The 57,671-nt window shown below is 48.3% G+C and carries 45 protein-coding genes and 1 tRNA gene (1 of these 46 only partly in view); 21 read left to right on the forward strand and 25 right to left on the reverse strand.

Annotated elements, in window-relative coordinates; translation table 11 throughout:
• The 4 genes in view from H6G00_RS26630 to H6G00_RS26645 are tightly spaced (at most 29 nt apart) and all read right to left on the reverse strand, a layout consistent with a single transcriptional unit that may run on beyond the window.
• On the reverse strand, nucleotides 1–1,934 hold the 5' portion of the coding sequence (locus H6G00_RS26630) for a CHAT domain-containing protein (protein WP_190799035.1). It extends 265 nt beyond the left edge of the window; 1,934 of the gene's 2,199 nt are visible here — the first part of the coding sequence; the start codon lies at nucleotides 1,932–1,934; the stop codon falls past the left edge of the window.
• 21 nt (nucleotides 1,935–1,955) lie between these two features.
• A complete protein-coding gene (locus H6G00_RS26635) occupies nucleotides 1,956–2,324 on the reverse strand; it encodes a DUF1822 family protein (RefSeq protein ID WP_347278230.1) in 369 nt (122 codons plus the stop codon).
• A gap of 14 nt (nucleotides 2,325–2,338) precedes the next feature.
• A complete protein-coding gene (locus tag H6G00_RS26640; RefSeq protein ID WP_190799037.1) occupies nucleotides 2,339–4,573 on the reverse strand; it encodes an FHA domain-containing protein in 2,235 nt (744 codons plus the stop codon).
• A 29-nt stretch (nucleotides 4,574–4,602) separates the two neighbouring features.
• A complete protein-coding gene (locus tag H6G00_RS26645) occupies nucleotides 4,603–6,840 on the reverse strand; it encodes a protein kinase (protein WP_190799038.1) in 2,238 nt (745 codons plus the stop codon).
• Nucleotides 6,841–7,105: 265 nt separating this feature from the next.
• On the opposite strand from H6G00_RS26645, the gene H6G00_RS26650 reads away from it, so the two are divergent.
• From H6G00_RS26650 to H6G00_RS26695, 10 genes are all read left to right on the forward strand, one after another.
• Nucleotides 7,106–7,393, forward strand: coding sequence for a hypothetical protein (locus tag H6G00_RS26650; RefSeq protein WP_190799039.1), 288 nt, complete (start codon nucleotides 7,106–7,108; stop codon nucleotides 7,391–7,393).
• Between the two features lie 39 nt (nucleotides 7,394–7,432).
• Nucleotides 7,433–8,320: a hypothetical protein gene (locus tag H6G00_RS26655; RefSeq protein WP_190799040.1), complete on the forward strand. Its 888-nt coding sequence runs from the start codon at nucleotides 7,433–7,435 to the stop codon at nucleotides 8,318–8,320.
• Nucleotides 8,321–8,368: 48 nt separating this feature from the next.
• On the forward strand, nucleotides 8,369–9,352 hold the full coding sequence (locus tag H6G00_RS26660; RefSeq protein WP_190799041.1) for a hypothetical protein: 984 nt from the start codon (nucleotides 8,369–8,371) through the stop codon (nucleotides 9,350–9,352).
• Between the two features lie 34 nt (nucleotides 9,353–9,386).
• Nucleotides 9,387–10,229, forward strand: coding sequence for a hypothetical protein (locus H6G00_RS26665; protein ID WP_190799042.1), 843 nt, complete (start codon nucleotides 9,387–9,389; stop codon nucleotides 10,227–10,229).
• A 365-nt stretch (nucleotides 10,230–10,594) separates the two neighbouring features.
• Complete coding sequence (locus H6G00_RS26670) at nucleotides 10,595–11,515, forward strand: hypothetical protein (RefSeq protein ID WP_190799043.1); 921 nt, start codon at nucleotides 10,595–10,597, stop codon at nucleotides 11,513–11,515.
• A gap of 81 nt (nucleotides 11,516–11,596) precedes the next feature.
• The gene (locus H6G00_RS26675; RefSeq protein ID WP_190799044.1) at nucleotides 11,597–12,481 is read left to right on the forward strand and encodes a hypothetical protein; all 885 of its coding nucleotides are present in this window, start codon (nucleotides 11,597–11,599) and stop codon (nucleotides 12,479–12,481) included.
• A 71-nt stretch (nucleotides 12,482–12,552) separates the two neighbouring features.
• Nucleotides 12,553–13,461: a hypothetical protein gene (locus tag H6G00_RS26680; RefSeq protein WP_190799045.1), complete on the forward strand. Its 909-nt coding sequence runs from the start codon at nucleotides 12,553–12,555 to the stop codon at nucleotides 13,459–13,461.
• Between the two features lie 64 nt (nucleotides 13,462–13,525).
• Nucleotides 13,526–14,230, forward strand: a complete 705-nt coding sequence (locus H6G00_RS26685) for a hypothetical protein (protein ID WP_190799046.1) — start codon at nucleotides 13,526–13,528, stop codon at nucleotides 14,228–14,230.
• 269 nt (nucleotides 14,231–14,499) lie between these two features.
• Nucleotides 14,500–14,862: a GFA family protein gene (locus H6G00_RS26690; RefSeq protein ID WP_190799047.1), complete on the forward strand. Its 363-nt coding sequence runs from the start codon at nucleotides 14,500–14,502 to the stop codon at nucleotides 14,860–14,862.
• 96 nt (nucleotides 14,863–14,958) lie between these two features.
• On the forward strand, nucleotides 14,959–15,747 hold the full coding sequence (locus tag H6G00_RS26695; protein WP_190799048.1) for an ABC-2 family transporter protein: 789 nt from the start codon (nucleotides 14,959–14,961) through the stop codon (nucleotides 15,745–15,747).
• Nucleotides 15,748–15,871: 124 nt separating this feature from the next.
• Here the strand turns inward: H6G00_RS26695 and H6G00_RS26700 are convergent, their stop codons facing one another.
• Entirely contained in the window at nucleotides 15,872–17,209 is a 1,338-nt protein-coding gene (locus H6G00_RS26700; RefSeq protein ID WP_190682188.1) for an aspartate aminotransferase family protein, read from the reverse strand.
• Between the two features lie 204 nt (nucleotides 17,210–17,413).
• On the opposite strand from H6G00_RS26700, the gene H6G00_RS26705 reads away from it, so the two are divergent.
• Nucleotides 17,414–19,018 (forward strand): glycosyltransferase family 39 protein, encoded by a 1,605-nt coding sequence (locus H6G00_RS26705; protein ID WP_190799049.1) that lies wholly within the window; start codon nucleotides 17,414–17,416, stop codon nucleotides 19,016–19,018.
• A 128-nt stretch (nucleotides 19,019–19,146) separates the two neighbouring features.
• Here H6G00_RS26705 and H6G00_RS26710 read toward each other — a convergent pair whose 3' ends face one another.
• Together H6G00_RS26710 and H6G00_RS26715 are read right to left on the reverse strand one after the other, a co-directional pair.
• Nucleotides 19,147–19,425 carry a Mo-dependent nitrogenase C-terminal domain-containing protein gene (locus H6G00_RS26710; RefSeq protein WP_242042511.1) on the reverse strand — a complete coding sequence of 93 codons (279 nt, stop codon included), beginning with the start codon at nucleotides 19,423–19,425 and terminating at the stop codon, nucleotides 19,147–19,149.
• Nucleotides 19,426–19,930: 505 nt separating this feature from the next.
• On the reverse strand, nucleotides 19,931–20,626 hold the full coding sequence (locus H6G00_RS26715) for a 2,3-bisphosphoglycerate-dependent phosphoglycerate mutase (RefSeq protein ID WP_190799051.1): 696 nt from the start codon (nucleotides 20,624–20,626) through the stop codon (nucleotides 19,931–19,933).
• 149 nt (nucleotides 20,627–20,775) lie between these two features.
• Here H6G00_RS26715 and H6G00_RS26720 point away from each other — a divergent pair, with 149 nt between their 5' ends.
• The 4 genes from H6G00_RS26720 to H6G00_RS26735 all read left to right on the forward strand — a co-directional run bounded on the left by H6G00_RS26720 (nucleotide 20,776) and on the right by H6G00_RS26735 (nucleotide 24,721).
• Complete coding sequence (locus tag H6G00_RS26720; RefSeq protein WP_190645720.1) at nucleotides 20,776–21,690, forward strand: branched-chain amino acid transaminase; 915 nt, start codon at nucleotides 20,776–20,778, stop codon at nucleotides 21,688–21,690.
• Between the two features lie 78 nt (nucleotides 21,691–21,768).
• Nucleotides 21,769–22,791 (forward strand): cytochrome d ubiquinol oxidase subunit II, encoded by a 1,023-nt coding sequence (locus H6G00_RS26725; RefSeq protein WP_190645719.1) that lies wholly within the window; start codon nucleotides 21,769–21,771, stop codon nucleotides 22,789–22,791.
• Nucleotides 22,792–22,912: 121 nt separating this feature from the next.
• Nucleotides 22,913–23,800 (forward strand): D-alanyl-D-alanine carboxypeptidase, encoded by an 888-nt coding sequence (locus H6G00_RS26730; RefSeq protein ID WP_190799052.1) that lies wholly within the window; start codon nucleotides 22,913–22,915, stop codon nucleotides 23,798–23,800.
• 204 nt (nucleotides 23,801–24,004) lie between these two features.
• Nucleotides 24,005–24,721, forward strand: a complete 717-nt coding sequence (locus tag H6G00_RS26735; RefSeq protein ID WP_190799053.1) for a DUF928 domain-containing protein — start codon at nucleotides 24,005–24,007, stop codon at nucleotides 24,719–24,721.
• Between the two features lie 94 nt (nucleotides 24,722–24,815).
• On the opposite strand, the gene H6G00_RS26740 is transcribed toward H6G00_RS26735, so the two are convergent.
• The 10 genes from H6G00_RS26740 to H6G00_RS26785 form a co-directional block, all read right to left on the reverse strand.
• The gene (locus H6G00_RS26740) at nucleotides 24,816–27,683 is read right to left on the reverse strand and encodes a tetratricopeptide repeat protein (protein WP_190799054.1); all 2,868 of its coding nucleotides are present in this window, start codon (nucleotides 27,681–27,683) and stop codon (nucleotides 24,816–24,818) included.
• Nucleotides 27,684–27,800: 117 nt separating this feature from the next.
• A complete protein-coding gene (locus H6G00_RS26745; RefSeq protein WP_190799055.1) occupies nucleotides 27,801–29,771 on the reverse strand; it encodes a cation:proton antiporter in 1,971 nt (656 codons plus the stop codon).
• A 235-nt stretch (nucleotides 29,772–30,006) separates the two neighbouring features.
• Complete coding sequence (locus H6G00_RS26750; protein WP_190799056.1) at nucleotides 30,007–30,597, reverse strand: Uma2 family endonuclease; 591 nt, start codon at nucleotides 30,595–30,597, stop codon at nucleotides 30,007–30,009.
• Nucleotides 30,598–30,641: 44 nt separating this feature from the next.
• Nucleotides 30,642–31,880 (reverse strand): murein transglycosylase A, encoded by a 1,239-nt coding sequence (locus tag H6G00_RS26755; RefSeq protein ID WP_347278228.1) that lies wholly within the window; start codon nucleotides 31,878–31,880, stop codon nucleotides 30,642–30,644.
• Between the two features lie 96 nt (nucleotides 31,881–31,976).
• Entirely contained in the window at nucleotides 31,977–32,258 is a 282-nt protein-coding gene (locus tag H6G00_RS26760; protein WP_190645865.1) for a hypothetical protein, read from the reverse strand.
• Between the two features lie 108 nt (nucleotides 32,259–32,366).
• A complete protein-coding gene (locus H6G00_RS26765) occupies nucleotides 32,367–33,137 on the reverse strand; it encodes a hypothetical protein (RefSeq protein ID WP_190645713.1) in 771 nt (256 codons plus the stop codon).
• 487 nt (nucleotides 33,138–33,624) lie between these two features.
• Nucleotides 33,625–34,968 carry a cytochrome P450 gene (locus tag H6G00_RS26770; protein ID WP_190799057.1) on the reverse strand — a complete coding sequence of 448 codons (1,344 nt, stop codon included), beginning with the start codon at nucleotides 34,966–34,968 and terminating at the stop codon, nucleotides 33,625–33,627.
• A gap of 795 nt (nucleotides 34,969–35,763) precedes the next feature.
• Nucleotides 35,764–36,723, reverse strand: coding sequence for a hypothetical protein (locus H6G00_RS26775; protein WP_190799058.1), 960 nt, complete (start codon nucleotides 36,721–36,723; stop codon nucleotides 35,764–35,766).
• A 139-nt stretch (nucleotides 36,724–36,862) separates the two neighbouring features.
• Nucleotides 36,863–37,483 carry an orotate phosphoribosyltransferase gene (pyrE, locus tag H6G00_RS26780; protein ID WP_190799059.1) on the reverse strand — a complete coding sequence of 207 codons (621 nt, stop codon included), beginning with the start codon at nucleotides 37,481–37,483 and terminating at the stop codon, nucleotides 36,863–36,865.
• Nucleotides 37,484–37,661: 178 nt separating this feature from the next.
• A tRNA-Ile gene (locus H6G00_RS26785) sits at nucleotides 37,662–37,734 on the reverse strand.
• A gap of 245 nt (nucleotides 37,735–37,979) precedes the next feature.
• Here H6G00_RS26785 and H6G00_RS26790 point away from each other — a divergent pair.
• The 3 genes from H6G00_RS26790 to H6G00_RS26800 all read left to right on the forward strand — a co-directional run bounded on the left by H6G00_RS26790 (nucleotide 37,980) and on the right by H6G00_RS26800 (nucleotide 40,399).
• Nucleotides 37,980–38,240 carry a hypothetical protein gene (locus H6G00_RS26790; protein ID WP_190645709.1) on the forward strand — a complete coding sequence of 87 codons (261 nt, stop codon included), beginning with the start codon at nucleotides 37,980–37,982 and terminating at the stop codon, nucleotides 38,238–38,240.
• An 87-nt stretch (nucleotides 38,241–38,327) separates the two neighbouring features.
• Nucleotides 38,328–39,875: a hemolysin family protein gene (locus H6G00_RS26795; RefSeq protein WP_190645708.1), complete on the forward strand. Its 1,548-nt coding sequence runs from the start codon at nucleotides 38,328–38,330 to the stop codon at nucleotides 39,873–39,875.
• Between the two features lie 65 nt (nucleotides 39,876–39,940).
• Nucleotides 39,941–40,399, forward strand: coding sequence for an EVE domain-containing protein (locus H6G00_RS26800; RefSeq protein WP_190645707.1), 459 nt, complete (start codon nucleotides 39,941–39,943; stop codon nucleotides 40,397–40,399).
• Nucleotides 40,400–40,485: 86 nt separating this feature from the next.
• On the opposite strand, the gene H6G00_RS26805 is transcribed toward H6G00_RS26800, so the two are convergent.
• Both H6G00_RS26805 and H6G00_RS26810 read right to left on the reverse strand, forming a co-directional pair.
• The gene (locus tag H6G00_RS26805; protein WP_190799060.1) at nucleotides 40,486–41,427 is read right to left on the reverse strand and encodes a DUF3365 domain-containing protein; all 942 of its coding nucleotides are present in this window, start codon (nucleotides 41,425–41,427) and stop codon (nucleotides 40,486–40,488) included.
• Nucleotides 41,428–41,545: 118 nt separating this feature from the next.
• Nucleotides 41,546–42,991 carry a GAF domain-containing sensor histidine kinase gene (locus tag H6G00_RS26810; RefSeq protein ID WP_199318721.1) on the reverse strand — a complete coding sequence of 482 codons (1,446 nt, stop codon included), beginning with the start codon at nucleotides 42,989–42,991 and terminating at the stop codon, nucleotides 41,546–41,548.
• Between the two features lie 416 nt (nucleotides 42,992–43,407).
• Here H6G00_RS26810 and H6G00_RS26815 point away from each other — a divergent pair, with 416 nt between their 5' ends.
• Nucleotides 43,408–43,728, forward strand: a complete 321-nt coding sequence (locus H6G00_RS26815) for a DUF3155 domain-containing protein (protein ID WP_190645704.1) — start codon at nucleotides 43,408–43,410, stop codon at nucleotides 43,726–43,728.
• A gap of 376 nt (nucleotides 43,729–44,104) precedes the next feature.
• Here H6G00_RS26815 and H6G00_RS26820 read toward each other — a convergent pair whose 3' ends face one another.
• Nucleotides 44,105–44,545, reverse strand: coding sequence for an Hsp20/alpha crystallin family protein (locus H6G00_RS26820; protein ID WP_190645703.1), 441 nt, complete (start codon nucleotides 44,543–44,545; stop codon nucleotides 44,105–44,107).
• 373 nt (nucleotides 44,546–44,918) lie between these two features.
• Here H6G00_RS26820 and H6G00_RS26825 point away from each other — a divergent pair, with 373 nt between their 5' ends.
• Nucleotides 44,919–45,536 (forward strand): TetR/AcrR family transcriptional regulator, encoded by a 618-nt coding sequence (locus H6G00_RS26825; protein WP_190799061.1) that lies wholly within the window; start codon nucleotides 44,919–44,921, stop codon nucleotides 45,534–45,536.
• A gap of 206 nt (nucleotides 45,537–45,742) precedes the next feature.
• Here the strand turns inward: H6G00_RS26825 and lpxD are convergent, their stop codons facing one another.
• From lpxD to H6G00_RS26845, 4 genes are all read right to left on the reverse strand, one after another.
• Entirely contained in the window at nucleotides 45,743–46,792 is a 1,050-nt protein-coding gene (gene lpxD / locus H6G00_RS26830; protein WP_190799062.1) for a UDP-3-O-(3-hydroxymyristoyl)glucosamine N-acyltransferase, read from the reverse strand.
• A gap of 151 nt (nucleotides 46,793–46,943) precedes the next feature.
• Nucleotides 46,944–48,353: a 23S rRNA (uracil(1939)-C(5))-methyltransferase RlmD gene (gene rlmD, locus H6G00_RS26835; protein ID WP_347278231.1), complete on the reverse strand. Its 1,410-nt coding sequence runs from the start codon at nucleotides 48,351–48,353 to the stop codon at nucleotides 46,944–46,946.
• A 64-nt stretch (nucleotides 48,354–48,417) separates the two neighbouring features.
• Nucleotides 48,418–49,527, reverse strand: a complete 1,110-nt coding sequence (locus H6G00_RS26840) for a Gfo/Idh/MocA family oxidoreductase (RefSeq protein WP_190799063.1) — start codon at nucleotides 49,525–49,527, stop codon at nucleotides 48,418–48,420.
• Nucleotides 49,528–49,566: 39 nt separating this feature from the next.
• Complete coding sequence (locus H6G00_RS26845) at nucleotides 49,567–51,651, reverse strand: chloride channel protein (protein ID WP_190799064.1); 2,085 nt, start codon at nucleotides 51,649–51,651, stop codon at nucleotides 49,567–49,569.
• 1,420 nt (nucleotides 51,652–53,071) lie between these two features.
• Between H6G00_RS26845 and H6G00_RS26850 the strand changes: the two genes are divergently transcribed.
• A complete protein-coding gene (locus H6G00_RS26850) occupies nucleotides 53,072–56,119 on the forward strand; it encodes a DUF4347 domain-containing protein (RefSeq protein ID WP_190799065.1) in 3,048 nt (1,015 codons plus the stop codon).
• Nucleotides 56,120–56,249: 130 nt separating this feature from the next.
• On the opposite strand, the gene hemL is transcribed toward H6G00_RS26850, so the two are convergent.
• Entirely contained in the window at nucleotides 56,250–57,551 is a 1,302-nt protein-coding gene (hemL, locus tag H6G00_RS26855) for a glutamate-1-semialdehyde 2,1-aminomutase (protein ID WP_190799066.1), read from the reverse strand.
• Nucleotides 57,552–57,671: the final 120 nt, after the last annotated feature.

A 57,671-nucleotide genomic window follows, 5' to 3' on the forward strand; every position in this document is an offset into this window, starting at 1 on the left:
TCATGCCCAGACAAAGTTCGACCCAGTTCTCCTGTATGCAGATTCCAAATTTTGATTGTCCTGTCCCAACTGCCGCTCACGAGCGTTTGATTGTCAGAACCAATCACAACCGTCCTGACTGCATCGGAGTGACCGATAAGCGGTGGACGAAGCAGTTCACCCGTCTGTAAGTTCCAGATTTTGACAGTTTTGTCACTGCTGGCACTGGCAAAACTGTTGCCATCCGGACTCATCGAGATCGACCACACTGGGCCGCTATGTCCTGCTAGAGTTTGATTAAGTTCACCTGTATTTAGATTCCACAGTTTAATCGTGCCGTCATAGCTACCTGTTGCTAGAGTTTGTCCATCTGAGCTAATAGCCACAGCCCAAACAGGTGCTAGGTGTCCTCTCAAAGTTTGCTTGAGTTTACCGGTTTTGATATTCCAAATATGAACGGTGTTGTCACTCTGTCCACTCACTAAGGTTTGTCCATCTGGACTAATTGCAACTGAGCGAACTGCACCTGAATCCCCTGCCAGAGTCCGAATCAATTCACCTGTTTTTAAGTGCCATAGTTTGATGGTTGAGTCTTCACTTCCACTGGCAAACGTTTGTCCACCTGGACTGATTGCAACTGACCAAACAGCTTCTTTGTGTCCAGGGAAGGTGTGTGCTATTGACAGCTCGGGCAGTTTGGGCGATCGCGCTGCTTGTTGCTCTATAGAGGAGACCGTTGGAAACAAGGAACTGAATCCATTTATTTCACTCATTAGCGCTAACACAATCGCCACTCCTGAACCAACCAATAGCCAGGGAGCTTGACGCTGAAAGTGAGTTAATTTATCTTGAGTAACCTTGTGGTTTTGATGACTCAGGTTTTTCCATCTCAAAGGTTGCTCGGCTGGATTTTGGTAAATCACAGGCAACCAGGTTGCGCAGGGAAAGTGATCTTCTAAACCTTGTAGCTGTTCTCGCGCTTGGCGCACTGCTAGGTAAAGCGTTTCACCCTGCACAAAAGCTTTCAGAAAGTGCTTGAGAAATTCCTGAGCAACCAGATCTGGGACAGGCTCTCGCATTGCAATCATTTGAGGAATGTGCAAGTCTGCTAATTGCTGCACCAAACCCAAGCCATCACAGGAGTTAAAAACTGCCAGCTTCAATCCTTGAGCGATCGCTTGCTTGAGGGCATACTTTAACTGGTCAAGCGTCAGACTATCAGTCGGGTTGATCTGAATTAGTCCTTTTTCCTGACTAGAACTATGTCCTGCAAAAAATAATACATCCCACCCCTGCCACAATCGCTCATTTAATTGTTTTCGCTGCGGCTCTACTAAAAACTCAATTTCTGCTTGGTCTGACAACTGTTCTAGAAATGCTCGATCCTGGTTTAGATTGATGCCCTGGCTGTTGCCTAAGATTGCTAGGATCCTAACTTTATCCTGGTTATTTCTAAGGGATGAACTCTGCGATCGCTGATATTCTGAAGCGCTGAGAGCAATCTCTGCCTTAGGGTAGTGTTCAAAAAAACTCCAAACATGCCATGGAAGTCTTCGTAGTAGAGGGTCATTGGTTTCGATCAACACTCGAATTTCGTCTGAGGCATTCAAGTTCGTCCGTAGTTGCTGATCGATGTTACGAAATGGCTCCGAGTTTAGCCAAACATTGATTTGGTCAACCAACTGCTCACACAGTTCACTAAACTCAACCGCAGATACATTGGTGATATCAGATGCTTCAACTTCGATGCGAGCAGACAAGTCTAAGCGATGGCAGAGCGCATGATACAGCAACTGCCAGGAGCGATAAGTTACTGAAATTTGCGGTGCGGCAGGTAGGCTACCAATAAACTTTACTGGAGGGAGTTCGGGGCACTCCCAAAGGTGAGCCGTCACAACCGGAAAGCCGCTGTGTAGATCGCCTGTTCCTAAACTTAAAACTACTAGCTGACTCATTACGATCTTGACTGCTTTTAGTCAAATTGTAAAAGACTCTTTGATGCTGGTGCTCCCTAACCTTAATTGAAGATTAAACCGTTCTCCAACTAAACCGCGAAATCGCTTTAGTTGAATGTAGTTATCTTGACTGCGGGATTGCACCGTTTGTAAAATCTCTCCTGTTTCTGTAAGCAAAGATAGTTGAAAGTTAGTTGGCAGGTAAGTTTCTCCGTTCGCAGGGTGCAATTGGACTAAAACGCCTACTTTCTGCTCAGTTTCTGGTGTAATCGCCATTAGTAAGACTGGGGGTTGTCTCCCCAATTGAAACTCTACATCAAATAGCTTGGCGCGTTTTACAGTTGGCCCACTCGGTTGAGGGTCAGTCCGGACACTAAAAATCAGTTTAATTTAATTCCTGTTCGCTAAGATTTTACCTCTAGAACCCTCCTCAGCTTTTGTAACTTATCGCGATCGCTTCTTAGCTCCTTCTGCAAAACCTCGTGCTTTAAGATGCGTTTTCTAATTGGAGCTTGATTGCTTTCTGTTTCTGTCGTGATCCGAGTAGTTTGGTGCTTGGCAGCTTGAAGAATTTTTTCTACGCGCTGTTCTTCAACTTCCAGCGCTGTAGTTAGATTTTGCACGAGTCTTTCGACTAGACGATTTTTTGCAAGCGCTTGATAATAGCTACGCAGATTATTTCTAATCTTTTCAGCCTCCTTTTCTCGCTCTAAGTCTCGGTCTTCTCGATAGAGACGAATGAGAGACCTGAACAGAAAATAGAGAATCACAAGTAACACAATAGTTGAGATGTAAGGAGAAGCTTTGAATGCATTGACGATGGGCGCTGAGATGTGTTGCATAATCTGCCTTCTGCCTGCAATGCCCAGCACACTAAAGAAGCTAAACATGAATATGAACTGCATCCATTGTCCTCTAATTTTTTTGAGCATATAAACTATTGGAGAGGCTTCCTGATAGCGGCTCTCGCTTAAAGGCATTGCGAATGCTTCCTCGAAAACAGCTCGGTTGTCAATGCTCTGCTCCGGTTGAAAGAGAGAGCGGTTTAAGTTGACGGAAGGAATTGAGTGGAGCATTTCATAAGCTCTCTGCAGAAGTTCCCTCAAACTACTTTGAGGACATAAACAAAGTATTTCCCACTGTTCATCGGACCACCAGCTCAGTTCAGAGCGACAAAAATTCATGAGAGCCGTATTGGCATCAATTGTTTTTTCTTCAACGGTTTCTGGTTTTAATGGTTTACGTTTAGCTCTTTTAGATTCAACCACTTCAATCGTAGAAAACCGCAGCTGAATATATTTGCGACCTCGATACTTCACAACATTTGGTTTTAGCTGATCGAGAAATCGGCGAATTTTGCAGGAGATGCTATTTTCGAGATAATCATCCAGCAAATCAACCTTTGACTGTTTCAGCTTATCCTTTGTCTGTTTGAAGAATATTGCTTTGTCATCCTGAATTTGCTTTAGAATTGTGTCAACTTTTTCTCTGATTTGGTTTTGTCCTGGTTCTTTTAATTTTGCTTCATCCCGTTCGGTTTCCCTTGCCAGTTTTCTTTCGTCCAGGTCAATCAACTGTTCAACCAGATGCAATTGAGCCAATACTTGAGCAGTTAGACGTTTGGTCAAAATATCTTCGGGCTTACGTTTGACCAGTGACTCCAATAGTTTGAAGAATTTGTCTGATTCATGTTGAAAATTAACACTGAGTTGAGCCGCTGATGCTCCAATGTAAGAATTGCACAGTGGAAAGCAAAAGACATCTAGAGGAGATGTTTGGAGCCAAGCATTCATTCTGGACTGGTGTAATTTAGCAGCTTCGGGCTGATTAAACGAATCTGATAATTCCGCTATGACCAAAAGATTAGTAAATCGAGCGGCGCGAATCTTTTCAAGCAATTGTTGCTCGGCAGCAGTTAGAGGTGGCTGGGGATTTATCACCCAACACAACACATCGCACTCTGTAACTAAAGTATCGAATTGCTGGCTGCTAGAATCCGTGATGGATTGATATTCAAAGAGCAACTCTGGACTAGTTTCAGTAGAGGTTGGAGCGCCTAAGGTGATGCGATCGCCCTCTATCAAAATCTGACAGCCCTGCACCTGCTGTTCGTTAATGTAGGTGCCGTTTCTGCTCAAGTCACAGATTTGCCAACTGACGTAAGCTGAATTAGAGTTAGCCTCTACACAGGGCTGGATGTTAGCGTGGTATCCAGAAACCGACACGTAGGGGTCAGGAATTAGAATCTGGCATTCAGGGTGTCGTCCAATTGCCAATTTGTCTGTTGCAGAAAGTTGATAGCGCTGTGGCGAGGCATCCGTTTGTAGAATCAGAGCCGCTGTGGGTTCGGATTGAGTCAGCTGCAAGTCATCGGTTAGCGGTGTAACCTTAAACTGATAAGCTGCTGATAGTTCACGGTTCCTCAAAAGGTCATATAGCGCTTTTGCTGAGTTTGGATTGTGGCTCACAATTTGCAGGGTTAATTTCCCCTCTTTGAGGGAAGCAACACTCTTCTCTAATGTTTGAGCGATCGCTTCAAAGTTACTGTGCTGCTGGATTCCAGGCTGTTGGCTTCTGGCAGCAATAAACTGCTGGATTTCCTGAATGCTCTTGACCAATTTCTCAGATTTAACTGACATAACTTCTATTCCATCGATTACTAAATTCGCTACGGAAGTGAGTGAGCCTGAGGCATCCGCCAAAGTTTGATTGTTCTATCCCAGCTTCCACTGGCGATCGTTTGCCCGTCTGGGCTAATCGACACCGAGTGAACTTCACTGGTGTGCCCTCTAAAGGTGTAGAGCGGTTCACCTGTGTATAAATTCCAAAGCTTCACCCTATTGTCTGCGCTGCCGCTGACTAGCGTTTGACTATCGGGACTAACCGCAACCGTGTAGACTTCATCTAAGTGTCCAGATAGAGTGTTAATTAACGCTCCACTGTGTAAATTCCAAACTTTAATTGTGTTATCTGCACTGCCGCTAACCAACGTTGCGCCATTGGGGCTGATAGCAACGGCATGAACTTCTGCTGAGTGCCCCCTAAACTGATTCAGAAGTTCTCCTGTAGGTAAGCTCCACACCTTCACAGTATTGTCTGCGCTACCTCCAACCAGCAACCAGCCATCTGCACTGATATCCATTGAGGTAGTAGGGGCGGTATGCCCTGTGAGATCTTTCACGAGTTCACCCGTTTCCAGGTTCCAAATTTTGATGGTGTTGTCTTCGCTGCTACTCACTAAAGTTTGACCATCTGGACTCATGGCGATCGCTGAAATCGTCCAGGTGTGCCCTCTCAACGTATGCAACAGTTCTCCAGTATCCAGATTCCACACTTTGATGGTGTTGCCCATGCTGCTGCTAGCCAGGAGTTTCCCATCCATACTGGTGGCGATCGCCGGACTTTCCCCTGAGCCCTCTGTTAAAGTTTGAATCGCATGTCCCAATGTGATATCCCAAACTTTGATAGTTTTGTCTGTACTGGCACTTGCGATAGTTTTTCCATCTGCGTTGAAGGCGATCGCTGTAACCATTGAGGAGTGTCCTGTAAGGGTCGTGATTAACTGCTCATCCTGTCGTTCTAACAACTCGGTTGATTGTGTGTTTCGGGAGGAACCCGATCCAGACAGATAGCCCACAAAAATGGTTGCCCCGATCAGCATCAGCCCTATACCCGTCAACCGGGATATCATTTTAGGCTTGAGCAAAACTTTGAGCTGACGCAATCGTTGATTAAGGCTATTTTGCTCAGCTTCTGAGTTCTGAGTTGGTGTGAGCGATCGCTCCGTCTCCCGTGTCGGTCGATTTGTTCTCAATGACTCACTAGGGGGAAACAGATCTGGTAAAGGTTGAGAGGAAGCCTCAGGTTGAGTTAGAGCAGGTCTTACCTGAGTAGGTGTGTAGATGGGATTTGCTGCTGGTGACAGTGCTGGAGCAGTGGGAGCAACTTCTGGTACAGAAGGAGCGAGTTGTTGCAGATCTTGTAAGACTTCCGTTGCGGTTTGATAGCGATCTTTCCAGTTGTACCGGGTCACAGTAGTTAATATAGCCACCAGTTCAGGACTCACTTGAGCCTGCTGTGTCCAAAGCACCTCCGCAACATGCAGGCTTTCCTCAAAGCTGCGGGGATGAAGCCCTGTTAATGCCTGGATGCAAATCATACCAAGAGCGTAAATGTCACTATTTAGGCAAGGTCTGCCTCGAATTTGCTCTATTGGGGTGTACCCTGCACTGTTGATTGCAACCGTTACATCACTTTGTCGAGCTATATTTTCAGAAGATTTCGCAGATGTATTCTGTAGGTGTTTGACGGCACCAAAGTCAATTAGAACTAGCCGTTGGTCCTGTTGGCGACGAATAATATTCTCTGGCTTAATGTCTCGATGAATGATGCCATGCTCATGAACGAATGCCAGAATATCTAGAACTTCTTCTAAAAGCTGAATAACTTGAGACTCAGACCAGCGATCGCCCCTTTCCTGAGGTTCCTTGTGCAGTGGTGTAGTTGCTTCAGAGCTAGATCCATCTTCAATCAACAGTTCCTGACTAAGCGGGTGCCCTTCAATGAACTCTTGTACCAGGTAAAACTCTCGGTCTTTCTCAAAGTGTGCCAACAACCGAGGAATCTGGTTATGATGTCCCAGCTTTTCGAGGGTTTCCGCCTCCTTGCTGAATAAGCGCCTGATATCATCTAAGCTATCAAGTTCGGCTGTTGCTAACGGTTTGAGGTGTTTGACTACACATTTGGGATGTCCAGGACGGCGAGTGTCTTGAGCAATGTAAGTTTCTCCAAAGCCACCTCTGCCAAGTTTACCAATCACTTGATATCGTCCGTCTAACAGTTGATCCAGGACAACAGGTTGAATTGAAACGGATAGATTTTCGGAAATGTCAACATGAGTAGGCATAAAACATATTCCAGACGCAGTTCTCTATCTAGTTCTCGTTTGGAAAAATTGCGTTTTATGCAAACCATCCAATATTTTCAGTCAAGAACAGAAATTTAAAGCTTGCTCACTGATCCATAAATCAAATATGTACTTTTGTAACAAGTTGCAGAATCCTGGCATCTCGGCAACAGAGAAACAAATAGAAGGTTAAGCGATCGCCTTGCAAAGAACTGCTCCAGGAGAAGTCAAGCTACCGAGTTGAAAGTTTTGTAGGAGATGAGTGATGAAGTCTTCTCTGGTTTTGACCGTCGTAACAGTACTATTCTTCCAACTCTTTTGGCTAGCTCCGCTGCTAGCAGGAGTTTGGGGACTCTGGTATAGCTGGCAGATGATATCTAACCCTAACTTTGCCCGCACAGAAGTAGATACCTGGCTGCGTTCTCAGGAAATTGCTCAAGTTCAAACCAATCATTGGAATAAACCGCGATTTGTTGATGCGCTTTGTTACACCACAATCGGTCCCGTGGGAGTCGTGATGGGAATGTGGCTGTTCCTGCAACAGCTCAATTGAACACAGTAACCATTTGCAGAAATACAAAAGGAGACAACGATGTCAGATATCACCGATTTAATTGATCAGAATATTGAGAAGATGCGAGAGCTTTCTGGCGAAGGCGATCGCGCTCTTGAGGAAGTGAATGAACTGGAAGAGTTAATCAATACTCTGAGCGAAAATTTAGCGTCCAAAGAACAGGAAACACTCTCTAGCTTTGAAACCCTCAGCCAACGCCTGGAAACGCTAGAACAACAGTTGGGCACCGAGATCCAAACGGCAAGGGATAGCCTCAGTCCGATTCAGGAAGCCGTTCAGGGAATTGAAACCCAACTCACCGAATTTGCCGAAATGATTCGCGGACAGCTTGGCGATCTGCAAAGCAGTGCCGAAGAAATGATGGGAGAAATCGAAACCAAAGCGACCGAAATTCAGCAGAATCTCGACACAGTGACCACTCAGGCAGAAGAATTTAGCTCTGAGGTAGACACGCTAGAAGATGAAGCCGTAGCAGAGATTGACGGAATGAAAGAATCCGTCGTGTCAGCTCGTGGTGAGTTTACCCAAAGCCAAACTAAACTCAATGATGAGTTCACATCCCTGATGGAATTAATTGGAGAAAAACTGGAAGCACTGCAAGCAGATTTTGAGCATCTGATTGAAACCAGTAACACCGAACTAGGCGAATTAGATGTGGCGTTAGAAACGGCTGCCAGTGATGCCTTCACAACTATTCAAGAGAAGTTCAATGAAATCGGTGAAGGAATCACTACATCAGCCCAAGAACTCGTCGAAGCAGTTGCAGCCGTTGGGGAAGAAGCCGTAACCGACTGTGAGGAAATGAACGAGCGCTTTGGCGACATTATCGACAAGTGTGGTGATGTAGTGGCAATCATCCAGGAGATGATGCCTACCCTCGAAAATGTGCAAGAGACACTCGGCTAAGATTTCTGCAAAAAATTGTCCACCCGTTGTTAATCAGGAAAACTCATCATGGCTGAAACCGTTGAATTCACTACTAATGTTGAAGAAACTTCAGATGCACTGGAACGACTGCTCACTACACTAGAGCAAGCTTGCGGAGACTTTCGAGAACTTGCCACAGAATTAGAAACTGAAACAGAAGAATTACGCCAAGGGGATGAACTAGATACACAGCTAGAAGCGTTGGAGCAAAGCCTATCCGATGCAAATACACAATTGGAAACGGCAGAGACAGAAATCACGACTGCTCTAGATGAGTTGGAAGGGGCGATCGCTGACATTTCCACCGAACTCGAAGAGGCAAACGGCACCATCACCGAGATGCAGGGAGAATTTGAACAACTCACGACCACTATTGCTGAGTTTGAGACAGAAATGACCGAAACCCAACAGGTATTAGGCACTTTTGAAGGGGCAGTAACTCAGCTTGAGGATAGCCTGACAGAGGCAATTCAAACCACCCAGGAAGCCTTTGAAACCTTGGGGCAAACTATCACTGAGGCAGAAAGCCAGGTAGATAAATTCTCAGAAATCGAAACCGACATTGATGAATTAGTTGGAGAACTGCAAAACACTCACCGGGAAGCAATTGAAACTAACTTTGACGAACTCAGCGAAGAGCTGCGAAGTACTCACTCTGAAGCAATTACCACCGCTAGTAACGACTGCGAAACTAGCCTCCAAGAGATGTTTCAAACCTTCAGCACCGATGTGAGTGAGATGGTTGAGCAGTATGAGCAAGATGTCACTGAGACAATTTCAGCCCTCGCAGATGAGTGCGAAAACACTCACAAAGCAGCAGTTGGCGAAGCGACGGAAGAAGTCACAGGTGGAGCCGTTGAAGACATCGAAGGTGAAACGGAAGAAACTAGAGGCGAAATGGAAGATGCCCTATCCGTTATGAGTGAACTTGATCCACTGACTCAAGAAGTTGTGACTGCTGCAAATGTGATGGTCGCTGCCAACACAATGGTTGAAGAAATGCTGGCTTAGAAATCCCAATAAAAATTACTAGCGGAATTGTGAAGTGGTTGAATCAATTGACAGCTTAGTTGCCCGAATTGAAGATTCAAAAGCCCGTATCCAGGAGAGCCAAAACTCTCTCTCAGGCTTAAGAGGAAACGGAAGCTCAATCCGAGAAGGAATGGCAGGGCGCGGAGAGGGACAAGTAGGGGGAAATCGCCTTGATGTCAAAGATTTTTACTTCAATGTAGAAACAGATGTAAGAGGCACAAGGATCTCGTTCGGCGCAACTTCTTTCCGGGGCGGAGAGTTATTTCCAGAGATTGACACTCTCACCTTCGAAGTTAAACGTGGGCTTTGGGAAGATGCCAACGGCAATACTCGTGGAGGATTGGTAGCGAATGCCCGCGGTATCAGAACTAAATTGGATCTGGCTAATGGTTTTGATCTGCCAGAAGAAAATGTTTTAGCAGTTGAGCTAGGCTTAGGGACCGCTACTGCAGAAGCGAGTGCCGGGAATGATGGATTCTCGTTTGGAGCCACGGCAGTCGCTGCAGAAGTGGCGATTACTGAGGGAACTAGCAGTGCAGAAATAGATACGGACGAAACAATACGAAGAGGTTTAAGCTACGGCGTAGGGGCAGCAGTTCGTGGGCATTGGGGTGATGCCGACAGCGATGGATTTAGAGAATATGGTTTTGGCGGAGATTATGCCTTTTTTTCGCTAGACGCTAAAACAGAAGACCCACTGCGGGCAGTTTTGAGTGGGGGCATTAACGGAAGTTTAAGTGGAGGCATTAACGGAAGTTTAATCAGTGATGCAGTCTTGCCGGAGGTAAATCTCACTGAATCTGTCGCAAACTTGTTTGGGCTATCTATCAAGGATGAGAATGCATCCAACGCTTAATGAAGTTTGGGCTGATGCATGATTTAGACTAAGCTTTGATTGATTGAGTTCCGCTATCGCTTCACCCAAGCTACCGAATATGTGGCATTAGTTTTAAGCGGGAATTGATGAGTTCAAAACACGACAACTTAACCCCAGAGTAGGAAACTTACCGCTCAAAGATAAAAGTTTGGAGTTCAGAACAGCAAATTTTCCCTTCGAAGGTCGAAACTTCGCGCTCAGAACAGAAGCGATCTAGATCGCAACTCAAAATTTTCTTCCCAAAACATCAATCATCGAGTTCAAAGCAACAATCTTCGGGTTTCAAGCTCGAACCTTGGAAATTTCAAGTTCAGCATTCTTACCATTTATTAGAGGTAATCACCATGAGTGAAGCAACCAGTTCTTTGGAACAATTGGCGACAGATTTACCCGAAAAATTACGACTTCTCACCGAAGAAGCAAGCGCAGTTCAGGAAGAAATCAATACATTTGAAGAAAGCTTGAGCGGAATGCAGGAGGAGCTTAGCGGACTGATTGATCAGATCGAAACCAGCTTGGATGAGCTGCAAACAGAAGTAGCGGAGCATCAGACAGAACTAACTGAAAGCATCTCTGACTTGGGCAGTGAGTTTGAGAATTTGCAAAGTGAGGTGATGAGCGATCGCACTGAACTCGAAACTGAACTGCAAGAAGCCCAGACCAAACTCACCGAACTGAATACTAGTCTGGAGGAAGGATTATCATCCCTCTCAACTGCGGGTGAAACTGCTCTCAACACCTTAAATGAGGGTCAGGGCATCATTCAGAGTGGACAGCAACAGCTTGATCAGGTGGTAGATGCCGTTGAGGAAAGTGTAGATACAGCTCAACAAGCAGTTGAGACAGCAACTACTGCGATCGCTGAAGATATCTCTCAAGCCACCGATGCGCTGGAGGAAGCCAACGGAGAAGTTGATACCGAAGTGCAGGAAGTAGTAGATGAGTTCTCCAATTTGGATGAGTTAAGCACCGAGTTGACTACCCTGCAAGATAGTACCGTCCAAACCGAAATTGATTCCCTGCTGGAGACAGCTAAAGAATCGGTTGATACTTTAGGAACCAACATTGAAGATGCCCTGGAGAAAGTAGTCAGCGCCGTTCAAGAAACGGGTTCAGAATTGTCTGGCACTGAGGGCAATATTTCCACCGAACGAGAAGAGCTGAGCGGTTTAGTCGATCAGCTACGAGAGTTGATTGAACCCCTGCGTCAGGGCGTCACCAGCGCTCAAGATGCGGCAGATAAGCTGGGCATTCCTTGGGGATAAAGAACATACAAACTGCTCCTACACAATTTATTGCTTAAACCAATAGCACTGCGTCAATCAATCTAACCAAGGAGAAAACTCATGAGCGACTTACAAACCCTGGCTGGTGAAACCGTTAGCAAACTCTCGACCCTGTCCGATGCGACAGAAACGACCCAGACCAAACTCACCGATGTTAAAACTGAACTCACGCGAATCCGTCAAGCGGTTGATGAGGCTTGGGAAACGCTAAGCGATCGCGCCCAATCTCTGATCGAACAGGTAAATGAAGGTAAGACAGAACTTGCTGCCGAAGTAGAGACTGTCACCCAGGTAATTACTCAGTTAAAGCAGACCATCGACACAACTCAAAGTGAGTTAACCCAGGAATTAGAGGCAACGAAAGGGGCGATCGCCACCATTGACGATAGGTTAGCTGAACTGGATATGGAAAGCGATATCACCGAAGCTGAGGAAGCTCTGAACAGTCTCGGCGAGAAGGAAATTGGTACTGAAGTTGGAGAGGCAATTGGACTGGCGATCGAAGAACTCAATGGTTTCAGCGGTGAACTCACTGCCTTTAAGTCAGGGTTAGAAGCTCAAGTAGACGGACTAGAATCTACCATCACCGATCAAGCTATACCTACCATCGAAGGCGGAGCGCAATCCCTCTCCGAACACTTCACTACCGTGATTGAACACTTCAGCACTTCTATTCAAACCGTTTCAAACGGTATGGAAGAGTCTATCCAAGGCTTAATGGAAGAAGTTAGCACATCACAAGGTGAGTTGTTTACTGAGCTTGAGGGCAGCGCTACCAAACTTGACGAGGTGATGACCCAGTTGGAAGGGGCAATTGAGACAGCAAAAACCAGTGTTGTAGATGCTACAGAAGCTTTGGTAGAGGGCGTTGATCTCAGCAATCAGAGCTACCAAAAGGCGATAGAAGTGCTCACGGAATCTAGAGACGCTTTGGAGGCAATTTAGATTGTTAACAAATCAAAGCAGGTATGGATGAACGCGACGTGACAGATTAACGTGTTGAGGGTATATAAGTTATGAGTGACGCTGACCTAACTGCTCGTATAAATCAAGCTAAAGCCAACATTGAGAGAGCTAGACAATTAGCCGCGGGAGCGGGAGAAACTTCGGCTCAAATCAGGAATGCTAAAGATGCTCTGGGTGCGATCGCTCGTCAATTCTCAAGTCGAGGAGAAATAGAATCAGTACTGAGTAGGGATGTTTCTAAAAGAGATGCTCCACGAGTAGTCGGAAATCGCATAACCAAAACTGAGTTGGAATCAAGATTAATAGCTTCTGGCTGGCATGATGTACACGGGCATGATGTACGCGGAGGTGATAACCGTAGGCAGCGTGTGGTTTGGACAAATCCTGACCTTGATACAAGCATACGGATTATGACGGATGAAAATGGTTATTCAGATGCACGAGTGTACAACGGCCCTACAGGAGGTGGAAGATGGGGAACAGGAGATGTAGCGAACGGTACGTATGTAGAGAGAGTATCACCAGAGGACATGTTGGACTTTCGTGCAGGTGATTCCAACCATCCTGTTAAAGGACATAACAATAATCCTAAACTTTCACATTTTGCTCTTCTTCCAGAACCTCCTATAGTACAAGCTGGAGATATCGCTGATAGCGATTCTTCTCAGGGGCTTCGTCAAGCAAGTAGAGTTTTGGGACCTGCGGGACGCTTACTTGGCGTTTACACTCTTAGTGAAGCTTTTGAATCTGATGGTGGAAGAATGGGAGATAGCTTTAGAGAGACCGTAGGCGAGATGGCAGGTGGAGCCGCAGGAGGTTGGGCTGGTGCAACAGCAGGAGCCGCGATTGGTACTGCGATATTCCCTGGTGTTGGTACTGTTGTTGGTGGAATTATTGGTGGAGTTGTAGGGGGTATGGCTGGTGAGGAAGCAGGTGGATTTTTAGGTGGACTTTTCTAGATTGCTCAAAAAGTGAGTAAGCGATTAGGCATTTTTCGCAAATGTTAGAAATAGGTGAAAAACCATGAACAGAACTGTTGATACGCGCCAATTTGAGCTTGTTCTAGTGGTAGAGAAACATAACCCGATACTGCTGAATCCTGAATTCCTCAAAGTTAAAGGAATTATTCCTTACTACTGGGACTTGGCTCAGCCTCCAACTTATATAGATGGTGTTGCTTTAACGGTCTTTCAAAATGGAGTGTACATCGCCCACCGAGGTAATGCGATCGCCTTCTTTGAAGACGTTAGAGAAAAGAACCTCAATGAGTTAGAAGTTCCTGATGTAGTTTACAGGTATGTTGAGAGGCTGCCACAGGAAAACTATCAGGCAGTAGGGCTTAATCTGGAAGGACACACTATATTTGATGATCAGGACACAGCAAGAAATTATCTTCAGGAAATACTTCTTAGTGGCGATCGCCCTCACACATCCGACCAAAACCTTGTGCAGATGATTTCAAATTTCGTCTACAAACTTGAAGGAGGAGTATTCACTCTAACCGTGCGAAACACAGAGTTAGAGCTTTCGAAAACCGAACACATTCCGGTACTTCTGTTTGCCGCTAATTTTCATCGCGATTTGTCTAAAATTCCTGAAGCGGAAAGAGGACAAACATTATCTGAAATCATTGAGAATTGGGAAGACGATGTAGACACCTATCAAGACATTGTCAACAACAAGTTTCTTGCTCAAAGCAACAGATTGATAGCCTCTGCCTACGGCTAAGCAGCACTCAAGCTTTGGCAGAAGTATAGGATGGGCAAAGAGCGATCGCCCGTATTCATCAACGAATGACTTTGTATCCAGATGCACAAGCGGGGTGCCAGATTTACTGACTCAATAGCGATCGCTCTTAAGATTTAAGATCCTAGCGTAAGATACAGCTTACGCTAAACAGTTGTGAATTCAATATTCAAGTGTTTGCTGAGCTGTTTAAAGCCTAATGCATCAGAGTTTGTATCAATACCAAACAGGAAAATTGAGGTTCAAGCTACATGCAGAACCTGATTAATTTGGGGCGCGATGCCTTTTATCGGGAGACGTTTGGCAATGAGTACTTCTTTACAGATGTGGTGGTTGCGATCGATGGTTCAATTAATTGGGTGAGTATGGGAAAAGCGATCGCCGACACGACGAGCGACTATCGCGGACGCTATTTCTGCCCAGTTTGCGGCTCCTCGGTCTTCAGTTGCTCGGGCGACGAAATCGAAATCCCTGCCGGTACCTTTGATACGCCGAACCAGGTGACACCCACCTATGAGCTCTGGATTTGTCGTCGGGAGAATTGGCTGCCCCCGTTCAACGTCGCACGCCGATATGAGCGCGATCGAGAAGGAACGGCACGCACCGAACCATAACCGAAACCTGATTTAGCTAACTGCAAGATACTGAAGAGAAAAATTCTTAAATTTTTGGTTAAGTTGACAGTATCCGAATTTTCTACCTTGTTTCCCATGCAAAGTTTTTTTCGTAAAGCCAGTACTCTACTATCCGTCTACTACGCCTACATGGTGGAATATCGGGCAGAACTGTTGTTGTGGATGCTATCTGGGACGCTGCCGCTCATTCTTATGGGCGTTTGGGTTGAGGCATCGCGAGAAGGGCAGTTTGGACTGGCACCGCTGGATTTTATTCGTTACTTTCTAGCAGTTTTTCTGATTAGACAATTCACTGTTGTTTGGGTGGTTTGGGAGTTTGAACGAGAGATTGTTGAAGGCAAGCTTTCCTTTCGGCTCTTGCTGCCGCTTGACCCCGGTTGGCACCATTTTGCCTCTCACTTTGCAGAACGGTTTGCTCGATTGCCCTTTGCGGTGATCCTGGTTGTTCTGTTTTTTACCCTTTATCCACAGGCGATTTGGATACCCAGTTTGTCCAACCTTCTGCTGTTTCTACTGGTCACGTTCATGGCGTTTTGCTTGCGTTTCCTGATGCAATATACCTTCTCCATGCTTGCCTTTTGGACAGAACGTGCCAGTGCGATCGAGCAGTTTTGGTTTCTGTTCTACCTGTTTCTGTCAGGCATGATTGCGCCGCTGGAGATTTTTCCACCCGTGGTGAGAGCGATCGTTGAATGGACTCCGTTCCCTTACATGATTTACTTTCCCGCAACGATTTTGGTTGGGCTACCTACCAATGTGGTGCGAGGTTTACTAATGATGCTGGGCTGGAGCCTGATTTTCTTTGGGCTAAATCGCTGGCTGTGGCACAAGGGGTTGAGGCAGTATTCGGGAATGGGAGCCTGAGAAGGGATGAAAGAGGAAGACTGAGAATTGTTGGGCGATCGCACCAGTTCTTCTCTCAGAACAGAGAGAGGGATACAGGTCTAGCCTGCATCCCTCTCTGTAAAACAATTTCGTTGAACTGGCGTTAAGCAGTTTCGCGCAGAATGTCTGAAAGCATTTCTACAATTTGATCGATGTGATGTTTTTGGATGATCAGGGGGGGCGAGAGCGCGATGATGTCGCCTGTAGTGCGGATTAGCAGACCTTTTTCGTAAGCTCGTAGGAAACAGTCAAACGCTCGTGCAGTAGGTTTTCCGGGAATAGATTCTAGTTCAATGCCAGCCACGAGTCCCATATTGCGAACGTCAATCACATGGGGCAAATCGCGCAGGGAGTGAACCGCATCTTCCCAGTAGTCAGACAGATCACGGGCGTGTTGAAATAGTCCTTCTTCTTCGTAAACATCCAGGGTTGCCAGGGCTGCGGCACAAGCGAGTGGATGTCCGGAGTAGGTATAGCCATGCGCTAGCTCGATTGCCTGCTCAGGCCCGTGCATGAACGTGTCATAAATCTCTTTGCGAACAAAGACTGCCCCCATTGGAACTGTGCCGTTGGTGATGCCTTTGGCGACAGTGATCATGTCAGGCACTACGCCAAAATGCTCGGCGGCAAAGGAACTACCCAATCGCCCAAATCCGGTAATGACTTCGTCGAAAATTAACAGAATGCCATGTTTGTCGCAAATCGCTCGCAGCCGCTCTAAATAGCCCTGGGGGGGAATTAAAACACCCGTTGAGCCAGCCACAGGTTCCACAATCACCGCTGCGATGTTAGAGGCATCATGCAGAGCAACGATTCGCTCTAGCTCGTCTGCCAGGTGTGCGCCCCAGGCAGGCTGTTTTCGGCTGAAGGCGTTGTGTTCGAGGCTATGGGTGTGAGGCAGATGATCGACCCCGTTGAGCAGGCTGCCGAAGAACTTCCGGTTGGGGCCAATGCCGCCGACGGAAATGCCGCCAAAACCAACGCCGTGATAGCCACGTTCTCGACCAATGAGTCGCTGACGGGTGCCCTGTCCTTTGGCGCGATGGTAGGCGATCGCAATCTTTAAAGCTGAATCAACCGCCTCAGAACCAGAGTTAGCAAAAAACACATGGTCTAAATCCCCTGGCAGCATCGTCACCAGCCGTTCTGCTAGCTGAAACGCGCCTGGGTGGCCCATTTGAAATGCGGGCGCATAGTCTAGGGTTGAGACTTGCTTGTGGATTGCTTCAATAATTTTGGGGCGACAGTGCCCTGCGTTGACGCACCACAGCCCTGCCGTTCCATCCAGGACTTGCCGACCGTCTTCTGTGGTAAAGTGCATATCTTTGGCGGACACCATGATACGCGGCTTCGACTTGAACTGTCGATTGGCAGTGAAAGGCATCCAGAAAGCTTCGAGATTGGTTGTGGCGATCGCACTGGGGTGGGTCAGTTCTTGCATGGTCGGTTTCCGATTAGGGTCGGGTGTGGCGGTCTGCAATGGAAAATATTCTGGAATGTAGAATATGGGATCATTCTACATAGTCTGCTTCATCTACCTCTTGCATTTGATTCTTTTCGTAAGAAAAGGTCGCCGAGTGATACCTTTGCCAAACCGTTGAACTTCCTTAAACCGCGTTGAATTAAAAATCGAAGGGATCAAGCCATGAGACGATCAACTGGGATTCGGAGGCTACAGCCTGCCTGGTTTAAGTACGCCCTCGTTGGACTGTTAATCGTTGGCATCATCTTTCGATTTATCAACCTTGATAAAAAAGTTTACTGGCATGATGAAGTTTATACCTCTTTGCGAATTACGGCTCACACTCGTAGTGAGTTAGTCGAGCGAGCGTTCAACGGAAACATCATCACACCAGCCGATCTACAGGAGTATCAGCAGATTGATCCCAATCGCGGCTTTTGGTTAGCTATGTACCTCTCAGGCGTTGAGGACGCTCAGCATCCGCCGCTTTATTATGCGATCGCCTACTGGTGGGTGCAGATATTTGGCAACTCTATTGCGATTATTCGTAGCCTTTCGGCATTCTCCAGCCTGCTTATATTTCCCTGTCTCTACTGGCTTTGCCTGGAACTGTTTGAGTCACGTCTGGTCACAGGGGTGGCGATCGCCCTGATGGCAGTCTCTCCCTTTCAAGTTTTGTTTGCTCAGGAGGCGCGAGAATATAGCCTCTGGGCTACAACCATTTTGCTCTGTAGCGCAGCATTACTTTATGCAATTCGACGGCAGGCAAAATTTGCTTGGACGGTCTATGGGGTGTCGCTGATTGTTTCCCTCTACACCTTTTTATTTACAGGGTTAGTGGCGATCGGGCACAGCCTTTATGTATTAGCAATCAACCCATCTTATAGTCTGTCTCTTACAGATTTTCGAGTTAACAAATCGATTATTTCCTATGTCATTACCTCAACCATTGCGCTCATTGTTTTACTTCCCTGGTTTTACTTCATCTTCACTTACATCGAAATTGTTAGGGCAACTTCTGCTTGGTCAAGCATTTCTTTACCTCCGTTAATTTCTTTGCAGCTTTCTGCCTTAAATTTCAGCCGCAGCTTTGTTGATTTTGGTCACAGAATTGATAGCCCTGGCGTTTATTGGCTAATCGTTCCCTTTCTATTGCTTCAGCTCTATTCGCTTTGTTTCCTTTGTAGCCATACTCCTCCGAGGGTCTGGCTCTTTGTACTAACGCTAATTGGCTCCACCGCACTAATTTTAGGAATACCTGATCTAATTATTGGCGGTCAGCGTTTTACAGTAACTCGTTACCTAATTCCCTGCTTTTTAGGACTGCAATTGTCAACTGCTTATCTGATTGCAGCTTGGCTCAGTTCCATTCATGCTTTTTGGCGACAAATGGGGCTGGCGATCGCCAGTCTGCTAATCGTCTCTGGCATTCTTTCTTGCGCTATGAGTAGCCAAGCTGAAACCTGGTGGAACAAAGTTGTCAGCTACGACAACCCCAAGATTGCTAAAATCATTAACGCTTCAGAGAATCCGATTGTTGTAAGTGATGCCTTCGCTACTAATCCTGGCAATGTCGTTTCTCTGAGTTACCTATTGAATGAAAATGTCAGATTACTGTTGCTTCCAGAAATTAGCAGGTTACCCACCCCGCCCGACATTCCCGAACAGTTCAGCAACATCTTTTTTCTTGACCTTCCGAATGATTATTTAAACCAATTCCAGGAAAAATATCGTTCAAGTCTCACTCTCATTGGGGAAAGAGCCTGGCGGCTTAAAACCAAAGTTTAGCAACGTTGAATACTTGCGGCTTTGTCAAACCGGATTCGCTGCTGACCCTGGAAGAGTGCGATCGCATCAAGCAACTATATGACCATGATCACCACTTTCGCAGTCGGGTAATTATGCAAAGCTGCAAATCAGCAATAGCACCGCACATCCTCACCACACTCATCAGCTAAATAACAAAGCGCTCGAAACCGTAAACCAACCACTTCCTCGTACAGTGGATTCAGTTTGCACAGTGGCGGAATATGGGCGATTTTGCGACCAAACAAACAGATATCGCGCTCAAATGGACACTGCACGGGAACGGTGCGGCAGATGAAATGAGCCACTGCGGTATTGCGAACATCCAATCCGTTTAACCATTGGCGAATGGGATACAGTGCATCAAATGAAAACAGTTGAGAGTCCATGAAAACACAAGTTGATGAATGAGTAGGTTTGGTTTGGTTCAACATAGCTAGTCTCAAAATGGTGTTAAGTGTGTTACTGGGGAGAAATACCCCTGAAATGAGTCATCGGAAGGTGTTTAGCTCGATATATTTGTAGTTTAGTCATAACTCAGACAAATTCAAATATAGGAAAAATATAAATATCGTTTATGTGATATAACTCCTGCTTAATCTTCTCGCTGCCTACTAGTAACAACACCTTTAACTTCTATCATTCCGGCATCCACGCTTACAGCCATGTTCAGATACATAAGCTATGACGTAGGGGCAGTTCGCGAACTGCTCCTACAGGAGTTTGTGGTTCATGCAAGTAGAAATGTGCTGTGAAAGGGGACTTTGAGCAGTCCAGTTCAATCAAGCTGTCACAAGTTGCTTGCCATCAGGTAAAAAATCGATGTACTCAATACCTTGCTCATGAGCAACCACGCTACAAACAGGGCTGAAATCTGGAACTTGGTAAACCTGTTCATGCCAACACAGTCTTATGTGTTATCTCGCCCTTTGGTGTGATCTCATAGACAATTGGAATTCCGGTCGCCAGTTCCAGAGCAGGCACTTCATCGGGTTCTAGCTGGTCAAGCTGCATAATCAGGGCACGCAAAGAATTTCCGTGAGCAGCAACCAGGACGTTATCGCCTGTCGTCAGATGCTTGAGAATGCGATCGAGAAAAAAGGGTATCGTTCGAGCCACTGTGTCTTCCAGGCTTTCTCCCCCAGGTGGACGAATCGAAAAAGATCGCCGCCATTGGTGAACCACCTCTTCCCCAAACTGCTGCGCCATTTCCGCCTTGTTAAATCCTTGAAGGTCGCCATAGTAGCGCTCATCCAGTGACGAAGACATGAAAATAGGAACTTCATGGCTGTGGTCACCGCTATATTTGTCCCAACCGTGCCAGTCGGGGTCGTCTGCCTCATGCTTAAACACAGGACTTTTGCCACCGCAAACGCCGACACATTCTGTTAGACAAATTGCAGCCGTTTCCATTGCCCGCATCAGCAGACTGGTAAAGGCGACGTTGATTTGGTAGGGGCTGATTTTTTGGGCAGCGGCGATCGCCTCCCGTCTTCCCACATGGTTCAGCGGCACATCGACCCATCCGGTAAAGCGGTTTGCCGCATTCCAGGTACTTTGCCCGTGTCGCACCAAAATCAACTTCGCCATGCAACGTTCTTCCTGCGTGAATAGGATTCTGCCCCAGTAAATTTCTGTCTCACATCCTGACACCCCAGTCATACAGATCACTTATAGTAAGTAATGCTAATTTGATGTACTGGGGTAGTCCATCCAACTTCCAGAGGTTTACCTTTACTATGCATGACTTTTTGCCCGTCGCTTACTTTGAAAATCAGTTCGTTCCGTTTAACCAGGCAAAAATTTCTATTGCAACCCACGCTCTGCACTATGGGACTGGAGCCTTTGGTGGACTGCGCGGTATTCCTGATCCGCAAAACCCTAAGCAAATTTTGCTGTTTCGGCTCGATCGCCACTGTCAACGGCTGAGCAACAGCGCCCGACTGCTGCACTACGACCTACCCGCCGACAAAATTCAGCAGATCATCACAGACTTTGTTCAAAAGAACAAACCCGCCACCTCGTTCTACATTCGCCCCTTTGTCTACACCTCAGACTTGGGCATTGCTCCCCGCTTGCACAATGTAAAAAAAGACTTTTTCATCTACGGTTTAGAGCTGGGCGACTACCTCTCACCTGAAGGCGTAAGCTGCCGCATTAGCTCCTGGTATCGGCAAGAAGATCGCAGCTTACCCCTGCGCGGCAAAATCAGCGGAGCCTACATCACCTCCTCCCTCGCCAAAACGGAAGCCGTTGAATCTGGCTTCGACGAATCAATCCTGATGAATTCCCAGGGCAAGGTCAGCGAAGCCTCCGGGATGAACATCTTCATCGTCAGAAATGGCGAGATCTTCACCCCCGGATATGAGCAAGACATTCTGGAAGGCATTACGCGGGACAGCGTCTTAACGATCGCCAGAGATCTGGGTATCAAAGCCACCGAGCGCCCCATCGATAAGTCAGAACTGTTCATCGCTGACGAAGTCTTCCTCAGCGGCACTGCGGCCAAAATCACCCCTGTTAGCCGCATCGAAAACTTCAAACTGCCCACCCATCGCCCCGTTACCGACAAGCTGCGCGAAAAGCTCTCTGCCATTACTGAAAACCGCGATCCAGATTACAAAGATTGGGTGTTTACTATCTCGGTTGAATAAACGTCTACGTTACGCTAACGTTAGCCAACCTTGCCGCCCTAATAGCGGACTGTTGAAACACAGCAATAAAGAGGTTTTATGGAAACGTTAGAGTATTTCCTGCCACAGGTTTGGTTTGGAATTTTGGCCCTATTTCTCTTCCTCTACGTGATGCTAGACGGATTTGACTTAGGCGTAGGCATTCTTTCCCTTACCTCCGACGATGACGAGCGACGCGGTCTTTTAATGACCAGCCTCAGCAATATTTGGGATGCCAACGAAACCTGGCTGGTGTTGATGGGCGGGGGATTGTTTGGTGCATTTCCGCTGGCTTACAGCACGATTTTGAGTGCGCTCTACATCCCAATTTTTCTGATGGTTTTTGGGTTCATCTTCCGTGCCGTCGCCTTTGAATTTCGCGAACAAGCCACTCGCAAGTTTTTCTGGAACATCGCTTTCGGCGGCGGCAGCTTTACGGCGGCACTGGGGCAGGGGTTTGCGCTGGGGGCGGTGCTTAAGGGAATTGCGGTCGACGATGCCGGGCATTTCATCGGCGGCACCTGGGACTGGCTAAGCTGGCAAACGGTGCTGGTGGCTCTCACACTAATCCAGGGCTACGTGCTAATCGGCTCAACCTATCTCGTATGGAAGACTGAGGGAGAGTTACAGGAAACCCACTACAGAACGGCTAAAATTGCCGCCTGGACGACACTCATTGGCGCAGTTTTTATCACGGTTTCAACTCCAATCTTTTATGAAAGTGCCCGAGCCCGATTGTTTCAAGAGCCATTGATTTATATTTTTGCCGTGATTCCAGTTATTGGAATTCTGCTGATTTCTCAACTGCTGTTAAGCCTCAACCGCAAAGCAGAACGCGCTCCCTTTATCTGGACAATTTTGCTGTTTGTGCTGACGTTTATCGGACTGGCGCTCGTTGTTTTTCCTTACATCATTCCAACTGAGATCACGATCTATGAAGCAGCTGCCGATGCCAGTTCACTGGTGATCATGATCATTTTTATCGGATTTTTGATTCCAGTAATGCTGTTTTACAACCTTTACCAGTACGTTGTGTTTCGTGGAAAGGTGACAGGAGGCGAGGGGTATGAAGGGGAAGGATAAGAGATGAGGGGGCGATCGCCGTCCTGATATCCTTCACTTAGCGTCGTATGGTAAATTTGCCCGCAGGGTACTGATCTGCATTCTCTACCCTTCCTCCTCACACGCTAAGATTACGAATTCCATGAATCGAATTAGCCATTGGCTGAAGTCTCTCTCGTTGACTGCTGTGCTGCTGGTTGCTGGCAGTCCTATTCACTCTAAAGCTGGTGCAACCGTTGAAAATCCAGCAGTTTTGGTTCAATCGAATGCTGTTGATATCTATGTTCCACCTCCAGAACAAAGAAACAATGGCATCTGTCCAGATGTTCTAGAACCTGTGATCAATAACATCATTGATAGCCCTAGTTTTGCAGGTGGAAGATGGGGCGTTTTAGTTGAGTCTCTAGACTCATCAGATGTACTTTATAGCCGCAATTCTAATCAACTCCTGATTCCTGCTTCTAATGTGAAGCTGTTAACGACTGCTGCGGCTTTGCAAACTTTTGATCCGCAAAATTTGAATGATTCAGCTTCAATGCGAGAAATCATTCGAGTCACAAACTTAAACAGTGACAATGGCTATGCGGACAATCTTTTGCAACGGCTGGGCGGACCTCAAATGGTCAGAAATCTGTTAACTCCGTTAGGGGTTGACCCAAGCGGCTACCGACAGGTCGATGGTTCAGGATTGTCTCGTTCTAATGTTGCTAGTCCGGCTACATTTGTCGCAATTTTGAGAGCGATGGAGTCTGCCGACGGGGGCAATTTCTTTTATTCTTCGCTGCCCACGGGGGGAGTTAGCGGAACGCTAAGAAATCGTTTTCGCAACACGTCTGCCCAAGGCAGAGTTCACGCCAAAACCGGTACCTTAAACGGAGTCAGAGCTTTATCTGGCTACTTGGATAACCCCCAGTATGGGGAGATTGTCTTCAGCATTCTAGCGAATCAGCCCAATGCGTCGGGTGACACGATGCTACAAGCGATCGATCAGGTCGTGCTGCAACTGTCGCGACTGGCCCCTTGTGAATGAAATTCTGTGATGCGCTTAAGTTCGGACTTAAGATCCTAAACTGCGGTTGTTTAAACCGCTGTTAGAGGTGAGACTGGCAACAACACCACAATCAACGTCACTAAGCCCCCTTGAGCGAATTACTTTGCCAGATTTTCACATTGCAGCAACCGTAATTTAGCTCAAAGTACCTGAAGCACAGAACAGAATCTAGGAATAATCGTCATGGTCAGGCTATCCCCCCGTTTCGCGAAATCAACCGTCACCTTGCTGCTGAGTTTGGCGGCGATCGCCAGTTTTTCTAATGTGACCAGTGCTCAGGCGAGTATTCGATTTAATTCTCCTGCGATTGGAGCGCCCGGAAACCGTGAAGCTGGCGCGTCGCGGAGTGCGCCCTGTGCAGCTAGCGATCGCGGACTGGTTGCCTTGCTGCCTGAAACCAACTTAGGCTTAACCACCCAAGCCTATCCAACCTTCTTTGCCTATCTGCCCCCGACCACTGCGACCACAGCGGAGTTTGTCCTCTATCACGAAGGCACTGACGAGTTAGTCTACAGCACCTCATTTGAAATCACTGGAAATCCTGGAATCGCTAGCATTCAACTGCCTGAACAGGCGGGGCAAAGACCCCTTGAAGTGGGCGAAAGCTATTACTGGTATTTCACGATTATCTGCAATGCCGACGAGCGGTCTGCCGATATGAGCGTGCAGGGTGGGGTGCAGCGAGTTGCACCTGACTCTAGCTTGCTCAACCAGGTTCAAACTGCTCAGCCTCAGGAAATTCCAATCATCTACGCCGAGGCAGGCATCTGGCATGAAGCCCTCTCGACGCTAGTCGAATTGAGCCGCGCCAACCCTAACGACCCGACCGTGAACGCTAACCTGGATGAACTGTTGGATTCGGTGGGGTTAGGGGCGATCGCCAACGAACCGTTGTTTTAGAGGCTAGAGACTAGGGTGTGCTGTAAGACTGTTTCAGGTTCCAAACCCTTCTGGAGAAGGGAGTTTTCAACCCCTAGCCCCTACTTCCTAGCCCCTAATCCTCCACTAACTGTCGGAACCACTCATCTTCCCAAAGTGAATCAAAGCTGGGATCGGCTTTAGCATCGTCGCGATATCTGCGGTTGAGTCCGATCGCCCGTTGAAGATTCTCTAGCCCTGGATCGACTTCTCCTTGCAGCACATAGCAGACGGCTTTGTTGTAGTAGGTGTTGGCGTAGTCGGGTTTGAGGTCGAGGGCTTTGTCAAATTGGGCGATCGCTTCCCGATCGCGTCCCAGTTTCACCAGGGCATAGCCTTTTTTGTCTAGCGCTTTGAAAGAATCGGGCTTGAGTCGGAGAACGCGATCAAAAGAGGCAAGCGCATCTTCAAATCGGCCCAGTTCTTCTAGCGCTAAGCCGCGATTGAGCCATGCGACGGAGTCATCAGGTTGGCATTGGGTAGCCCGGTCAAAGGCTTTGAAGGCTTCTTCGTGGCGTTGCAGAGTGCCTAGCGCCACGCCGCGATTGACCCAGGCTTCGTGGTAGTCGGATTTAAGGTCAATGGCTTTATCGAAGGAGGCGATCGCATCTTCCTGGCGCTTCAAACGACTCAGGGTTAATCCTCGGTTGAGCCATACTTTAGCGTCTTTAGGCTGTACTTGAACGGCTTTGTCTAAGTCAGCAAAGGCATCTTCGTAGCGCTTCAGTTCTCTCAGGCTGACGCCCCGGTGATACCAGATGCTAGGAATGTCAGCGTTAAAGTCCAGAGCTTTGTCAAAGTTGGCGATCGCCGACTCGTGCTGCTGCATTTCCTGGAGGCTTCGACCCCGCTGATACCAAACTTGAGGATTGTTGGGCTGCACCTCAAGCGCCTGATCGTATTGAGCGATCGCCCCTTCGTAGCGCCCTTCCTCAAACAGCGTGTTGCCCTGAGTAATGTAGTCGTCAGCCGTCATGAATAGCTGAGGACGGTTTGACCGCAGTGTTTCTAGCTGTTGGGCAATTTCCTGAAGGCGTTTCTGGAGGTCAGACTCAAACGATTCGGCAATGAACTGCGGCGATACTTCGGCAAGCTGCTGGAGGATTTGCTCTTTGCGGCTCTGAGCATCAGATTGGACGGCGGATAGCTGGTTGGCAATTTCTGCTTCCAACTTTTGCAGGTTTTGCAGAATGCCGTCTTTCTCTTTCTGCACGTCAGTTTGCAAAGTAGACTCTAGCTCAGACACCTTTGCTGCAAATCGGGTTTCCAGTTTCTCTACGTTTTGGCGAATGATGTCTTTTTGCGATCGCGCGTCTGATTTCACCTCAGACAATTGGGTTGCTAGTTCAGCCTCCATCTTCTCCAGGTTCTCAAAGATGCGCTGCTTGCGCTGATCAGATGCAGTTTGCAGTTCGGTAAGCTGCGCCTCAATTTCAGACCTGAGCCTGTCTAGATTTTCCAGCGCCACATCTCTCATTCCCTGTGCGCCCTGCTGAAGCTGAGAGAGCTGGTCAGAAAATCCTGACTGCAAGCCATCCAGATTTTGCAGCACTTCTTCTCTGCGTCCCTGAATGTCCTGGAGCAGCTCAGCCAGTTGGGTTTCTGCTTGTGCCTGCAAGCGCTCCAGGTTTTGCAACGTCTCATCTCTGCGCCCTTGAACGCTTTGCTGCACTTCTGAAAGCCGCGTTTCTGCGTCAGATTCTAGTTTTTCCAAGTTTTGCAGCGTTTCTGCCTGACGGTTTTGAGCGCTAGCCCGCAGGGATGAAGACTGAGCCGCCAAATCAGATTCTAGTTTTTTCAGGTTTTGCAAGGTTCCATCTTTGTGTCCTTGTGCGTCTGATTGAAGCGCATTCATCTGTGACGCAACTTCTGACTCTAGCGTCTTCAGGTACAGCAAAATAGAGTCACGCTGCTGCTGAATTTGAGACGCTGCACTCTGCTGAAGCTCGTTAAACTTGGGAGCCAGTTCTGCTTCCAGGCCACCCAAGCGCTCAAACACATAATCTTTTTGAGTCGTAACTTCGGATTGCAGGGCAGCTAGACGAGCGACAAATTCTTGTTCAGATTGCTCCAGATGTTGCAGAGATTGGTCTTTGCGGGCGATCGCCCCTGCTCCCAATTCGTTCAACTGTGCCCCAAAGTTTTGTTCTGCTTCACTCAGGTTTTGCAAGACCTGATCTTTCTGGGAAATTGTGTGCGATCGCAATTCGTCTAGCTGGCTGGTAAAGTCTTGCTCTGAAGTCACCAGGTGTTGTAGCGTCTGGTCTTTCCGGTTCACCACATTCACCTGAACCTCAGACAACTGAGCCGCGAAGGTGGATTCTGAATCGTCCAGCTTTTGTTGAATTGCTTTCAGATGTGTCTCAAACTCAGCAGCAGTCTTGTCTTTAAGCTGAGTGATTTCAGCCACCAGTTTCGACAAAACATCACGCTTGCTGCCCACTTCAGCCTGAAACTTGTCGGCATACTGGCTTAGCTCGTCAGCGATATCTTCAGCTTCTTGCAGAATCGAATCGACTTCCGCCTTAGTTTTGACGATTTCGCCTTCCAGGTCGCCCAACTCCTTAACGTGGTTTTTGGCGATCGCCGTCACTTCTCGAATTACAGCTCTTCTCAATAGCCAAAGTCCTGCGATCGCCGCCACCAGCAACAGCGCCAGCACTGCCAGCAAAACGTTGAACAATGTCGTTGTGCGGCTAAAAACTTGATTGGCTTCAGCCTGTACCTGTTCCTGGGTTTGCTGTTCTTCGCGCAGTCGCTCCAGTTCTTCGCGCTCTTCTGCCGTCAGCCGTTGCGCCAGGATCAACTTAGAAGAATCTAACTCTGTCAGCGATTCTGCCGATCGCGCAGGCAGAGCCACAAACCCAATCGACCCTAGCAAAAAGGAAAGGGCGATACCGCTCTGGGCTACCAATGCAACGACTTTATGATTCTTGCGCTTCATCAGGGTTTTCCTTGTCAGTCGGTCAGGGTTCAGGGGTCACAATCGATCGGTCAAATTTTGCGATCGCTACTTCCTCAAGTCTAACCAGTAGTCGGTTATGGAGATTTTGACAAGTCCTTAGCTCGAAGTTGACGATTGAGCCGCTTCTGCTTCTGTCGGTTCTTTTAACAATTCTTGGGGCAACGATTCTGCTAGAGGCGAAGCAGGAATCGGAATTTCTTCTACCTCAGATAGCTTCTCAATCGCAAGACGGGTTTGAGGTATCCCACCTGACAAACGTTTGAGCAGTTTGGGGCGTGGGTCGTGGAGCAAGTAAATGATGCGATCGCCTACCTGCCAGTCTTCTGCCGCAGTCACCACCAGCAACCGACCTTCTCGCTCAACCAGCAGCGGCACCAGTTCCTCTGCCCGAATCAGGGCTCTGAGATGCGCCTGCTGAAACAATAGACCCGACTCCCGCAATGTTGTTTCACCCAGTTTTACGGCCCCGTCGCTGAGATAGCGATTCCAGGTTTTCAGCGGCATTTGCGCCATAAAAGCGGGTTGAGCTTTGGTTTTAGCGGCTGGGTTTGCGTTCTGCGACTCGCTTGGCGGTAGCACTGCCAAAACTCTAGGTGGGCTAAATTCCTCGGCGGCTCGTTGTGCCAACACCAAATTCACTTCGCCGTTGTTGGTCATCGCCAAAAACGTTCCTGCCGTTGCTAGACCTGCCTTTTCTAGCACCTCAGTATCTAAAGCGCTGCTGGCAAATACGGTGATATTTTCTAGCTCAGCTTCTCGACAGGCTTCCTGGTCGGTATCGATTAAAACGGCTAATTCTCCCCGGTCTTTAAATAGCCGTGCAATTAAGCGACTCACCGGATTACAGCCCACAATCACAGCTCCGGTTGCCTGAGTTGAGGTAATCCGAAGCAAGCGGGCAACCCATCCTGCGGTCAGCCCTTGCAAGAATACAGTCGAAAGGATCGTGAGGAAGACCAGCGCCTTGATCGAGTCACCCCCGTTGATCCCCCGCTCCGTGAGCAGAATTGCAAACAAAGAGGCAACCGAGGCAGAAACAATTCCTTTGGGGGCAACCCAGCAGACAAATAGCTTTTGCCGCCAATTCAGTCCGCTATTCCAGGTGCAAAGCCAAACCGTAATTGGGCGGATCACAAACATCAGCACTGCTACCGTTAAGATTGCGCCGCGCCCCAAAGCGAAGACGCTAGCCAAAGACAAATCAGCAGCTAGCAGAATAAACAATACTGAAACTGCCAGGATGGTTAACTGTCCCTTAAATCGTCTCAGCAGCCGTTCTTCAGGAACGGAGGAGGCACGTAGCACGATTCCAGCAACGACGGTGGTCATCAGTCCAGCTTCACTGCGAATCGTTTGAGCTAGTCCAAACAGTCCCCACAAGCCTGCCAGGACGACCAAATTCTTCAACTCATCAGAGAGAAAGTCTGCGCGCTTGAGAATTAACCCCAACAGCCAGCCGCCAACTGCCCCAATGCCTGCGCCGATCCCCAAGCGAATCACTAGACCGCTGACGATGTAGAGGGGATCGGTATCTCCGTTGAGAATAATGTCCAGGACAACGACCGCCAAAATTGCGCCAACAGGGTCAATTAGAACCCCTTCGCCCTCTAACAAGGCAGAAACTTGGCGATCGACTTTTACCTGCTTCAGCAGCGGACTGATGACAGTTGGTCCAGTGACAACGACTAGTGCTGCGTAGAGAAAGGCGATCGCCCAGGGAAACTCACCCAGCCAGTGAGCCGCCATGCCACCGCCCAGCAAAGTAATCAGCGTGCCAAAGGTAACAAGATTGCGTAGACTCCCTGAAACTCTGCCGATTTCCCGCAGTTCCAGGTTTAAGCCGCCTTCAAATAGAATCAGTGCCACCGAGAGAGCAACAATCACCTCCAGCCCCGTTCCCAGAACGTTGGGGTGAAGTATGCCGATGCCATCAGAACCCAGCAAAATTCCAAACAGCAGCAGGAATACGATGCTAGGTACTTTCAGGTAATCTGCCACAACCTGAGCGCTAATCCCGGCTATGACGGTCATTACCATCTGTAGCGTAATCTCAAACGGAGTATCCATAGATTTCGCTGGGGCAGGTCAACCCAGTTTTGACGGCTGGGTCTGTTCGCTCTTGCTTGGATTCAACCTACGATAGCAACCTGTCAAGCATAGCTTTAGATGGTGCATAAGCGAGGGAATAGATTTAGATCAGAGTTGTTTAATCTCTATTGATCATAATTTGGGATTTATTTTGAACTTACAAATTTGCCTGAAATTGCTGAAGCAACCAGGCACAAACTTGAGATTGATTAACCTAACGAGTACGGCGCAAAGCTTCTTCTAAAAGAGAAATCTCTAAACTTGGTAAAATATTAGATTGCTCAATTCGTCTGCTGCCACGATCGGCGATCGCAAAGGCAATAATCTGCACATTTTGTACGTCTACAATCCAGTATTCAGAAACACCCATATCTTCATAAAGCAATCGCTTCTCACCCTTATCATCTGCCAGCGAAGTATTAGCAACTTCAATCACTAAATCAGGTGCAGAATAGGTTTCTAGATTAATAATTGAGGTTCCCCAGGGAATAACATCTGCATTTTCTCCAACATAGTAGGACACATCCGGTTGAGCTTCCTGCACTCCAGTCTTTCGATAGGTGCAATTTGTTAATCCATTGACTGGAATTTCTTGAATACTACAAAAAAGATTAACCGCAAAGGTAATAACCGTGTTGTCACTGGCATGATCATGTCCCAAAGGTGTCATTTCCAGTCTTAATTTGCCATTCCAGTAATAACTTCTTGCCGTCACATAAGCAGGATCTTCAATTGCCTGAATATACTCATTCCAGGTTGACGAGATCCACATATCTGGCTTTAACTGAGTGGGTGAATTACTCATCGATCAGTCTATTTTTAAGTAGTCTTTGTTGATTTATAGTATGGCTAATCTTTGAGCAACAGGTAATAGAGTTGTCCAGTACCGTTGATTAGTCCGGCGCGATCGCCTGCTTGCTCTCCCGTTCCCATAAAAATATCAACTCGTCCTGCTCCCCGAATCGCCCCACCTGTATCCTGATCCAACACAAAGCGGCTGACCAATTGAGGCTCTAACTCTCCAGCAGGATTCACATCAGGAACTTGAGTTTGAATCAGCGCTAAAGCACCGGGTGGCATCAGGGATTTGTCGGTGGCGATCGACCGTTCCGCCGTGACGGGTACGCCAAGGCTGCCGATCGCCGCTGATCCTCTGGTTTCCTGGAAAAACACAAAGCGATTGTTGCGCGGAATGTACAGGTTTAAATCAACCGGATTTTGCTCAAAATACTGAATTAGAACGGGAAGCGACAACTCTTCTAGAGTAAATTTGCCGTCATTCACTAGTTCTCGTCCCAGGCTCGTGTAGGGATATTCAGTGCGTCCCGCATAGCCAACGGTCATTGTGCTGCCGTCTGTAAGCTGAAGACGGGCCGATCCCTGAACCTGCACTAGGAAAGCTTCAAGGCGATCGCTCAGCCACACCATCTCCAGCCCTCTCAACAGCCCTGCTGAACCTTGCAACCCATCTGTCCCTTCAAGCTGCAACCGTGTTGGATGGGGCTGTGCCCATTGCGCTAGGTTAGGCGGCACACGATAGAGCGGATATTGGTACTCAGCAGTGCGAACCCGACTGGCACGATAGGTCGGCTCAAAGTAGCCCGTAAACTCAACCGTACCTACACCATCAGTGCCAATCGCCTGATAAAGGTCAAACTCTCGCAGCACCGCAATTTGTAACTGAGTCGGATCAGGGTGTGCCAGCACAAGCTGCCGAAACCGCTCTAAACTGCGCTGGACGCGATCGCGTGTAATTCCCGGCACGGGATGCTGCCTGTAGTCCTCTGCTGCTGCCGGGGTCTGCAAATAGTGAAGGCTATGAGCGATCGCCGCTAATAGGGTTTGACGCTGACTCAAGCTTGTTAAAGACTCATCAGGCAACAGCCCTGGCTCAGAACTTTGCTGCTCCAGTGACATCGGATCAACTCGCCTTAAAGGAGTGTCCTCAGACCCAACAGCTACCAGAGCCACACCGAGTACTAGACTCAGGCTCAGACAGAAAAGGGCGATCGCTTTCATTACAGGGCAGTAGGCAGTAAGTGAAAAAACTCGAAAAAACTCGTTCCAAGGCAGAGCCTTGGAATCCACAATTGGAGGTGCCTCCTAAAGCTAAGTAGTGGCAGAGCCACTTGAGGGGCATTCCCAGGTAAAACCTGGGAACGAGGACTATCCCTCATCTTTTCGCTAGAACCGGTCAACGCTAGAGCTAAAGATCGGTTCTACCCGAATGGCAATCACGCGGGAGGGACGGATCACCATGTACTCACCCTGAATGTTTTTAATTGGGACGCTGATAAAGTCATCAGAACTCGACTTGGGCACGAGTTCGCCGCTGTACCATTTCTGAAATTCTTGAATCGTGGCAAAGCGCACTTCCTCGCGATGTCCGCCCTCAATCATCAGGTGAACTGCATACTCTGTTGGCGTTCTGGCGTAACGGCTTTTGGACTTTTCACGCCCTCCCATCACCGCATCTTCTGAACCTGGATTATCTACCATAAACTTTAATCTTGTTCCTACAACCCTACAATTAAACCAAAATAATTGTGGAGACGCGATTTGTTGCCCATCGCACTACGATTGCAGCAGATTGAACTGTTGCAGATGAGATTCGATCGCTTGAGGCAAGGTTTTCCGCAATTCTGTTTTATTCCGAAACAAGAGATGATTACGACTGGGCACATCAAACGGAAACTGCCCCGCTACATCCGATCGCTCCATTTGCGTTAGCAAAATCTGTTCTGCTCGTTTTGCCTGTAGCGCATAACCAACCTCGACACAAACCTTGGGGCTGGGGATCAACTGCGGTGGATCTCCATCGACCTGCAAAATCGGCGTACTGTCTGCAATAAACAGTAACGTCCGGCGAATTTTTCGCATTAAAGTACTGCTCAACCTGACCGGGCCTTCACTTAGCCGATGGGATTCTTCTAACTTGAGCGGCAGGCGTGATCGCTTATTAAACCGCTCAATCAAATCTTGCAGTTCCTCCCGTAGCAAATCGCTCGACTGAGAATACTCTGTCTGATAGCAAAGGAAAATCGTCGGATCGAGATTCGCCATCACATCTAGCTTGGTGAAGTAAACCTCATGGCTGGTTAAGTCGATGTTGGCGATCGCATACGTACCGCTGCCCTCAATGTAAAACTCAACCGAGTCACCTTCTAGATAGCGCCGAAACCAATCAGACTGCTTAACTTCGTCAATTTCATCTAAAAAGTCAGCCCGCAATGCTGACTTAAGCAAGCTCTTTTTGCTGAGGCGCAGATCGTAGGAACGCTTCTCTAATTCCTGAATCGGTTCGTACTCTGGAAGATACCAGGCTTTAACGGCAATAATCGCCATAACGCGCTTCTACCTGCCCCTTGTTTAAAACAACAACAGCACCCAAACCGTTACTAGCTGAGTGACTTCCTCTCTTTCGTGATTTTATCTAGAGTTGCACTAATTGAGCTTTCGGTCAAACGGTCAAGCTATCGGTCAAATCAATTAGTTGCAGCGCTCCCTTATCAACCAGAAGTAGGAAATATCAACGTTCTGCGCGGGTGCTGTTGGTTTGGACAAGACAGATTTGAATTAAACAGCGCTTTTTACCTCTGTGGTAGTGTGAACGTTTCTCGAACTTGGCTGTTAAATCTGCCAGGGAAGCTTTGTAGCTTCATCTATCACTATAGATCTCCCACCCTAGGAATCAAGCCTGTGAAACCAAAGTTTACTCTGAGCAATGTTTAGCCACATTTGCTGATGAAGGTTTAGCGATCGCCCCGATGCTGTATGAATGCTGACTCGTAGGTTGGGTGAAGCAAAGCGTAACCCAACATTACTTCTATCGCTACTTGTATCGCTTCCCAGTCATCACCAATCGAACCCCACCAGTCGGAGCAAGCGTAAACCCACGACGTTGCATCTTAACGGGTTTATCCTCTGCTAAAGCAAGTTCATACTTGGATAAGATTGTGGCGAGAACCAGTTTCATTTCTAACTGAGCCAAGGCGTATCCCAAACACCGCCGACTTCCACCTCCAAAAGGAAAGTATTCAGAAGGGGAGTACTGTCGCTCCAAAAAACGCTCTGGCTTAAACTGTTGAGCATTAGGATACAAATCCTCCCGGTAATGCACCAGATAAATCGTCGGCATTAAAGTTGTACCAGCATCAAATAAATATCCTCCGACCTTCACAGGTGACTTAGCAATGCGCGGAAAAATGATAGGAAGGACAGGATACATTCGCAGCGTTTCTTGACAAACCGCCGTCAAATAGGGAAGTTGAGCAATTTTCATAGGAGATGACTCCCCTATGTCCAGTTCCTTAAGCAGCTTCTCACGGATATCTGTTCCTTGATGAATTTGATAGAAAGCCCAGGCAAGCATTGTTGCGGTGGTTTCGTGTCCCGCAAATAGAATTGTCAGCAATTCATCCCTTAATTCCTCATCAGTCATCGCCTGCCCATTTTCATCTCGCGCTGTCAGTATCAAGCTCAGGACATCAGTACGCCCCTCGGTTTCACTCGTTCTTCTCTCCTCAATTTCTGCCTGAAGCAAGCTGTGAACCTGGCGCTGGAGTCGTCTCATTCGTCCCCAAGGAGTCCACGCCCCCCAATCTTTTTGTAGAAACTGAAAAAATAACATGCTAGATCGAAGGGGAGAATCAGTCATGTTAATCCAATCTGTTAGAAGAGGTTTAAGCTGCTGATAACGCTCTCCTTCACTTAGTCCAAAGACAACTTGCAAAATTACTTCCAAGCTAATCTTCTGCATGGTAGTCCGAGCCACAAAAGGTTGACCGACCTGCCATTGACTTGCGACCTGTTCTGTAATCAGGCAAATTTGTTTTGCATAAGTCTGTAGCCTTTCTCCATGAAAAGGCGGCATTAGTAATTTTCGTTCTCTGCGATGGCGATCGCCATCCAACAACATCAGGGAATTTCGCCCCACTAGCGGTTCTGCAAGGGCATTTCCACGACCCATATCAAACTTAGAGTCTTGATTAAAAATATCCTGAATGGCTTGTGGGTTGCCAATAACCACATAAGGTTTAGTGCTATTCAACCGTACAGTAAAAATATCCCCATATTTTTGGCTATATCTGTCCTGAGAACCGAGCGGATCAGCAATCCAATTGATTAGTTGCCACAAAGGAGGACTAGTAACACAGTTTGGTAATTGCCCTGACATGACATTTCCCCGCTGAGCTATGTGCATGACTTAACTCTACAGTAGAGACAGAAACCTAACGACTAGAGCTAGCCGCAGCAAATAACACTCAACAAAAGCGATTGCTTCTCCCTAATAGAAAAGCGATTGCCGCTCTGCTCGGACAGGTTAATCAAAAAAGATAGCTTTTAATAAGTAGAGGCGATCGCCTCCACATCCTGTTAATCACTCTTAGCAAGAGCAGCTTGATTAAGTTGGAGGAAACCGTTCAAATCAATAATTCCATTGATTAAGAACAATGAACTGATTTTGAAGTGTATGTTCTGCTGGTTCTAGGTTTGCGATCGCCTGTATTGCATTAACTACGAGAACATTATGTCCTACTGCTCAAAGAAGATTAATCAAATACTTTGCTTGAGAATCCTCAAACAACAGTCGTAGGCTCAAGTGAAACTCCTTTTACTTCCAACCGATAGCGTTCTTCAGCCGCTTCGAGTTTCAGTAACTCCTATTGATTCGTACACCATATCTTGCCAAATCGTTGAGGCAAGCAACTTATGCCTTCGATATGAAGCTGCTTGCATCAAGGATACGGACGAGACACGAGATACTACTGCCATTCCTCAGTCCGTGATGAGTTCTGCAAGGATTTGAACAGCACTGATTAGGGCAAGGCGATTGCTTACAGAGAGTTGAAATGCTTTTTCCTTAAGCTCTTGCAAAGATATACAACAATGCTCCAACAAATCCTACGCTTTAATATTAGTTCTATCACTCCTATCGAGATCTCCTGAGCCTCTCCACAGCCGTCTCAATTTATGCATTCGTTTCCAGTATTGACAAAATCTCGACCATCAATCTCCTTCGATCTGCTCCCATATAATCAAGGTTGGTAGACCAATGCAGAATATCTATAGTTTTTTTTGATAGGGTAGAATTCAACTCTTTAGTAGTCACAATTCGTCTAAGCGCAAGTAAGGCGCTATACTGCCCGAAAGGCATCTCCAAAATACCAATCGCCCTAGAAAGTAGCAGATCTATATACTCAATTGACGGTTGCCATTCGAGATACTTATACGCAGACATCCTTTCTCCTGCTTTATTGCTAATCAGTCTTTCATACACGGGAAAATTGGTAGTTTTAGTAACTAAAGCCCACATTGTTGAGGAAATATCGCGCATTAACCTGGTTCGGTTAGACCCGGAGGGCATTTCTTCTCTCACTTTGTCATAGTAAGTAGCTAACTGATCTATTCTCTTCAAGGCTTCTACTGAATCAATATTACTTGCAGCATCAACTAGAGCTATAGCATCTTGATATCGTTTTTCAATCTGTTGATGCACTTCTTGAGCGCTTAGATTTGCGCCTGTAGCTCCAGGATTCCAAACTTTCTCTTCATAGCTTTGTGATGCCTCTTGTACGCCGTACCTTAGTTTGATTTTAAGTAAGTTGGTTTCAACTTCTTCAATACCCTGTTCGCGCAGCCAGGTTAAGGAATTTTGCAATTGTGGGAACTGAGTAAGAAGTAAGGGAAGTAAAACTGGAAGCCAAAAAAGAAAGACAAGAAATAAAGTTGTTGACGTAACCTTTAATTCAACAGAAAAGCTCCAAATATTGCTGTTAACTTCATCCGAAGCAAGTGAAATATTTAATACGCTTAGTATTATCAAAATGAAAATGCTGATCGAGTATTTCTTCCTTAAAGAAGAGGAAAACCCAGGGATGACAGCGGATCTCTCACCTTGATTAAACTTTTGAGTCAAATTATTGGACATGGCTTATAAAGTTTACATGCTGTCTCGCTCAAATGGATTTGGACAATGGAACCAAGAGTTTATCAGTCCAGTGGAAGCGGCGATCGCCCCACTCCACTCAATTCACAACTAAAAGTACTCAGTTTTCTAACTTAAAGTTCTAACCCTGTAACTGCGCGTATCGGGTTTGGATGTCTTGAATCGAAAAGACAGCTTGAAACTGTAAACCTTGCTGCTGATATAGCTCTGCTCCACCCTGTTGTCGGTCTACCAGAGCGATGATTTGGTTGACGGTGTAGCCTGCTTGCCGGAGTCGATCAACGGCTTTGAGGGCAGATTGTCCGGTGGTAACTACGTCTTCTAAGACGACGACAGGGCTATCCGGCGGGAGCGTTGGTCCTTCAATGTAAGCCTGAGTACCATGTCCTTTTGCTTCTTTACGAACGATCAGGGCAGTCAGCGATCGCCCTTCATAGGCTGCGACCACGCTCACTGCTGTCACCATTGGGTCAGCCCCCAGCGTCAGCCCTGCGACTGCCTGCGCCTCGGCTGGAACTAGATCAAGCAGCACCCGTCCCATCGCCAATCCACCCTGAGGATGCAGCGTCACTTGCTTGCCGTTGATGTAATAGCTGCTACGCTGCCCTGAAGAAAGCGTAAAATCGCCCTCCCGGTAAGCGGCTTCGCAAAACAAGTCGAGGAGATATTGCTTGACAGTTTCCAGGTCGCCTTGGCTGACCCGCGAAATGGACTGAACCGAATTGGAAGGCTGATTTACCATAAATGAATCGTATCGGTGACAGGCTCAATGGAGTGGGAGGTTTCGAGTAAAATTAGGCAAAGCAAAGTTTCTTCATGGAGATACCCTACTCCCAAATTTCACCTCAGGTTAGAGGCAGCATTAGTTTAACGTTTCTAGGATGAACGTGCGATTGCCAGAAAGCGCTAAATTCTTAGAATCCAGGGTGCAGGAGTTGAACCTGCCTGAGGCGAATTATGAGTTCGCTGCCTAAACCGCTCGGCCAACCCTGGCGATACCTGTTAGAGATTCTACTAGAGACACATTGTATCCTGAGTCCTTGATTCGCAGCTACCCTTTCATTGAACATATTCTTGCTGATTTGTACTGAAACTGATTCACAAAACTCCAGGAATCTCTTTAGGAAACAACTTTACTAACGTCAACGACTTCTTACTAAAAATCTCTTAAGGCTTAACCCTAGCCCCCACCCCAACTCCTAATTCCTAACCCCTAACCCCTAATCCCCATTCCAACAATGAGACTTAACTCGACCGTAGCACTCACCCTGATTTTGCTTTCTTTGATGGTTGCAGCAGGCGTTGTCAGTGCCGCCTGGGGGTATGCGCTGGGGCGCGAAGCGCTTCAGGGAATTACCCAGCCCGATGTCCGCCCTGCTAGCAGTGTAGGAGAGACAGATGGCAATCCTCCTCACCGCGATGAGTTAGTCCTGTTGAAGGAAGCAGACATTTTGACAGACGTAGAAGCTCGTATGAATGGTGATGCAGCAGCTGAATAAGGCAACGTGAACATGAACAGTAGATTTTACTGCCTCTAACTAATTCGAGTTTTGCTGCTTTGCTGTAGCTTTTTCCTGCTTTTAAGAATGATCCCCCTTGTTTCAATTTCTTCAGTTTTTTTGGTAGCCGAACCCAATACCCTTGCACAATCTGAGGTGTTTTTCAGGCTGCTGTCAGTTTTTTTGCTAATTGCCATCAATGCTTTTTTTGTAACCGCAGAGTTTTCGATTGTTTCAGTCCGACGATCGCGGATTAACCAACTCGCCTCGGCCGGAGACATTCAGGCCAAGACTGTTCAAGATCTTCAGCGTGGCATCGATCGCCTGCTCTCTACCACTCAGCTCGGCATTACCTTGTCCAGTCTGGCACTGGGCTGGATTAGCGAGAATACAATGGCGTTGCCCCTGGCCATTTTGCTTTCTCAGTTGCCGCTGTCGCCAGAAACGAACCAGTTTCTATCCCATTCTCTCGCGATCCCGATCGCCTTTTTTCTGGTTGCCTACCTGCAAATTGTATTGGGAGAGCTTTGTCCCAAGTCTCTGGCATTGCTTTATCCTGAGCAGCTAGCCCGATTTTTAGCCCCCCCCAGTCTGGCGATCGCCCGTTTCTTTAACCCCTTCATCTGGATTTTGAATCAATCAACCCGCTGGCTGCTGCGGTTGGTGGGCATTCAATATACCGGGCAAGGCTGGTATAACCGCGTTACACCCGAAGAACTTCAGCTGATCATCAGCACGTCTACCGAATCTCCCGGTTTAGAAGCCGAAGAACGAGAACTGCTGACCAACGTGTTTGAATTTGCCGAAGTCTCAGCGGGCGAAGTTATGGTGCCGCGTACCAGCATTGTGGCCATTCCTGGAGATGCAACCTTTCAAATGCTGCTGCATGAGGTGGCTGAGTCGGGGCATTCCCGTTATCCCGTGATGGGAGATTCTTTAGATGACATTAGCGGCATTGTTTACTTTAAAGAACTGGCAGAGCCGTTAGCACAAGGAATTTTGACCCTCGATAGTTCCATTCAGCCCTGGACTCGTCCAGCACGGTTTGTGCCAGAATATGTGCCGCTGAATGAGTTGTTGCACCAGATGCAGCGGTCAGCCCAGGAAATGGTGATGGTGGTCGATGAGTTTGGCGGCACCGCAGGGTTAATCACGATTCAAGATTTGGTAGCTGAAATTATTGGTACTACCTACGAACCGGAAGATGAGGAAGAACCGACAATTCAAATTTTGAATGAGCAAACTTTTTTGGTGCAGGCACAGCTAGACATTCAGGAAGTGAATGAGATGCTCAATCTAGATTTGCCAGTAATTGAGGATTATCAAACAGTCGGTGGATTCATGATTTATGAACTGCAAAAAATTCCGGCGGTTGGTGATCAGCTTCGGTATGGAACCTATGAGCTGACGGCAACCCTGGCGGAGGGTCCGCGGCTACACCAAATTCGAATTCAACGTTTGGATAGGGCCACAGCCAGCGGCACCTCGGCTACCGATGAAGTTATTACTGATTATTGGGAAGAGACTATTGCTGAGAGCGATTACCCTAAAGGGGAAACTGCTTCGGATCGCCCCTCCCAAAATGGCAGCTACGACTCATCTAACTCCAATACAGAAGTCAGTTCTGATAAATAGTTCTGACCCGTCAAGCAACGCTAATTTTATTCGTTCACTTACCTTCTACTTCTGATTCATTCCCCATGCGTTACTGGCTAATGAAATCCGAACCGGATGCTTACGGTATTGCTGACCTAGAGCGCGATCGCCAAACAATTTGGGATGGCGTTCGCAACTATCAGGCGCGAAACTTTTTGCGCGAAATGCAGCCCGAAGATCTAGTTTTTTTCTACCATTCCAACACCAACCCACTGGGAATTGCTGGGCTGATGAAAGTGGTCACAGGAATTGACGACCCGACGCAGTTTGATCCCAAAAGCAAATACTACGATGCTAAATCCAAACCGGAAGCCCCTCGCTGGCAAACCGTCACTGTAGAATTTGTGGAAGCGTTCAACACCTTGATTCCGCTTGACAAGCTGCGGCAAACCTTTGACCCAGACGAACTTTGGGTCGTGCGTCAGGGAAATCGTTTATCGGTCATGCCAGTTGAGGAAGCGATCGCCCAAAAGATTTTGGCATTAGCAAAGCAACCTTCGTAGGGGTGGGTTTGGCCGTTGAATCTCGACTCTATTCAGGTTTGTCTGCCAAACCCACCCCTACAATGTGAATGCTACTCGCTAACCCATCACTGCGACTCTGGGTTGCGGCGACCCAGACGATATTTGTCGAGTCGTTTCATGGCGATCGCCAAGCTCATTTTCATCCGGCGAAAGGCTTCTGCAAGGCTGCCCACTTCGTCATTCGACTGGTACTCAAAGTCTGCATCCATGTCACCCATGCTGATGGCCTCAGCGGCTGTTGAGATTTGCCGTAAGGGGCGGACGACATATTGTTTGAGCCAAAGGTTGACCATGAGAATGGCGATCGCAAACACACCCGCAACCGTTCCCATAATCAGCACAAACGACTGTCGGGCACTTTTGAATACTTGACTGGCGGGAACAGACATCACCTGTGCGCCGATGGGCACGTTCAGTTCCCAGTTAAATCCATTGGTTGTGCCGTAGCGTTCAATCATGCTCTTAGGCGCAGCTTCAACCGTGCTGTGGCAGCGCAAACAAGTGGCATCCGTAACAACTATCGGTCGAGCCGTGTAGAAAAGATCGCCACTCGGAGTAGAACGGAATCCGCTCACTTCTTTAAGGTTACTGGAATGTTGAAAACGCTCTACAATTTCTGTTTCAAAACTATCTGCTTTATCTCTTAAATTGGTTGGATTGAGTGTCGCTTCTTTATAAAAGAATTCATTATAAAAAGGATTGGCTCGAAACTTTTCAAATACTTCGCGAGCTGAGTAGGAAGGCACACTTTCAGGTAAGAATTCAGTGTCCAGGCGATCGGCTAATTCTGGATTAACCTGGGTGTTAGTATAGTTGCGGACGGAGTTCATAGTCTCCATCAACATGAGTGTTTTAGAAGTCACCTCACGCTGAGCATTGTAGTTCAAAATGCTGGATAATGCAGCTCCGCTGGCGACAATTCCTCCAAAAAATATTAAGAGTAATAAGACCGTAAACTTCTTGCCTAATTTGAAGTTTTTCAGGAACGATTCGATTGGTTTTAGCATAAGAAATTCGACGTTATCAGGAATTGGTCGTCGATAACCAGCCCAATGATCCTTACGTCTTGATCGAAAGAAGTTCCGGAGAAATGATTCGCTTTCAGAATTGATTAATTATCCGCTTCTAGACCCTGGCTTCGGGTAGCCAGACCACAAAAGCTGTTCCTCCCTGGCTGGGAGATGAAGTAGGGCGATGCGAAGCCGTTTCCCCTTTGGGGTAATTGTCTCCTCCTGCTTGCCCAAACAGCCGTTCTACCGGACTAAAAACCTGAATTTCACCCTGCATTCGCTTGACTAAATCACGGGCGATCGCCAGCCCCAAACCACTGCCAGGAATGTCAGTCTCTGCCTGCACCCCGCGATAGTGTCGCTCAAAGATATGCGCCTGGTCTGCGAGGGGAATGCCGCTCCCCGTGTCGGCGACAATCACAGATTGCCTGCCCTGACGCGAGGTGGCCCAAACGTAAACCTTGCCCCCTGAAGGGGTATATTTCAGCGCATTGTCGATCAGGTTATTCAACACCTCCCGCAGGGCTTTTGGGTCAGTTTGCACGGGGGGTAGGTTGGGCGGAATGACAGAACGTAACTCTAGCTGGCGGTCTTGGGCGATCGCCTCTGCCGCATCCAACAGCGGTTCCAAAACCTCACTCAGCAAATGCGGCTCTAGAGTTAGCGTAGTTCCAGTCAAGAAATTTGTTCCGGGCAGCAAAGGAACGAGCTTAGGGTCAGTCACGATATCATCCGCTGCTTGAGAATCATCGATTTGAGCTTGCCAGCTTGCCGGTGGTGCAGAGTCTACAGGCGGCAGCAGGTTTGCCTCACCCATATCAATGGCAGAATCAAATTGCTGCAACAACTCCTGGAGGCGATCGCTCTCGCGCACAATGCTAGTTGCCACACTGCGGTTTGCATCATTTGAGGCTAATCGACGCAGCAGCAGTTTGCCGAAGGTTCGGAGCGCTGTCAACGGATTACGGAACTGGTGCAGCAAATCATCAAACACATCATGCTGCTGGGCTTGCAAGAGGCGCTGCTGGCGCAAGTCCTGGTCGAGCCACTGCGATCGCTGGTCGAGTACACAGGCGATCGCCAAAGTTCGAGCGACCTTTTCAATTTGAGCTTGCTCACTCACTGTCCAATCTGCCTCAGGTCGGGCAGTCACCAGCAAACCCATCACGACCCCTTCATGGATCAGCGGCAAAACAATCTGCTGCGGGTAAGACAGTTTTTCGGATGGACTCCCCCCAGAAGTGTGACGATGAGAATGAGCATCTTGCTCAAATCTGCCCGTATCGGACGAGTTAATTTGCTTTAGAGTAGCTGAAGCTTCGGGCAATAGCAGCCGCAAGCTTGGACTGGTTCCAATCCGGGCTGACCAGAACGCAGACATTTGCTCTTCTCGCCAAGTTTCTGCCTCTGGGTAGGTCACAATAGGAATCAGCTGAGCGTTTGCATTACCATCGGTTAACTCTTCTGTCAGATAAACTGCACTGAATGATGCGCCTAATCCCTGTGTCAGCAGCGCAATCTGGGCGCGGCACAAAGCAACAAATTCAGAGCTGGCAGGCATCAACATGCAGTCACACAGGTAGTCACAGGGCAATCATAGAGCAATCACACAACAGCCACACAGAAAAGCCACGCAGCACCCGGATAACCCAGCACCTTGACAGCGTACAGTGGAAACAGGGGCGATGCGAAGCAGTTCCCCCTGGGGGTAATCGCTCTTATCACTCAATACAAAAATTATAAATTCCCCTTCTCAATTCCCACCCGATCCCGCCAATCTTAGCTCAGATCAACAGCGGGGATCATTACAGTACAAGGCTATAAGCATAACGCGAGAAACTTTTGTGGACATCTTAAGACTTTGTATCGAAAATTTAAGGGGAGTTGAAATCTTAAACTCAAGCCGATATACTTTCGACGGTTTTCGTATTTTGTAACTACGATTACACCTGTCAGTTAAGAGAGGAGGTAAGGGGGTTGGCAAGGAGACGCAAGCGTAAGAGTCGTCGTCGTCAAGAGGGGCGCAGAATCCTAGAGCTGGTGCCTCAGTACAGTATCGAAAGCGGCGAAGAGAAACCCGTCACGGCAGCTCGAAAGTTTATTCAAGCTGAAGGCATTTTGCCCCCAGCTTTGCTGCTCGTGAAGCGAAACGAACACACCACAGATCGGTACTTTTGGGCAGAGAAAGGGCTGTTTGGCGCTCAGTATGTTGAAGAAAATCATTTTCTGTTCCCTAGCTTAAGGGTGCCAGAAGATGACGAAGCTGAAATGCTACCGTTAGCTGCTGCTAGTCGCTAGTTTGCTTAGGCGCAATTGTTCCTGATGAGGTTGGTCTACCCTACACAAGCTTCTGTGAAACGCTGACCAAAATTCTCTAAGGGCGATCGCGAAAAGTGTAACGGTTCAGTGTTCAAGCTTCAGCACAGTCATAGCAAAAGACAGTCGCGGCAAAAGAACTCATCTTTTGCTGGCTGACTTAATTTCTTCAAGATTGTGAATTCAATAAACCCGGATTTCCTGAGTGAAAGCATCGCAAAGTTGTGTCTCCACTCAAGTTCTCCGGGTTTTATAGATTCACTTCCCCTACATATCGCTGTAGCCATATGCAAAAAAGCGGGATCAATTGATCCCGCTTTTTCTTAGCTTCGATAATTTAGAGTCAACTCAGAGATGCTTAAGCAACATTCACCTTCACAACTTTGTTCTTTTCCGCCTCAACTTTAGGCAAATTCAACGTCAGAATACCGTCTTTGTATTCGGCTTCTACTTTGTCGTTTTGCACTCTAGCAGGCAAGGGAACAACGCGACGGAACTTGCCGTAACGGAACTCAGAACGAGTCACACCTTTCTCTTCAATGCGAGTTTCAGATCTGCGTTCGCCGCTAATAGAAACTGCTTCGGCAGTCACTTGAACATTCAAATCTTTTGCTTCTAGACCTGGAATTTCAACTTTTAGGTGAACTGCCTCAGGTGTTTCCTGAATTTCTGCGGCAGGAATGAATGAAACTCTTCCAGTCTCTCCATTTGCGGCAGGAGCAAGGGTGTCAAACAAGTGATTCATTTCCCGCTGCAAGCCTTCAATTTCTCTGAATGGTGCCCAATGAACCAGTGCCATAGTTGTTGTCTCCAATCTCAATTTCTTGTAGAAGTTCAAGAGTTTTTATCTCTTGGCTTCATCTGTTATTACTTTATCTAAAGCAATCAATAGAATGAGTTCGGTTTCTATGCCCAAGCAAAATCGCAATTTCCACACCTTCAAAAGCCTTGGTTCGGTTCTCACGCCTAAAAAATTCTATTAACCGTAATGCACACTGTTTGATTTGAGCGTACTCAGAATCATTTGATTGGCTTAAGCCCCTTATTCCGTATTCCTTGACATAGAAATGGTGTAAGTTTCCAACGTAATGTTGTGTAAACGATTTGCGGATTAACTAATGAAGTAGTAGACAATATTCCTACATATATTTGTTGGCGTTGAGTGCTCGGCTATGCAAATTTTCCATCGTCCCCCCACTACTGAGGTAGAGACGCAAACGCGAATTCTACAGGCAGCCCAGCGGCTATTTGCCCGGCGGGGCTACGATGGCACGACTACCCGCGATTTGGCACAGGCAGCAGGAGTCGCTGAAGGTACTTTGTTTCGCCATTTTGAGAATAAGAAAGCGATTTTGATTGAGGTGGCAACGCAGGGCTGGATAGAAATTCTGACGGATCTGCTGACTGAGTTGAGCGAAATGGGTAGCTATAAGGCGATCGCCCAAGTGATGCGGCGACGAATGCTCAACCTGCACCAGAATGCCGATATGCTCAGGGTTTGCTTTATGGAAGCGCAATTTCACCCTGACCTGCGCGATCGCATTCAATCTGACGTAATCACCAAAATGACCGACGTAGCCGAAGCCTTCTTTCAAACCGCGATGGATCGAGGCATCTACCGCCCGATGAATCCCCGAATTGTGGCTCAGGTATTTCTAGGCATGTTTACCATTGCTGGGTTTAGCCAGGACACAGTGATGGTAGAAGGATCTTCCCCCCAGGCAATGAAGGAAATGGCAGAAGGTCTAGCAGATATTTTTCTGAATGGCGTTTTGGCAACCAAGGATTAAAGAGGTTTCTCAGGAAAAATGTCCCCTTGAGTAGGGGCAGGTTTTGCTATCTCTGCAGTCGAACAACAGCTTAGTGCTAAACCTGCCCTTACACGTATTTTGTCTGATAGAAACTTCCTAAGGCTGTTTCATAATGCTAGTCATTCCAGCCAGGACACAAAAGCGTAGGCAAAAAAGGTGTGGGTCTTACCTGCGCTTTTTTTGTCCTAACTCTTATGGCTTCCCAACTGGCGCTGGAGTTGTTTCAGCGTTTGGTACATCTCGGGCAGACGATTGTAAACCGCCGAAGCTTTGAGATAGAGCTTGTGGGGAACGGCTGGGGTGCCCGAGACGATTTCACCGGGTGGCACATTGGTGTGAATTCCGGTTTTGGCGGAGGCAACAGAACCGTCTCCCATTTTGGCGCTGTTGGCGATGCCGACTTGCCCCGCTAGAATGACTCGATTGCCGATAGTGACTCCGCCTGCCATGCCTACCTGCGCTGCCATGGCACAGGCTTCACCGACCTGACAACCGTGAGCAATGTGAACCATGTTATCGATTTTGGTGTTGCGGGCAACGCGGGTTTCCCCTACAGCGGGGCGATCGATCGCTGAGTTGCAGCCAACCTCAACCCCATCTTCTAAAACCGTGTAGCCCGACTGCTCCATCTTGAACCAGCCTTCTCGCACGGGCACAAAGCCAAATCCTTCAGAGCCGATCGCCGCACCGCTATGGATTACGCAATCTGCACCAATTTGGGCACGTTCGTGAATTACACAGTTGGCGTGCAGGGTGGTGCGATCGCCAATTTGAACCTCTGGATAAATCACCACGTTAGGGTGAATGCAAACCCGATCACCAATTTTCACCCCTGCCTGAATCACCACATGGGCCCCGATCGCCACTTCTTTCCCTACCTGAGCAGAAGGGTGGATTACAGCCGTTGGGTGAATTTCAGGTGCAGGGCGAAAGGGCTGATAGAAGAGAGCGATCGCCTGAGCGAAAGCTAGACGTGGCTGTGGCGTAGCAATCCAGGCAATTTGACGTTCTGTTGCCTGAGCTTGCAACGCTTCATCCAGTGGCAAAATCAGGGCACTAGCAGCCGTTCTGCCCACCTCTGCTGCAAACTTTGCACCCTCCACATAGCTGATGTTGCCAGTTACAGCTTGCTCAATTGCTGTAACTCCGACAATTTCTGGGTCGCAGTCAGGACGGGTAGTCAAACTGGTGCGATCGGCAACAGTAATGTTTTGGGCTATCTGGCTAAATTTCATGGCGCTAATTTAAGGCGGGCAGCGTAAACAATCGTACCAACGAAGCCCTCCCTTCAGCTTAGTTTGGTTGTATCAGCAAGGAGAAAACAGCTTGCTGGAAGCGATCGCGCCCTCGTTCTGGGCAAGCGTTAAACAAGATGTAGCGCAACTCTTAACAGGCAGACAAAAACGCTGCACATTCCACGTGGGGCGTTTGGGGAAAGAAGTCGGCGGGTTGAACGCGAGTTAAGTGATACTCAGACTCACACAGCAGCTTTAGGTCACGCGCCAGGGTGGAAGGATTGCAGCTTACGTAGACAATGCGGTTGGGCTTGCTTTGCAGCAGGGTATTAATCACGGCAGGGTCGCAGCCTTTGCGAGGTGGATCGAGCAGGACAATATCGGGGACAAACTCCTCAGAATTGTGCTCTGCGGCGATCGCCATCTTCGGCAAGAGATCTTCTACTGCACCGATCTGAAAGCTGACATTCTCAATGCCGTTGAGGGCCGCGTTCAAGCTGGCTTGCTCAACGGACTCTGACTGCACTTCTAGTCCGATCGCCTGCTGAACTTGTTTAGCTAGCGGCAGGGTGAGAGTGCCAATGCCGCAGTAGGCATCTAGCAGCACCTCATTTCCCTGCAAATTTAACTCCTGCATAATTACTTGAAGCAGCGCTTCGGCTTGTTCGGTGTTGACCTGGAAGAAGGTGGTGGGGCGAATCTGGAATTCTAATCCGGCAAAAATTTCTCGAATGTAGGGGCGACCTGCTATGCAACGGGTTTCTGTGCCAAAGATGACGTTGGTGCGATCGCTATTCCGGTTCAATGCTACGCCAACTAATTGAGGATAACGGCTGAGCCAGTCCTCCGCTTGTTCTGAAATTCCTGGTAGCTGCCAGTCGGTTGTCACCAGGGTAAGCAAAATTTCCCCCGTGCGGCGACCAATTCTCAGGGCAAGATGGCGTATTTTTCCCTGATGCGTCGTTTCGTTGTAGAGCGGCCAGCCACGCTGCTGAAGGTCTTGCTTCACTTCCGCCAACAGCGGATTTAGCCGCGCATCTTGAATTGGGCACTGGTCTAAATTCACCAGACGATGACTACCTTTTTGGTAGTAGCCTGCCTGCACCTGCCCAGAAGCTGACACACCTAGCGGAAAAGTCGCCTTATTACGATAGCCCCAGGGGACCGAGGCAAGCACGTCATCTACGGGCGGGTTCTCAATGCCGCCAATTCGCTCTAGCGCGTCAATAATCTGCTCTCGCTTGACCTGAAGCTGGTAGTTGTAGTCAATAAACTGCCATTCGTAGCCACCACATTTATCGGAGACGCTACAGTCGGGCTGCACCCGATGAGGAGATGCTTCCAAAAGCTGGTGCAGTTTGCCGTGAGCATACTGGGGTTTGACGCGCACCAGCCGAACCAGAGCGCGATCGCCCGGTACCGCATTCGGCACAAACACCACACGACCTTCCCAACGCCCAACGCCATCGCCGCTGTTGCTCAGGTCGGCGATCGCCATCTCCAACAGTTGCCCCTGCTGCCATTGCGGTGGCTGACTCGTTTGCACAAACTTTTGACGAATCAAATTTGATTGCCCCGGATCTCTACCATCTCAAGGCTAATACCAATTTGTGGGTAATGACGATTTACGCCTGCCGCAAAAAAGTTTCTAGACTGGGCACGTTGACCCAGGTGCCCGTCTCGTTAGATTGGTGCGTTAGATCCATCAAAAGCTGAGAATAGAGTCCTTCGCGTAATGAAGGGGTGAGCGATTCGCCTCGCTCGATGGACTCGACCAAGCGATCGACAATCCGAATGAATGGAGCCAGACGACCATCGGCGTAAGTCTTGGGAAACTCCAGACGCTGAGGAATTTCCACCTCAGTTAATGGCTCTCCTGCTTGACTCGCCCAGAGTCGAAAGCCATGCACATAATCTTTCTGGTGGTCGCTGCCGAGAACGAGGGTGCCGCGATCGCCATACACCTCCACCCAATGCCCTCTGCCTTGATAGGTCGCGGCACTTAGCACCACTTGACACGGCGTACCGTCTGCTAACTCCAGCATCAGGCTGCACGTATCATCACTGTCAACCGGCTTCGTGCCACCCTCCGGAGCAGGACGAGTTGCAATTCCAGTACTCAAATAGCCGCATAGCCGCTGAACGGGACCAAACAGCCAGGAAATGTAGTCAAAGGTATGTGATCCCAACGCTCCCAGTGCGCCACCACCCTGATCTTTGCGGGAATACCAGTTCCACGGACGGCTTGGATCAGCCCGACCCGAGACTAGCCAGTCCACGTTGATCAGACGCTTTTGCCCAACAAAGCCTTCTGCCAGCAGTTCAGCGAAGCGCTGCCAGGCAGGAACATAGCGGAACTCAAAATCCATTAGCGCTGCAACGCCCTGCTGCGTTGCCAACTGGTAAAGTTCCGCAGCTTCCCTTGCTGTCAAGGTTGTCGGTTTTTCCAACAGGAGATGCTTTCCAGCTTGCAGAACGGCTTTTGCCATTTCGTAATGCAAGAAGGGTGGCGTGGTGATGCTAACGGCTTTAACTTCCGGTAGGGCAAGAATTTCTTCTAGTCGCTGGCAGGCATAGGGGATGTTGTGGGCGGTGGCGATCGCCCTTGCCGTCTCTGCGTCGCGATGATAAACCGCCATCACCTGAGTACGGGGATGTTCTTGAAATCCAGGAATGTGAATTTTTTGACCAAAGCCAGTGCCAACGACTGCGACACCCAGAGGAAATTGAGCCATAACACGATTAAACTGAGCAACCTTTGGAGCGGGCGATCGCTAGCCTACCTTACAAACCATCCCTTCAGAAGAGGGTTCGGTGTCTTCCACCAGATCTTCTACTAGCTCTTCTGCCAAATGCTGCTGAAGTGAAAGCGCTCCATTTTCCGAGGATAAAGACTCAGAAGATAAGCAAGGATTGACTAGTGCGGGTTGTTCAGATATGTCTATAAACTCTTGAGAAAACTCTTGGGAAATTGAGTTCAAGGCAGTAATTTCTGGCAACAATGCTTTGTCAGAGTAGGGCAAAAGAGCAGCTTGGGTTATTGCCAAATTAGCGGCTAATCCAATTCGACTGCGCTCCAGTACGCCTAGCACCTGACGCGGATTTTCACGCGCCACAACGGGCAGCAAAAACAACCCTCTTGCCTCCATTCGACAAAGCGCTTCAGTAACGGATTCATCTTCATAGGCAGAAACAACATCTGCTGTACGAATCTCTCTAAGCGTCTGTTGAAACTTATCTGAATCTTTGGCTTGCTGAGTTACTTGATCAATGTGCTGCTTAATATCAACGAGTGAAACAATACCTACTAATTCTTGCTTAGAGTCTAATACTAGAGCGGTGTTAGATTTTGCTTCAACCATTCTCTGTCCTGCTTCTAGCCAGCCTAGAGAATCGGGAAGCGCCAGATAGGAACGCTCAAGAATTGAGGCGATCGACACTTGCTGCAACACTTCAAACTCATCCTGCTTTTCCAGATTCATTCCCATTTGTTGAAGGTTAAGTCCCTGGATCGAGGGAATTGACTTAAACCGATCAACGACCCAAACGCTAACACCCACTGCCGCCATCAGTGGCACAATGATCAAATAGTTTTGGGTTAACTCAAACAGCAGCAAAATTGCCGTTAAGGGTGCTCTTACGGTGCCTGCCAAAACTGCGGCCATGCCCACCATTGCATAGGCAGGTGGCGGCGCAATTTCTAACCAACTTGAGGGAAGAACGATCGCCAGCACATTCCCATAAACTGAGCCTAAACAAGCCCCTAAAAACATGGCTGGGGCAAAAATTCCACCGACGAAGCCGCTGCCCAAACTAATGGCGGTCGCCCCGAGTTTAACGAATAGCAATAAGCATAGAAATTGTAGAGGAAATTCTTTTCCTTCCAGGATCACTTGAAGCGTCCCATACCCAATTCCAAGGATTTGGGGCAACTGGAGCGCGATCAATCCCAAACAAAGTCCACCCAGAACGGGCCGAACGGGTTTTGGCAATTTCAGCCAGGTTAAGCCAGCCATTTCTCCCTGGAAACAGGCTTGTACTAGCTTAATAGCCTGAGAAAAGGCGATCGAAACTAGACTTGCCAGCAATCCCAGCCCCAGGTAAAGCATCCACTCCCAATGGCTCAAAACTTCGTATGCAGGCAAATCAAAAGCAGGATGCACCCCAAAGGCAATTCGGGCAATCAGGGCAGGCACGATGGATGAGAGCAAAATCAGACTAACGGCAGGGGTGGTAAACGTTGCGCCCAGAACAACCTCTAGGGCAAAGAAGACCCCGGCAATGGGTGCGTTAAACCCAGCAGCCAATCCGGCTGCTGCGCCTGCCCCCAGCAACAGGCGATATCGCTCTCTTGACACTTGAAACAGTTGTCCAAACAAAAAACCAATGTTGGCCCCAATTTCGACGCTGGGACCTTCTGGTCCAAGGGAAGCGCCCGTACCCAAGGAAACGGCAGCGGCAAACATCTTGATGAAAGGCCGCAGGGGCGAAATCTTTTGCGCTCCGGTGCTGTTAAGCAGTGCTGAAAAACCTTGACCCAGATAGTCTCGAAATCGCCAGGTCATCAGCCCCACAACCAATCCACCCAGGACTGGAATGCAGGCTAGTGTCCAGTTGCCCCAGCTTGAGAGGGTGCCAAACAACCACTCAAACGTTAGCGTTTCAGACCATTCAATCAAGCAATGGAAAAGGACGATCGCCAGCCCTGCGCCACCACCAATGAAGACGGCAGAAATGAGCACTAGAGCTTCTGGGGAAGGCTGAAGACGGTTCAAGAAGCGGGTCAGGCGATCGCTCAAAGAAATAAATTTAGGAGGTTCTGGTAAAAGTAGTTTGGGTTTAGGAATAAGAGTAGTCATTGATAGGGGAGGAACCAGGAAATAGGCGTAACTCAAGCGATCGACTCTAATGCAGCAGTGCAGCCATCGGAATTAGCCACAACTCGCTACAACCAGCACTAACTTAGCGACTCTGTCTGTTAGCAGCTCGCTTTGACCCAGCTAACAGACACCCGCAAAAGACATTGGGCACTCAGAGGTAGATGCGGAGTTCAACCCCTCGTCCCTGTCATATTTGAATTTTAATAATCTGAGTTCTAATACCCATTCCCCTCAAGGCAGCATCTGTTAGAGTGCGCGAGGCACGCTCTAAAGAAAGCAGGTCCCCTTGGAAACGGTATAAGAACTAGTATGTCTCAGTTATGAGAATTTGGTTATAAAAGTTAACTAACTGTCAAAACAAATCTAGCCTTATTTGACCTGGAGTTCAACCGCCGACTGCTTAGATTTACGCCTTGATCGGGCGTCCGTCGGGCTAATCGCTGGCTGAACTTACAGTCCTAGTGTTTGGCTAGCACTAATCCTAGCAGCAGCAGCGAGATATGCTTTGTAGCGTTCGCAGCAAATGAAGGGCGATCGCCAGCAAGTTCCCGGGTATTTGCGGATTCTCCTGATTTTTACGGATTCTGTTAGGATTACCGCCTTACTGTGTTCCTGATCACTTTCAAACAACGTTTAAAGTGCGAGGTTGTATTAGTTTTTCCAAGGCAACTTCCGTAGAGGTTCGTGTTAAACAAGAATTCTGTCATTGCCTCATTCTAAAAACTCAAGAAAACTCTGAATCTAGGTTAAGTTAGAGCGATCGCAACTTTGCCTCAAGGTTGCTTCAATTCTTAGAGGTTACTGAATTAGCGTCAAAAAAATATAACTGTCGGCTCTACAGATTAAAGTCCACGCGTAGTATAGTGGTTACTCGTTTTCCTAAAAACCTCCAAATCTTGGAATAGCATCCTTTACAAAGGAGTTTGTGAATCGAGTTCTAAACTGTTGAAATCCAAGTTTTAGGGTGCATCTCGAACTGATTCGTCTGCAGTCGGGCGATCGCTAAAGTCCAGTGATTTTTTGATGAGGGGCAACTTCTCGATTTAATCTACCTCAGGCTTTCAACACAGGAAAGTTGCCAGTGGGTCTGCTCCTATACCCGTTTTATGATTAAAGAAAACTCAAGCTCAAGTAATTTCACTTAGATTACAGAAGGCAACTTCAGCATGTTCCGTGCCCCTACCCTCGGAAACTACTGTAAGAATGTCGTGAAGTTTTCTTTAAGCGGCCCCTTGCCCCAATTTGCACGTATAAAATAATACCAAAAACACTGGGCTTGACGTGTTGCATTGCAGGCTGGATTTTTTAACGTTCCATTGCAGGAGGACACCAGCAGAATTCATCTGTCTGCTGCCCCTTGCTTTTCGTTCCGGTTCGATTTTTTGCAAAGGTTTTTACCATGACATCTCCAACCGCATCCACCGTAGTTTTCGTTGATTCAACCGTTGATGACTACCAGAGCTTAGTCAGCAGCGCTTCTCCGGGTACAGAAGTTGTTGTGCTTGATGCCACTCAGGATGGTGTCAGTCAAATTACTGCAGTTCTGGCTGGTCGTAGCGGCGTAGAAAGCGTGCAGATCCTCTCTCACGGCGGTGCCGGACAGTTGCAGCTCGGTTCTACTCAGCTCAGTTTAGAAACCCTGAATCAGTACACCGCTCAAATTCAAAGCTGGTCAAGTTCGCTAACCGAGACGGCTGACGTTTTACTCTACGGTTGTAACGTTGCAGCAGGCGACACAGGCAATTCGTTTATTCAGCAATTCGCGACGCTTACGGATGCTGATATTGCTGCCTCTACTGACCTGACTGGCAACACGGCTTTGGGCGGCGATTGGGATTTGGAAACAGCCGTCGGTCAAATCGAGACCTCCCTGAAGCTCGACCAGGCAATTTTAGAGAGCTACGACTCAACCCTGGCACTTCTGTTTCGTGAAGACTTTACAGGTACCGACGTCAGTAATCGTCCATGGCTGTTTGGAAGAGGAGTTACCACCTCTGCTGACCCTTTCCTGACTGCCAGAGGCACTGTAGCCCCATCGACAGGTGGGCTTCCGGGTACTGCAAATCCCATTGATGCCCCAGGTCAAGGTGCTTTACGGTTAACAGGTGCTCGAACCGATCAGGCAACCTTTGCCATCTACAATGAGGCAATTCCCTCGAATGCGGGTCTTTCTATCACCTTTGATTTGTTCTCTTATGGAGGGACAGGTGCAGATGGCATCAGTTTCTTCTTAATCGACGGACAAACATCTCCGACCGTTGCGGGTGGTTTTGGCGGATCTCTTGGATATGCCCAAAGAAACACTCCCATCAATGTACCGGGGCTAGAGGGAGGCTATGTCGGAATTGGATTTGACGAATTTGGTAATTTTTCTTCGGGTACCGAAGGGCGCGTTGGCGGACCCGGTCGTCGCAGAAATACAGTCGCGATTCGGGGTAGCGAAGCTAATAACTATGAGTACCTCACTGGCAACTCTAATCTACCTGGGCGAATTGATACCCCTAACGCAACTAATCGGGAGGATGCACGACGCAGAGTCAACATTGAGCTAGACCCGGGTGGCTTGATCGATGTTCGGATGGATTTCAATGGAGATAACGATTTCAATGATGCAGGTGAACTAGTCATTGATTCGTTTAATGTGGTGGAGGCGAATGGTTCTCCCTTGCCTGAAAACTTCAAGTTTGGTTTTGCTAGCTCGACGGGTGACTCTACCAACATTCACGAAATTCGCACATTCCTGATCGAAACCGTTACGGGTGATAATCTATCTCCAGTCGCAGCCAATCGAACAATTGAGGCTAGACTTGGCGCTGTAACTCCCATCACCAGCGTTATTGCAAGAGATCGTGACGGCACGATCGCCTCCTACACCGTTAGGACGATTCCTCCGCGCGCTCAGGGCACTTTGTTTTTGGGCGACCCAAGCGCTGGAGGTCGAGCCGTCACGGTTGGACAACGGATTGCTCCCCGTCAAATTAGCCGACTCTTCTTCCGAGCCACCAATCAGTTCTCAGGGGCTACTTTTACATATGACGCGACCGACAATGACGGTGCAGTGAGTGAATCTCCTGGAACTGTTGACTTAGTTGTGCCTCCCGGTGAAGGCCCCAACCGTCCTCCTGTTGTTGCCAACCGCACGTTTGAGGTGGAGCCTGAAAGCACACTACGGTTGGTTAGGGGGTTGGCTGGCACCGATAGCGATGGCGAAATTACCTTCTACCGCATCTCAAGATTACCGGAGGCAGACCAGGGCGTGCTGTTCCTGGGCAACCCGGCCGCGGGTGGCAGAGCGATTGAGGCAGGGCAGGGAATTCGACCTGATCAGGTGGGGCAACTCTACTTCCAGGCAAACGAAGACTTTACAGGTGCTAGTTTCATCTATGTTGCGCTCGACGATGACGGAGCGCGTAGCATTACCCCAGCTACTGTTACGCTCAACTCAACCGATAGGATACCTCCTGGCTCTCCTGGCTGTGGACCTGGAGTCACGCTTACCGGAGACATTGGTAACAATGTATTGCAGGGCGGTGATGATAGCGACACGATTTCTGGTTTAGGAGGCAATGACAGGCTCCGGGGGTTGGGCTGCGACGACCAGATTAATGGGGGTGATGGAAGCGATCGCCTGCGAGGTGACAACGGCAACGACCTGCTTGTTGGCGGAGACGGCAACGACCTGCTTTTTGGTGGCAGTGGAGAAGACTTCTTGCGCGGCACGCTTGGAGTCGATGTGCTGCGCGGCGAGAGCGGCAACGACCTCATCTATGGCGGCGGAGACAATGACAATATTGAGGGAAACGATGGCAACGACGTAATTAGAGGCGGCAGCGCGAATGACTCGATCAGAGGCGCAGAGGGAAGCGACCGAATTAGCGGCGGTACAGGTGACGACATCGTTGACGGGGGTAACGGCAATGATGGCTTGAGGGGGAGCGAAGGTAATGACGTAATCAGGGGGCGCTCCGGCAACGACCGAATCAGCGGCGGCGCTGGCAACGATCGGGTTGACGGTGGAGTCCGTAACGATCGCCTTAGAGGTGCAGAAGGTAACGATGTCATACTCGGTGGAGACGGCCGCGATGTGCTGATTGGCGCAGAAGGTAGGGATGTGCTATTTGGCGGCACGGGTGCTGACGAACTGTTAGGGCAAGAAGGCAGAGACTCATTCCTCTACACGTCTTACGACGACAGAGGCGATACGATTCTTGACTTCACAATTGGTGACGACAAGATTGACCTGAGTCGGGTGTTTCGAGAGCCAGGCTATAGCCTGGAGGGAGAAGCAGCCTACCGTAGCTATGTAGCGTTGTCTCAAAGTGGCTCTGACACGATTTTGAGGATCAAACTGGATAACAGTACTGGTGCAGGTGGGCAATTCAGGTACCTTGCTACCCTGCAAAACATAACGACTACTAGTCTCTCCTTTTCTGATTTCGTTGTCTAAAGATGATGAGAAGCACACTTCATCAATAGAGTATGCTTCCCATACCTAAAAAGGGAGTAGAGTTTAGCTCTGCTCCCTTTTTTCCTAACTTAGTGACTAGCTTTTCCTAGCTTAGTGACTAACAGTACATCTAGAGGTTAGACATCACTTCACGGGCAGCATCTAGAGTGCGATCGATGTCTGCCTCCGTATGAGCCAGAGACATAAACCCTGCCTCAAATTGGGACGGAGCCAGATATACCCCATGCTCTAACATGCCGCGATGGAAACGGGCAAATTTGTTCAAGTCAGACTTCTTGGCATCCTCATAGTTATGCACTGGTCCTTCGGCAAAGAAGAAACCGAACATACCGCTGATTTGTCCACCACAGGCAACATGCCCTGTTTCTTGGGCAACTTGCAGCATTCCATCGGTTAGCTGCTTGGTGATCTGGTCAAGCCGCTCATAATTACCTGGTTGCTGTAACAGTTGCAGTGTCTTAATTCCTGCCGTCATCGCTAGAGGATTGCCAGACAGTGTCCCTGCCTGATACATCGGGCCCGCCGGAGCCACCATTGACATAATTTCTTGCTTACCGCCATAGGCACCTACGGGTAGCCCACCCCCAATAATTTTGCCCAAGGTGGTCAAGTCTGGGGTTACGCCAAATCGCTGTTGGGCACCGCCATAGGCAATTCGGAAACCCGTCATCACCTCGTCGAATACGAGCAGTGCGCCATTTTCTTGAGTGAGTTCTCGCAATCCTTCCAAAAATCCGGCATCCGGGGGAATGAAGCCTGCATTGCCGACAACGGGTTCCAAAATCACGCCTGAAATTTCACCAGGATTTTCGGCAAATAGAGCTTTGACAGCTTCCAAATCGTTAAACGGAGCTGTTAGCGTATTGGCTGTGGTGGACTTAGGCACACCAGGGGAATCGGGCAATCCTAGCGTTGCCACACCCGACCCAGCTTTGACCAAAAACATGTCGGCATGGCCGTGGTAGCAGCCTTCAAACTTGATCACCTTGTCGCGTCCGGTATAAGCCCGCATCAGACGCAGGACAGCCATGCAAGCCTCGGTGCCAGAGTTAACAAACCGTACCATTTCAATGCTGGGAACAGCATCGATCACCATTTCGGCTAAGACATTTTCCAGATAGCAGGGTGCGCCGAAGCTAGTGCCTTTTTCCAGCACTTCGTGGAGGGCTTGCAAAACTTCGGGATGGGCATGACCGCAAATTGCAGGGCCCCACGTACCGATATAGTCAATGTACTGGTTGCCGTCTACATCCCAGGCATACGCCCCTTTGACGCGATCAAACACAATGGGCTGACCGCCAACAGACTTAAATGCTCGCACCGGAGAGTTGACCCCTCCGGGCATGAGCTTTTGTGCAGCAGCAAAAATTTCTTCTGATTTGGTGGTTTTCAAACTGGTGGAGGTAACCAAAACTTTCTCCTTTCGGCTCTGATTCTAATTTCTAGGCTAAGGGACAGCGGCGATTTAGGACTGATTGTGCAACGAATTGTTTCACCTGGATGATTGCTTCGTCTAAATCTAGATTTGCTG

The organism is Leptolyngbya sp. FACHB-541 (genome assembly GCF_014695875.1).
GTDB lineage: Bacteria > Cyanobacteriota > Cyanobacteriia > Elainellales > Elainellaceae > JAAUTN01.

Bases quoted from the DNA above. Each gene is read 5' to 3' on its own strand.
- H6G00_RS26640 (WP_190799037.1), bottom strand. From the start codon at position 4,573: ATGTCAGTTAAATCTGAGAAATTGGTCAAGAGCATTCAGGAAATCCAG.
- H6G00_RS26645 (WP_190799038.1), bottom strand. From the start codon at position 6,840: ATGCCTACTCATGTTGACATTTCCGAAAATCTATCCGTTTCAATTCAA.
- H6G00_RS26650 (WP_190799039.1), top strand. From the start codon at position 7,106: ATGAAGTCTTCTCTGGTTTTGACCGTCGTAACAGTACTATTCTTCCAA.
- H6G00_RS26655 (WP_190799040.1), top strand. From the start codon at position 7,433: ATGTCAGATATCACCGATTTAATTGATCAGAATATTGAGAAGATGCGA.
- H6G00_RS26660 (WP_190799041.1), top strand. From the start codon at position 8,369: ATGGCTGAAACCGTTGAATTCACTACTAATGTTGAAGAAACTTCAGAT.
- H6G00_RS26670 (WP_190799043.1), top strand. From the start codon at position 10,595: ATGAGTGAAGCAACCAGTTCTTTGGAACAATTGGCGACAGATTTACCC.
- H6G00_RS26675 (WP_190799044.1), top strand. From the start codon at position 11,597: ATGAGCGACTTACAAACCCTGGCTGGTGAAACCGTTAGCAAACTCTCG.
- H6G00_RS26680 (WP_190799045.1), top strand. From the start codon at position 12,553: ATGAGTGACGCTGACCTAACTGCTCGTATAAATCAAGCTAAAGCCAAC.
- H6G00_RS26685 (WP_190799046.1), top strand. From the start codon at position 13,526: ATGAACAGAACTGTTGATACGCGCCAATTTGAGCTTGTTCTAGTGGTA.
- H6G00_RS26690 (WP_190799047.1), top strand. From the start codon at position 14,500: ATGCAGAACCTGATTAATTTGGGGCGCGATGCCTTTTATCGGGAGACG.
- H6G00_RS26695 (WP_190799048.1), top strand. From the start codon at position 14,959: ATGCAAAGTTTTTTTCGTAAAGCCAGTACTCTACTATCCGTCTACTAC.
- H6G00_RS26700 (WP_190682188.1), bottom strand. From the start codon at position 17,209: ATGCAAGAACTGACCCACCCCAGTGCGATCGCCACAACCAATCTCGAA.
- H6G00_RS26705 (WP_190799049.1), top strand. From the start codon at position 17,414: ATGAGACGATCAACTGGGATTCGGAGGCTACAGCCTGCCTGGTTTAAG.
- H6G00_RS26710 (WP_242042511.1), bottom strand. From the start codon at position 19,425: ATGGACTCTCAACTGTTTTCATTTGATGCACTGTATCCCATTCGCCAA.
- H6G00_RS26715 (WP_190799051.1), bottom strand. From the start codon at position 20,626: ATGGCGAAGTTGATTTTGGTGCGACACGGGCAAAGTACCTGGAATGCG.
- H6G00_RS26720 (WP_190645720.1), top strand. From the start codon at position 20,776: ATGCATGACTTTTTGCCCGTCGCTTACTTTGAAAATCAGTTCGTTCCG.
- H6G00_RS26725 (WP_190645719.1), top strand. From the start codon at position 21,769: ATGGAAACGTTAGAGTATTTCCTGCCACAGGTTTGGTTTGGAATTTTG.
- H6G00_RS26730 (WP_190799052.1), top strand. From the start codon at position 22,913: ATGAATCGAATTAGCCATTGGCTGAAGTCTCTCTCGTTGACTGCTGTG.
- H6G00_RS26735 (WP_190799053.1), top strand. From the start codon at position 24,005: ATGGTCAGGCTATCCCCCCGTTTCGCGAAATCAACCGTCACCTTGCTG.
- H6G00_RS26740 (WP_190799054.1), bottom strand. From the start codon at position 27,683: ATGAAGCGCAAGAATCATAAAGTCGTTGCATTGGTAGCCCAGAGCGGT.
- H6G00_RS26745 (WP_190799055.1), bottom strand. From the start codon at position 29,771: ATGGATACTCCGTTTGAGATTACGCTACAGATGGTAATGACCGTCATA.
- H6G00_RS26750 (WP_190799056.1), bottom strand. From the start codon at position 30,597: ATGAGTAATTCACCCACTCAGTTAAAGCCAGATATGTGGATCTCGTCA.
- H6G00_RS26760 (WP_190645865.1), bottom strand. From the start codon at position 32,258: ATGGGAGGGCGTGAAAAGTCCAAAAGCCGTTACGCCAGAACGCCAACA.
- H6G00_RS26765 (WP_190645713.1), bottom strand. From the start codon at position 33,137: ATGGCGATTATTGCCGTTAAAGCCTGGTATCTTCCAGAGTACGAACCG.
- H6G00_RS26770 (WP_190799057.1), bottom strand. From the start codon at position 34,968: ATGTCAGGGCAATTACCAAACTGTGTTACTAGTCCTCCTTTGTGGCAA.
- H6G00_RS26775 (WP_190799058.1), bottom strand. From the start codon at position 36,723: ATGTCCAATAATTTGACTCAAAAGTTTAATCAAGGTGAGAGATCCGCT.
- pyrE (WP_190799059.1), bottom strand. From the start codon at position 37,483: ATGGTAAATCAGCCTTCCAATTCGGTTCAGTCCATTTCGCGGGTCAGC.
- H6G00_RS26790 (WP_190645709.1), top strand. From the start codon at position 37,980: ATGAGACTTAACTCGACCGTAGCACTCACCCTGATTTTGCTTTCTTTG.
- H6G00_RS26795 (WP_190645708.1), top strand. From the start codon at position 38,328: ATGATCCCCCTTGTTTCAATTTCTTCAGTTTTTTTGGTAGCCGAACCC.
- H6G00_RS26800 (WP_190645707.1), top strand. From the start codon at position 39,941: ATGCGTTACTGGCTAATGAAATCCGAACCGGATGCTTACGGTATTGCT.
- H6G00_RS26805 (WP_190799060.1), bottom strand. From the start codon at position 41,427: ATGCTAAAACCAATCGAATCGTTCCTGAAAAACTTCAAATTAGGCAAG.
- H6G00_RS26810 (WP_199318721.1), bottom strand. From the start codon at position 42,991: ATGCCTGCCAGCTCTGAATTTGTTGCTTTGTGCCGCGCCCAGATTGCG.
- H6G00_RS26820 (WP_190645703.1), bottom strand. From the start codon at position 44,545: ATGGCACTGGTTCATTGGGCACCATTCAGAGAAATTGAAGGCTTGCAG.
- H6G00_RS26825 (WP_190799061.1), top strand. From the start codon at position 44,919: ATGCAAATTTTCCATCGTCCCCCCACTACTGAGGTAGAGACGCAAACG.
- lpxD (WP_190799062.1), bottom strand. From the start codon at position 46,792: ATGAAATTTAGCCAGATAGCCCAAAACATTACTGTTGCCGATCGCACC.
- H6G00_RS26840 (WP_190799063.1), bottom strand. From the start codon at position 49,527: ATGGCTCAATTTCCTCTGGGTGTCGCAGTCGTTGGCACTGGCTTTGGT.
- H6G00_RS26845 (WP_190799064.1), bottom strand. From the start codon at position 51,651: ATGACTACTCTTATTCCTAAACCCAAACTACTTTTACCAGAACCTCCT.
- H6G00_RS26850 (WP_190799065.1), top strand. From the start codon at position 53,072: ATGACATCTCCAACCGCATCCACCGTAGTTTTCGTTGATTCAACCGTT.